The organism is Sphaerotilus sp., assembly GCF_031429695.1.
GTDB lineage: Bacteria > Pseudomonadota > Gammaproteobacteria > Burkholderiales > Burkholderiaceae_C > Sphaerotilus.
Window position 1 is genome coordinate 1 of the sequence record NZ_JANPAB010000072.1, and the last position, 55,481, is coordinate 55,481.

A 55,481-nucleotide genomic window follows, 5' to 3' on the forward strand; every position below is an offset into this window, starting at 1 on the left:
CCTACAAGGCGCCGGCGGACACCAGCAAGTTCCTGCTTTCGCCGATGCCGGGGCTGCTGGCCGACGTGCCGGTGCAGGTCGGTCAGACCGTGCAGGCCGGTGAAAAGCTGGCAGTCATCGAGGCGATGAAGATGGAAAACATCCTCGTCGCGACGCAGGACTGCGTCGTCGCCGAGGTGCTGGCCAAGAAGGGCGAGAGCTTGTCGGTCGACCAGCCGATCCTGCGTTTCGTCTGACACGAGCCCGAGGACATACCACCATGAAAAAGCCATTCACGATCCTGGGCATCCAGCAGATCGCCATCGGCGGCACTGACAAGCAGCGGCTCAAGAACCTGTGGGTCGACATCTTCGGCCTGTCGGTCAAGAGCACCTTCGTGAGCGAACGCGAGAACGTTGACGAAGACATCTGCGCTCTCGGCACGGGGCCGACCGCGATCGAAGTCGACCTGATGCAGCCGCTGGATGTAGACAAGAAGCCTGCCGTGCACACCACGCCGCTCAACCACGTCGGCCTGTGGGTGGACAACCTGCCGCTGGCGGTCGAGTGGATGACGGCCAACGGCGTGCGCTTCGCCCCGGGCGGCATCCGCAAGGGCGCGGCCGGTTTCGACATCTGCTTCATCCACCCCAAGGCCAGCGATGAGTTCCCGATCGGCGGCGAGGGCGTGCTGATCGAGCTGGTGCAGGCGCCGGCCGAGGTGATCGCCGCGCTCGGCTGAGTTTCTGGTCATGGCAGGCACCGGCTGACAGTCCCCTGTCAGCCGCATGATTTTGAATTAAGAATTCAGGAGACAGCCCATGACCGCCCACACCAATTACGCCGAATTTCACCGCCGCTCCATCGAAGACCGCGAAGGCTTCTGGGGCGAGCAAGCCGCGCTGATCGATTGGCACAAGCCCTTCGAGCAGGTCTGCGACTACAGCAACCCGCCCTTCGCCAACTGGTTCGTGGGAGGGCAGACCAACCTGTGCCACAACGCGATCGACCGGCACCTCCAGGACCGCGCTGACCAGAATGCGCTGATCTTCGTCTCCACCGAGACCAATACCGAGAAGACCTACAGCTTCCGCGAACTGCACGGCGAAGTGCAGCGCATGGCGGCGATCCTGCAATCGCAGGGCGTCACCAAGGGCGACCGCGTGCTGATCTACATGCCGATGATCCCGGAGGCGGCGTTCGCGATGCTGGCCTGCGTGCGCATCGGGGCGATCCATTCGGTGGTGTTCGGCGGCTTCGCGAGCCACTCGCTGGCCAGCCGCATCGACGACGCGCAGCCGAAGGTCATCGTCAGCGCCGACGCCGGCATGCGCGGTGGCAAGAGCGTGCCGTACAAGCACTTGCTCGACGAAGCCATCAGTCTCGCCAGCAGCAAGCCGGCTGCGGTCGTGATGGTCGATCGGGGTCTGGCGCCGTATGCCAAGGTCGAAGGCCGCGACGTGGATTACGCCACGCTGCGCACGCAGTGCATGGACGCCGTTGTCCCGTGCGAGTGGGTCGCTTCCGACCACCCGTCCTACATCCTGTACACGTCTGGCACCACCGGCAAGCCCAAGGGCGTGCAGCGCGACACCGCCGGCTACACGGTGGCACTCGCCGCGTCCATGAAGCACATCTACATGGGCAACCCCGGCGAGACCTACTTCTCGACCAGCGACATCGGCTGGGTGGTGGGCCACAGCTACATCATCTACGGCCCGCTGATCGGCGGCATGGCGACGATCATGTACGAAGGCCTGCCGATCCGCCCCGACGCCGGCATCTGGTGGAGCCTGGTCGAGAAGTACAAGGTCACCGTCATGTTCTCGGCGCCGACCGCCGTGCGTGTGCTTAAAAAACAGGATCCGGCCTTCCTGACGAAGTACGACCTGTCCAGCCTGAAGGCGCTGTTCCTGGCCGGCGAGCCGCTGGACGAGCCGACCGCCAAGTGGATCGCCGAGGCGCTGGGCAAGCCGATCGTGGACAATTACTGGCAGACCGAGACCGGCTGGCCGATCATGGCGATCTGCAATGGTGTGGAGGCGGCGCCCAGCCGCTTCGGCTCACCCGGCAAGGCGGTGTACGGCTACGACGTGAAGCTCATTGATGAGGCCACGGGTGAGACGATTACCGAACCGGGCAGGAAGGGCGTCGTGGCAGTGGAAGGCCCGCTGCCGCCGGGCTGCCTGCAAACCGTGTGGGGCGATGACAAACGCTTTGTCAGCACCTACTGGACCAGCATCCCCGGTCGGCAGATGTACAGCACCTTCGACTGGGGCGTGCGCGATGCGGATGGCTACTACTTCATCCTCGGCCGCACCGATGACGTGATCAACGTTGCTGGCCACCGCCTGGGTACCCGCGAGATCGAGGAAAGCATTTCCAGCCACGCCAACGTCGCCGAAGTGGCCGTGGTGGGCGTGGCCGACCAGCTCAAGGGTCAGGTGGCCATGGCCTTCGTGGTGGTCAAGGATGCCAGCCGCGTCACGACTGCCGAAGAGGAACGCAAGCTGGAAGCCGAGATCTTCAAGGTCGTCGATGCCCAGCTCGGCGCCGTGGCGCGCCCGGCCCGCGTGCGTTTCGTGACCGTGCTGCCCAAGACGCGCTCGGGCAAGGTGCTGCGCCGCGCGATCCAGGCCGTCTGTGAAGGCCGCGATGCCGGTGATCTGACAACCATGGAAGATCCGGCTGCCCTGATGCAGATCAAGGACCTGGTTACCGCCAAATAAGCCGGATCTACCGGATTCGGCCGGCAAATCCGGCCTCCCGCCCCGCCCATTCGAGCGGGGTTTTTTTTCGTCAGGGGGTCAGTTCTTCTTCAGAATATCAAGAGGCAAAAGTCACGACAAGTTACATAATTAGTTCAAATCATCTACCTGAAGCGAACGGGATATGCCTCGCATCCACATCATTGCCGGCCCGCCGGGCGCAGGAAAAACCACGTTCGCCAAGGAATATCTGCCGCAGGAAGCGGCCTGCAAGAACTTCATCGACGCGGACCTGATTGCCCAGGGTCTGTCGCCATTCGCGCCGGAGCGCATGGCGGTGCGGGCCAGCAAGCTGATGCAGATGACCATCCAGGACATGCTGCGGCTGCGCGAAACCTTCGGTTTCGAGACCTCGCTGCGCAGCCGGGACTACGCCGGCCTGATCCCCGACTGGCGCAGCAAGGGCTATGTGGTGCAGATGGTGTTCCTGTCTCTGCCGTCTTACGAGGTGGCACAGCACCGGGTCAACGAGCGTGTACGCCAGGGCGGCATGCGCATGGCGAACGATGTGGTGCGCCGTCGCTACGAGGCGGGGCTGCACAATTTCCACGCGGTCTACAAGGATCTGGTGGACCTCTGGGTCCACTTCGACAATGCAGGCCCAGTGCCGAGACTGGTGGACTGGAGTGGTGCATGAAGAACGGAAGCCTGATCCAGAACTACATCGCACCGGAAGTGCTTGGTGCGTATTCCGCCCTCAAGCGGGCTGCGGAAATCTCGCGGCAGATTGCTTTCCTCACCGGTACAGATGTGATCGTTGTCCAGGAGGGCCGCATCCTGCGCGAGTCTGGCGCCGAGAGCTACGACCTGCGCACCGAGCGGCCGACCGGCAACGTCCATCCGCTGACCCGCCCACTGCGCTGAACTGAATCCGATTCAGCGCGGCAGCGCGTCCCTCAGGCACTGCACCTGCCGTGCGATGGAGGCCGGCAGCGGAATCTGGCCATTCAGTACTGCGCGGATGTGCTCGGCAGTGGTTCCCGCATCGATCGCGGCGGGCAGCACCGGCAGTTCGACCAGCACGCCCTCTTGCGGCGCCACCGACCTGTCCGGGTCCAGCACGCCCGCCCGGTAGACATCCAGCCGTGGCTGCCGGCGTGCATCGGCCACCGGCTCGCCCTCGGTGCCACGCATCAGCACGGCATCTGCGCTGCTCTCGCGCAGGTACTGCGACAGGCTCACCGCGTACTCCGGGTGGGTGTGGTTGACGACCCGCAGCGCGCTTGGCATCACCGGCAGGATCTTGGCAATCGTGTGCCCGCTGTTGCGCAGGCCGAGCACGCGGCGCAGCGCCAGCAACTGCGCCAGCGGCCGGTTGAGGGTTTCAAGCGACATGAACACCGGCTCGCCGCGCGCCCACTGCGCTGCGGCCCGCTCGGCGTCGGCCGCAGGCGGCAGGCCGAGCGCGGTGAAGATCGCCGCGCTGGTGACGCGGCCGGGGTCGTCGATCGGGCCGTGGACCAGCACCGGCACGCCCTCGCGGGCCAGCAGCAGCGCCAGCAGCGGCGTGAAGTTGGGCAGCTTGCGCGCGCCGTTGTACGACGGCAGCAGCACCGCAGGCGAGGGCGCCACCAGCGGCAGCGTGTGGACCATGGCGGCCTCGACGAAGGCCGAGAGTTCGTCCGCCGACTCGCCCTTGATGCGCATCGCCAGCGCGAAGCCGCCGAGTTCGAGGTCGCTGACGCGGCCGTCAAGGATGCGGGTCATCAGGTCGAGTGCCTGCGCGCGGGTGAGGGAGCGGGCGCCGTCCTTGCCGCGGCCGATGGTCTTGAGGTAGGGGGCGATGGTCATGGAGAGATTGTCGTCGGCAGGTTCAATCGGTGCCCGTGTCGACCTGTTGCGCCAAAAGCGCCCGCCGCACGGCCGCCATGGCTGGCTGCAGTGCGCGCCAGGCGGAGACATCGAAGCCAGCGGGGCGGCGTGTCGTGATGTCGCTGCGCCGCAGCGCCAGCGCGTCCCGGCAGGCGAAGACCACGCTGTTGGTGCCCCGTTCGCCATCGCCGACCACCAGCACCGCATCCGCACCGAAGGTCTGACGGATGCGGGCCACATGCACGTCGAACAGCGGCTGGCTGGCGCTGCTGGGCAGATTGGCGACCAGCCAGCCGGTGTCGGTGAGCGCGCTGGCGCAGTCGTCGTAGAACGCCTGCGAGCACAGCGCCTCGGGCAGGCCTTCCCAGTCGAAGCCGTCCACCAGCAGCACGTCGAAGCGCTGCGGTGGCTCGCGCACCAGCACCGCGCCGTCCAGACACACCACGCGGAACCGCTCGCTGTCGGCCGGAATGCCGAACTCGTCGCGCAAGGCGATCACATGCGGGTTGATCTCGGCCGCCAGCAGGGTGGCGTCAGGCAGATGCCGGTGGCAGAACTTCGCCAGCGAGCCGCCCCCCAGCCCGATCATCGCAAGGCTCGCCGGTCGGGGAGTCCACAGCAGGAAACCCATCATCCGCTGCGTGTACGCCAGATCCAGTCCGTCGGGATCGTCCAGGCGCATGCGGCTCTGGATTTCGCTGAGCGAGAAGTGCAGGGCGCGGACGGTGCGCGCCTGGTCTTGGTAGACGTAGGGGCGGACGTGGTCGTCCGCTGGCGATGGCGTGTCGGGCATACCGTGGATTGTCACGCCACCGCCATGGCCCCCTTCACCAATCCCCGCACCGCCGGCAGGCAGGAGCCGCAGTTGGTGCCGCATTTCAGCTCGCCCTGCAGTTGCGCCATGCGCTCCTCGACGCTGCCGCTGCAACGGCCGAGCACCTGCACTATCTGCGGTTCGGTGACGTTGAAGCAGGTGCAGACCTGTTTGCCGCGCTCCTGCACCGGCACCGGTGCGGTCGGGCTGCCGGTCAGCAGCGCACGGCCGTAGGACTGCGCCGGCAACTCGTCCTGCAACAGCGTCTTGATCCACGACTCGGCCCGCGTGTCGCCGGCCAGCAGCACGCCGCGCAGCAGCCGGTCGGCGCCCACGGTCTGCATCTGCACGGCGCGGTACTGGCCGCGCTGCCGGTCGTGGTAGACCAGCGTGTCGCTGCCCGACAGACCGAGCAGGGCTTCGATGCGCTTGACCAGCTCTTCCGGCATCGGCGCGGCGGCTGCAGCGCGCCAGATCAGCCCGGCCAGCCCGTCCGCGTGCGGTTCGCGCCCGAACGGCAGCACCATCGCGTAGCCGAACTCGGGCATGAGTGCCTTGAGTGCCTCACGGGCCTTCAGCGCGTCCTCCTGTGGCAACCACGCCAGACCCAGCATCCGCCACGGCAGCTTGACCGGCTCGATGCGCACGGCGGTGTGCTTCAGCTCCGGCTGCTTCGAGGTCGGGCAATAAGCGGGCAGCGTCACGCCGTTGATGCCCAGGCGCGCCACGCCCTTGTCGTCCGTGCCTCCCAGGACTTCCTCGCCCCAGTGCATCGGGATCGATGCCTGCGTCGGCGCCACCGACTCGCTGACCTGGATCGGCAGCACGAGACTGCCCCGCCGCGAGCGCACTTCGACCAGCTCGCCGTCCGTCAGACCGCGCCGCGCCACGTCGGTCGGGTGCATCTCGACCACGGGTTCGGCGACGTGGCCGAACAGGCGACCCAGCGTGCCGGTGCGGCTCATGCCATGCCACTGGTCGCGCAGGCGGCCGGTGGTCAGCGAAAACGGGTAGCGCGCATCCCGCGGCTCGGCCACGGGGCGGTACTCGGCGGCGGAGAAGCGGGCGCGGCCGTCGTCGGTCGGGAACACGCCGTCCTCGTACAGCCGCGCCTTGCCGGTCGAAGTGCCTTCGGGCATCGGCCATTGCTGCGGGCCGTCGCGCTCGATCAGGCCGAAGCTCAGGCCGGTGATGTCGAGGTCACGGCCGCGGGTGCTTTCGCGGTGTTCGTTCCACACCGATTCGGCCGTGTCGTAGGGGAAGAGGGTGGTCTGGCCGTTCAGCCGCTCGGGCAGGCGGGCTTCCAGCCGGCGCGCGATGTCCACGCCGATCTGCCAGTCGTGGCGCGTGCTGCCCGGTGCCTTCACGGCCGGACGCACGAGGCTGATGCGGCGCTCGGAGTTGGTGACCGAGCCGACCTTCTCGCCCCAGGTGGTCGCGGGCAGCAGCAGGTCGGCGTACGCGGCGGTCGCGGTGGTGGAAAACGCCTCCTGCACGATGACGAACTCGGCCCGCTCCAGCGCGCGGCGCACCATCGCCTGGTCCGGCAGCGACTGCGCCGGGTTGGTGCAGACGATCCACAGCGCCTTGATCTGGCCGTCGGCGGCGGCCTGGAACATCTCGATGGCGCTCTTGCCCGGAGTCGCCGGCACATCGGCCACGCCCCACAGGCCGGCGACTTCCGCGCGGTGCGTGGCGTTGCCCAGGTCGCGGTGCGCGCCGAGCAGGTTGGACAGCCCGCCCACCTCGCGCCCGCCCATCGCGTTGGGCTGACCGGTGAGCGAGAAGGGGCCGGCGCCGGGCTTGCCGATCTGGCCGGTGGCGAGGTGCAGGTTGATCAGCGCGGCATTCTTGTCGGTGCCGGACGCACTCTGGTTCAGGCCCTGGCAGTAGAGCGACAGCGTGGTGCCGCTGCCGCGCCGGTCGCTTTGTGCGAACCAGCGGGCCGCTTGCACCAGATCCTCTTCCTTGATGCCGCAGACGCGGGCGGCTTCCTTCGGCGTCCACGCCCGCACGGTGTCGCGCAGCGCGTCGAAGCCGCTGGTGTGCGCGGCGATCCAGGCCGGGTCGGTCAGCCCCTCCCACAGCATGACGTGCAGCATGCCGTGGTACAGCGCCACGTCGGTGCCCGGCTGGATCTGCAGGAACAGGTCCGCCGTCTCCGCCGTCTCCGTGCGGCGCACGTCCACGACGATCCAGCGCTGGTCGGGCTTGGCCTTGCGGGCATCCTCCAGCCGGCGGAACAGGATCGGGTGTGCCCAGGCCGTGTTGCTGCCAGTGATGAACACCGTGTCGGCGTGGGCCAAGTCCTCGTAGCTGCAGGGCGGGGCGTCGGCGCCAAGCGTGCGCTTGTAGCCGGCGACCGCGCTGGACATGCACAGCCGCGAGTTGGTGTCGACGTTGTTGGTGCCGAGCAGGCCCTTGGCGAGCTTGTTGAAGACGTAGTAGTCCTCGGTGAGCAACTGGCCGGAGAGGTAGATGCCCAGCGCGTCCGGCCCGTCGCGACGCACGGTCTCGGCCAGGCGGTCGGCGGCGAGATCCAGTGCCGAGGTCCAGTCGATCACCTCGGCCGCGCCACCGCGGGTGCGGCGCAAACGCGGTTGCAGCAGCCGCGTGACCATCGTCACCGGGGCGCTGGCGGTCAGGTGCAGCGTGCTGCCCTTGGTGCAGAGCCGGCCGAAGTTGGCCGGGTGGTCCGGGTCGCCGCGCACGCCGGTGATCTGCGCGCCATCGGACTCGATGATCACGCCGCAGCCGACGCCGCAGTAGGGGCAGGTGGACTTGGTATCGGTCATGCGCAGGGTCACAGGTGGAAGTCTTCGGAGCGTGGGCGGGCGCCTCAGGCGAATTCGCCAATCGCCAGGGTGTTCAACTCCTCGGCGTCGAGGAACACCTGGTTGCCCTCCACCTTGACCGCGAAGCGCGGTGTGCAGCCTTCATCGGGCGCCTTGGCGCAGCCGCTGTCCAGACCGATGGTCCAGTTGTGCAGCGGGCAGGCCACGCTCTCGCCGAAGACGATGCCCTGGCTCAGCGGGCCGCCCTTGTGCGGGCAGCGGTCGAGCAGCGCGAACACCTTGTCCTCGCTGTTGCGGAACACGGCGACATCGCACGAACCCGGCCGGGCTACGCGGCGCGCGCCCAGCACGGGGATGTCGTTGACGGTGCAGATGGATTTCCAGTCACTCATACCAAAACCTCGAATATCAAAAAGAAACCTGTCAGGACACGGCGACCGGCTCGAACTGCCGCGTATCGACGCTGGCCTTGGCCGACTCCAGCCACGGGTCCGCCGCCCCATCCAGCGCGAACTGCAGCCGCTCCCACAGCTCCTTGCGCAGCTCGGCGTTGTCCACCACCTTGGCCTTGACGTAGTCCAGCCCGACGCGGTCGATGTAATGCACGGTGCGTTCCAGGTACCAGCCTTCCTCGCGGTAGAGCTGCAGGAAGGCGCCCGCGTGCTCCAGCACCTCGGCCGGCGTCTTCACCTTGACGAAGAACTGCGCCACCTCGGTCTTGATGCCGCCGTTGCCGCCGACGTACAGCTCCCAGCCGGAGTCCACGCCGATGATGCCCACGTCCTTGGTGCCCGCTTCCGCACAGTTGCGCGGGCAGCCCGAAACAGCGAGCTTCACCTTGTGTGGCGAGTACATCGCCCACAGTGCGCGCTCCAGATCCTTGCCCATCTGAGTCGAGTCCTGCGTGCCGAAACGGCACCACTCGCTGCCCACGCAGGTCTTCACCGTGCGCAGCGACTTGGCGTAGGCGAACCCGGACGGCATGCCCAGATCGGCCCACACGCCCTGCAGGTCTTCCTTCTTCACGCCGAGCAGGTCGATGCACTGGCCACCCGTGACCTTGACGGTCGGGATGGCGTACTTGTCGGCCACGTCGGCGATGCGGCGCAGATCAGCCGCCGTCGTCTCGCCGCCCCACATGCGCGGGATGACCGAGTAGGTGCCGTTTTTCTGGATGTTGGCGTGGCTGCGCTCGTTGATGTAGCGGCTTTGCGGATCGTCCAGAGCTTCCTTCGGCCAGGTGCTGAGCAGGTAGTAGTTGATCGCGGGACGGCAGGAGGTGCAGCCGTTCGGGGTTTTCCAGCCAAGGCGCTGGTAGATGCCGGCGTGGCTGACGAGGTGCTCCTTGCGGATCGCGTCGCGCACTTCCTGGTGGCTGAAGTCGGTGCAGCCGCACATCGCCTTCTTCTTCGGCGTGGCGCTGTAGTCGCCGCCGGCCGTGAACATGATGAGCTGCTCGACCAGCCCGGTGCAGGAGCCGCAGGACGCGCTCGCCTTCGTGTGCTTGCGCACCTCGTCGAGCGTGAACAGCCCCTTGTCCTTGATCGCCTTGCAGATGGTGCCCTTGGTGACGCCGTTGCAGCCGCAGACCTCGTCCTTGTCGGCCATCGCGGCGGCCTTGCTGTGCCCCTCATGGCCGACGTCGCCGATGTTGGATTCGCCGAACATCAGCCGGTCGCGGATGTCGTGGACCTTGCGGCCTTCGCGCAGCAGCTTGAAGTACCAGCTCCCGTCCACCGTGTCGCCGTACAGGCAGGCGCCCACCAGCTTGTCATCCTTGATGACCAGCTTCTTGTAGACGCCGCCGACCGGATCCGACAGCAGGATTTCCTCGAAGCCCTCGCCACCCGTGAAATCGCCGGCCGAGAACAGGTCGATGCCCGTCACCTTGAGCTTGGTGCTGGTCTGGCTGCCGGTGTAGCGGCCGATGCCGAACTCGGCGAGGTGCGTGGCGCAGACCTTGCCCTGCTCGAACAGCGGCGCCACCAGCCCGTAGGCGATGCCGCGGTGGCTGGCGCACTCGCCGATCGAGTAGATGCGCGCGTCGGTGACGGTCTGCAGCGTGTCGGAGACGACGATGCCGCCGCGCCCGCCGTGGTCGCACAGCAGGCCCATCTTCTTCGCCAGGTCCGTGTTCGGGCGGATGCCGGCGGCCATCACCACCAGGTCGGCGGGAATTTCGCGGCCGTCCTTGAACTGCACCGCCAGCACACGCCCGCCCTTGCCGTCGTCCTGGTCGCCGATCAGCGCCGCGGTCTGGGCGCCCATCTCGAACTTCAGGCCGCGGTCCTGCAGCGATTTCTGCAGCAGCTTGCCGGCCACGTCGTCGAGCTGGCGCTCCATCAGCCAGCCGGAAATGTGGACCACCGTGACCTGCATGCCGCGCAGCATCAGCCCGTTGGCCGCTTCCAGCCCCAGCAGGCCGCCGCCGATGACGACGGCGTGCTTGTGCGTCTTGGCCGTCTCGATCATGGTGTTCGTGTCGGCGATGTCGCGGTAGGCGATCACCCCGTCCAGATCCTTGCCCGGCACCGGCAGGATGAACGGGTTCGAGCCGGTGGCGATCAGCAGGCGGTCGTACTCGGCCTCGATCGTCTCGCCTTGCGCATTGACGGCGGTGACGATGCGGCGGGCGCGGTTCACGTCGGTGACCTTGGCGCCCAGGTGCAGCGTGATGCCGTTGTCCGCGTACCAGCTCAGCGGGTTGAGGATGATCTCGTCGATGGTCTGCTCGCCGGCCAGCACGGGCGAGAGCAGGATGCGGTTGTAGTTCGGGTGCGGCTCGGCGCCGAACACGGTGATGTCGTAGTGGTCCGGGGCGATCTTCAGCAGTTCTTCCAGCGTGCGCACACCGGCCATGCCGTTGCCGACCATCACGAGTTTCATCTTCTTCATCACGGACTCCTTGAGATTTCGTGGAATTACTGTTAAATGGCTGCTTTTGTTACCACGATGGCGAACAATGAGCTTTGAAGTCAACATTGGGTACACGAGTGCCACGGGGCTGCGCGAGCACAACGAGGATTTCGCGGCCGTCGTGCGCGCCGATGCACACGAGGAGGGACGGGGGCTGATCGCCGCCGTGGCCGATGGTGTCTCGGCCGGTGGGCTGGGTCGCGAAGCCGCGCAGACCACCGTGATGAGCCTGGTGCAGGACTTCCACGCCGCACCGCCCACCTGGGAAACCACGGTCGTCCTTGACCGCCTCATCGCTGCCCAGAACGCCTGGCTCGCCGACCACAACCGCCGCCGCAACGGTGCGGGCAACGACCGCCGGGCGGCACTCACGACGCTGACCGCCCTCGCGCTGCAAGGCCAGACCTGGACCGTCGCCCACGTTGGCGACACCCGGGCCTGGTTGCTGCGCAACGGCGAGCTGCAACTGCTCACCCAGGACCACGCGCTCGATCACCCCGACTTCCGCAGCCAGCTCACGCGTGCGGTCGGCCTTGACCTCACGGTGCGCGTGGACTACCTGCAAGGCGAGCTGCACACCGGGGACACCTTCGTGCTCACCTGCGATGGTGTGCATGGGGTGCTCAAGCCGGATCGGCTGCGCGCCTTGCTGACCTCACCCACCAGCACCACTTCGGCCCAGACCGCCAGTGAGGCGCTGGTGGAAGCGGCACTGGCTGCAGGCAGTCAGGACAACGTCACAGCGGTAGTCATGCAAGTTATGGGCCTGGCCCCGCTGCGACTGGAAGACACCCAGTCGCGGGCGCGGCAACTGCCTGTGCCGGGGCGGCTGAAGGTGGGTGATGTGCTCGACGGCTACACCGTCACGGCGATGGTGGCCGACACGGGGGTCCACCGGCTCTACCAGGCGCGCGAGGCGACCACACGGGCGCTGGTGGCCATCAAGACGCTGCACGAATCGCGCGCCAGCGACCGCGAAGAGCAGGCGATGCTGGCCCACGAAGCCTGGTTGGGCCTGCGCGTGACCGAGCGCGAAGGGCAGGGCTTTGTGCGGGTGCGCGAGGTGCACGACCCGAGCGCGTTCTACACCGTGTTCGACTGGCACAGCGGCCACACGCTGGAGCAGCAGCTTGCCCAGCCCGATTACCGCAGCGAAGTCCCCGATGTGGTGCAGGGCGGATTGGCGTTTACCCGCGCTTTGGGGCGCATGCACCGACTTGGTGTGGTCCACCGCGACATCAAGCCCGGCAACCTGCACCTGGGCGACGACGGGCAGTGGCGGGTGCTCGATCTGGGTGTGGCCGTGTCGGGGCGCGAGCCGGCGGCCATGCGCAGCCTGCACGCCGGCACCCCCAGCTACATGAACCCCGAGCAATGGCAGGGCGACCACGGCCAGCCGGCGGATGCGGGCAGCGACCTCTTTGCCCTGGGGGTGACGCTTTACCAGTGGCTCACCGGCAAGCTGCCCTACGGCGAAATCGAACCGTGGCAGACCGGCCGTTACCGGTGCGACCCGACACCGCCGTCGCGGATGCGCCCGGATGTGCCGATCTGGCTCGACCATGTGGTGCTGAAGGCCGTGGCGCGGGATCCCCGGCAGCGTTTCGAGACAGCGGAAGAGTTCGCGCTGGCGCTGGAGCGGGGGGCGTCGCGGCCGTTGAATGCGCTGGGAGCGACACCGCTGGCGATGCGCGATCCGGCGCTGCTGTGGAAGGTGGCGTGCCTGGTGTCCGTCGCCTTCAACCTGCTGTTGATCTTCTGGCTGCTGTTCTTACCGCGCTGAGACGGCGGCCCCGTGGCTGTGGCTGCGGGCACGGCCACCCTTTTCCGCCCAGGTGCGGGTCCAGCGGATCTGCATCACGCGCATCACGCCGAGCATGACCAGCGCCAGCACCGCAAACACCACGAAGCCCCAGGCGTAGGTGCCCAGGTATTGCTTGGACGCGCCCATGACGTTGGGCACCAGGCCGCCGCCGAGCGCACCGATCTCGCCGATCATCGAGCCGGCCACCGCCGTGCTGGTCGGCCAGCGCAAGGGCACCAGCTGGAACAGCGCGCCATTGCCTGCGCCGAGGGCCGCGAAACAGGCGATCAGCAGCAGGGTGGTCAGCGCGAGCGAACTGGTGGACAGCCCGATCAGCGTCAGCGTCACCGCCACGGCGACCAGCACCAGCGTCAGCGTGTTGACACCGCCCCAGCGGTCGGAGAGCCAGCCGCCCACCACCCGCACCGCCGCGCCCATGAAGGCCGCCAGCATCGTCAACTGACCCGCCTGCACCTTGCTGACGCCGAATTGCTCGTAGTAGTACGACGGCAGGAAGGTGATCAGCCCGATGAAGCCGCCGAAGGTCACGCCGTAGATCAGGCTGAAGACCCAGCCGTCCTTCTCGAACAGGCAGGCGATGTGTTCGCGGAAACCGGCGTGCCTGTCCACGTCGGGCGGCTCCTTGGCGAAGACGATCATCACCACCATCGGCAGCAGGATCGCGGCGGCAGCGACGCCGTACACGGCTTGCCAACCCAGCCACTGCGCCAGCGGCGGCGCGACCAGCACCGACACCGCGGTGCCGACGTTGCCCGCGCCGACCAGCCCCATCGCCAGCCCCTTGTGCTGCGGCGGGAACCAGCCCGAGCCGAGCGACAGCGCCACACCGAAGCTCGCCCCCGCCACGCCGAGCAGCACGCCCATCGCCAGCAGGTCGTCGAAGGTGTGGACCATGAAGTAGCCGTACAGCATCGCCACGGCGATCAGCCCCATCTCCACCAGCGTCGCGTTCTTGCGGCCGATGTACTGGGACAGGATGCCCAGCGGGAAGCGCATCAGGGCCCCCGCGATGATCGGGATCGACAGCATCAGCCCGCGCTGGGCGGGGGTCAGGTTGAAGGTTTCCGTGATGAACGGCGCCATCGCCCCGTTGAGCACCCAGATGCAGCAGGAGAAGGCGAAGTAGAAGAAGGCCGAAAACAGGGTGGGCCCGTGGCCGGCGCGCAGGAAAGTTTTGAAAGTGGACATGGCTTGGCGGCGATTGAGCAGCGGATGGTTCTACTGCACGTTGCACTGCACAAAACATGCCACGATGCTGGCCTGAAGTCTGCTTTGTGCGTTGCCACATGATCAATCTCCTTGCCATTGCCCCCGCGCTGCCTGACGCACCCACGCTCGTCACCGATCTGGAGTCCAACGGTCTGCAGGTCTGCACCCGTGCCACCTGCGCCCAGATGGTGCGCGAGGCGGTGCGCCATGCACCGGACCTGATCGTCGTCTGGGAGCCGCACCCGGATGAGGCGCTGTTCGAGGCGGTGCGCCTGCTCGAAGCGGCAGTGCCGACGCCGGTGCTGGTGTTCACCAGCGATGTGCGCGCCGAGACGATGGAGGCGGCGCTGGCGGTGGGCATCGACGGCTGGATCGTCAACGGCTATGCGCCCAGCCGGCTGCGTCCGCTGGTGCAGGTCAGCATCGCCCGCTACCGCCAGACCCGCCAGTTGCGCGAGGAACTTGCCGACCTCAAGCGCCGTTTCGAGGAGCGCAAGCTGGTGGACCGGGCCAAGGGCTTGCTGATGTCGGCGCGGCAGGTCAACGAGGACGAAGCGTTCCGGCTGCTGCGCTCGGCGTCGATGAATGCCAAGCAGCGCATCGGCCAGGTTTCGCAGCAGGTCATCGACTCCGCCCACTACGGCGACGCCATCAACCGCGCTGGCCGCCTGCGGATGCTGTCGCAGCGCATCGTCAAGCTCTATGCGCTGGCGGCCACGGGCGTGGAGTCGGCGGGCTCGCGTGCGCTGCTGGCCGACTCGGGTGCGCAGATCGACCAGAGCTTGCAACTGCTGGACCGCGCGCTGTCGCGCCCGACCTTTGGCGACCTGATCGACGCGGTGCAGGCAACCTGGGCGCAGGTGCACGCGAGCCTGGTCAATGTGCCGGTGGCGTCGCGGCTTGCGGCACTCGACCACGACGCAGAGCGGCTGCTGGAGCTGTCCGATCGCCTGACACAGGCGCTCGAAAACGCCGGACTCGCGCCGACGCTGCACGTCATCAACGTCTCCGGCCGCCAGCGCATGCTGGCGCAGCGGCTGGCCAAGCTGGCGCTGCTGCGCGAGGGACCGACGCTGTCGGCAGGTGAGCCACTGCCGGCCGAACTGGCCCCGACCGCCGAGGCCTTCGAGCGCGGGCTGGCCTATCTCCGGGAGATTCCGCTGTCGACCCCGGCCATCCGCGAGGGCACGGCCGCGGCGGAACTGCACTGGCAGGAAATGCTCGCTGCCGTGCGCGCAGGCGCGACGCCGGTCGCCCGCGTGACGCTGGCCGCCGCCAGCGAGGCCCTGCTCGAACGCTTTGACCGCCTGACGCGCGAGTACGAGCAAAGCATGCAGTTGCTGATGGGCTGATCTGCACACGGGCTGAACCGCCCGGTCAGGGGGGCCGCGGGCGGTGAAGGAGTTCACGCCCGCGCGGCGGCCCGTTACCTTGTGTGAGTTCGGTCGCAGTCGGTGAGGAGGTGACCTGCCTATCATGCCCGGATGAACATCCTCGAATGGCCTGTCCCCGTGGCGCTGCCTGCTCTGCTGGCTGGTGGTGTGCTTGATCTGCTGCAGGTCGAGGGGGTGCTGCTGGCGCTCAAGGACGCTGACAGCGGGCGCTACCTGTGGGCCAACCCGCCGTGTCTGGCGTGGCTTGGTGCCGATGCACAGCGGGTGGTGGGCGCCGCGGACCTGGATCTGCTGCCGCAGGCCGAGGCCAACGCCCTGCAGGCGGCGGACGCCCGTGCGCTGGCGTCGGGCCAGTTGGCGGTGGTGGAGGACCACCGCTTCGAGCGCGCCGGGGTGCGCGCCGAGTTCCATGTGGTGCGCCACATTCTGGTGCCGACGGACGGCCCGCGCCAGATCCTGAGCCTCTGGCGCGACGTGACGCAGAGCCGGCGCGATGCGGGTCGGCTGCAATCGGCGCTCGACCAGATCGAGCGCCAGCAGCAATCGGTCGAAGCACTGCGCCGCCAGCATGCGCAGGGGCTGGACCGGCCAAGCGAGCTGTTCCGCCGCGAGCATTTCGAGGAACACCTGCGCCGCGAGGCGGCACTGTCGCAGCGGGAACACCGCGAGTTCGCTCTGGTGCTGCTGGCGCTGGACCGGGTCGAATCGCTGCGCCAGACGCTGGGCGAGCCGGGGGTGCAGGCCGTCACGCAGGCGATGGGCCACTTGATGCGCACCAACACGCGGGCGATGGATGTGCTGTCACAGCTCGGCGACGGGCGCTTCGCGATCCTGCTGTCCGGTGTCGGGCTGGCAACGGCCCACGCGCGCATGGAGCACCTGCGCCGAGCCTGTGCCACCGAGGTGGTCGTGGTGGCGGGGCAGGGCTTCAATTTCGAGGTGTCGATCGGGGTGGCGAGTTTTCCGCACACAGCGGCGACACTGGCCGACCTCAGTCAGGCCGCCGTGCGGGCGCTGGCGGATGCGCGCCAGCGCGGGGGCAACCGGGTGGCGCTGGCGTCGATCCGAATGGGCGAGATGCTGCCGGTGACTTGATCCGAACCGAGTCGAGTCGATTGATTTTCGCCTGCGTGGGCATAGCCAATCTCTAATCGACGCCCGCCTGGGGTCGTCCTATCGTCAGCGTCTCGGATCTTCCTCGGATTTCACCGGAGACTGACATGACACTCAAGGGTTCCAAGACCGAACAGAACCTGAAAGAGGCCTTCGCAGGCGAGTCTCAGGCCAACCGGCGCTACCTCTACTTCGCGAACAAGGCCGACATCGAAGGCCAGAACGACGTTGCCGCGCTGTTCCGTTCGACCGCCGAGGGCGAGACCGGCCATGCGCACGGGCACCTCGAATTCCTCGAAGCGGTGGGAGACCCGGCCACCGGATTGCCGATCGGCTCGTCGCGCCAGAACCTGACGGCTGCGGTCGCCGGTGAAACGCACGAGTACACCGACATGTACCCCGGCATGGCCCGCACCGCCCGCGACGAGGGCTTCGACGAGATCGCCGATTGGTTCGAGACGCTGGCCAAGGCCGAACGCTCGCACGCCAACCGCTACCAGCGCGCGCTCGACACCCTGGAGGACTGAGCGGCTGTCTGCGCAGGAGATTCCCGTGAGCCAACGCGAAGGCAATCTGGAGGCGCCCACCCGCCACCCCCTGAACTGGCAGAGCGCCGACTTCCACGACGAAGCGCAATGCGAAGCCGAGATGGAGCGCGTGTTCGATGCCTGCCACGGTTGTCGCCGCTGCGTGAGCCTGTGCCAGTCCTTCCCGACCTTGTTCGACCTCGTGGATGCCACCGCCGATGGCGAGGTTCACGGGGTCGCGAAGGCGGATTACAGCAAGGTGGTCGATCAGTGTTACCTCTGCGACCTTTGCTACGTCACCAAATGCCCCTACGTGCCGCCACACCCGTGGGGGCTGGATTTTCCGCACCTGATGCTGCGCGCCAAGGCGATCCGCTTCCGCAAGGGTGAGGTGTCGCGTGCGGACCGTTTCCTGGCCTCGACCGACGTGCATGGGCAGTTCGCCGGTGTTCCGGTGGTCGTGCAGGTGGTCAACGCCGTCAACCGCACGCCCTTGGTGCGCGGGGTGATGGAGCAGGTGCTTGGCGTTCACCGGGATGCCTGGATGCCGGAGCTTGCCAGTCAACGCTTTCGCAGCAGCGCTGCGGCCAGTCCGGCCACGGTCAGCACCAACGGCGAGCGCACGCCGGGCAAGGTCGCGGTGTTCTCGACCTGCTTCGTCAACTACAACGATCCCGGCATCGGCCACGACCTGCTCAAGGTGCTGGCGCACAACCGGATTCCCTACGAACTCGTCGAGAAGGAGCGTTGCTGCGGCATGCCCAAGCTCGAACTGGGTGATCTGGCGTCGGTCGAGGCCAGCAAGGAGGCCAATATTCCCGTGCTGGCGCGCTACGCCCGCGAGGGTTACGCGATCCTGGCGGCAGTGCCATCCTGCACGCTGATGTTCAAGCAGGAACTGCCGCTGATGTTCCCCGACGATGCCGACGTGGCGCTGGTGCGCGACGCGGTGTGGGATCCGTTCGAGTACCTGGTGGCGCGGCACAAGGACGGCCTGCTGCGCACCGATTTCACGCAGGCGCTGGGTCGGGTCAGCTACCAGATCCCGTGCCACGGCCGGGTGCAGAAGATCGGCCGCAAGACGGAAGAGCTGTTCCGGCTGATCGGCCGGACCGTGGTGGTCGAGCTGAACACGGTAGAGCGCTGCTCCGGCCACGCCGGCACCTACGGCATCAAGAAGCCCTTCCACGAAACCGCCATGAAGATCGGCAAGCCGGTGTTCATGGCCATGGCCAAGCTCGGTGCGGAAGGCCAGCCGCCGGACTGGATCAGCTCCGACTGCCCGCTCGGCGGCCACCACATCGCGCAGGGCATGGCGAACAACGGCCTGCCTGCGACGCCGCTGGCCCACCCGCTGTCGCTCGTCGCGCGCGCCTACGGCCTGAATCCTTGAAGGAGACGCTGGCATGGCCCTGACCCGCGACAGCCTGATGACCCTGGAAGCCTATGCCCGCGTCCGTCCCGCCATGCGCGCCGAGGTGATCGCCCACCGCCGCCTGCGCAGCGTCCACCTGGGCGAGCACATGACGCTGCAGTTCGAGGACGAGGTGACGGTGCGCTACCAGGTGCAGGAAATGCTCCGCGTCGAGAAGATCTTCGAGGAGGCGGGCATCCGCGGCGAGCTGGAGGCCTATGTGCCGCTGTTGCCGGACGGCGGTAACTGGAAGGCGACGCTGTTGCTCGAATACCCGGAAGTGCAGGAGCGTCGGCGTGCGCTGGCGCGGCTGATCGGGGTGGAGGACCGGGTGTTTGTCGAGGTCGAGGGCCATGCCCGTGTCTATGCCATCGCGGATGAGGACCTGGACCGGGAAACCGCGGAGAAGACTTCAGCGGTGCATTTCCTGCGCTTCGAGTTCGGTGCGCGCACACGTGCGGCGATCCGTGCCTGCGCCGAAGTGACGCTGGGCTGCGACCACTCGGCCTATCCGGTGCATCAGCGCGCAGGTGCCGAAACCCTGGCGAGTCTGGCGGGTGATCTGCGCTGAGCCTGCCGGAGTCAGCCCATCGACTTGTAGAACATGTAGGCCGCCAGCCCATACAAGGTGCAGGCGAAGACCTTCTTGAGCTGCTTGATGTTCATCGCATGCGCAGTGCGGGCACCGAGCGGGGCCGTGGTGACACTGGCGATCGCGATGATGGCGAGTCCCGGCAGCCACAGGTAGCCGAGTGCGCCTGGCAGCGGGCTTGGCATCGACCAGCCACCGACCACGTACCCGACAGTGTTGGCCAATGCAATCGGAAAGCCGAGCGCCGCCGAGGTCGCCACGGCGTTGTGCATGGACACGTTGCACCAGCTCATGAAGGGCACCGAGATGAAACCCCCGCCCGCGCCGACCAGCCCGGAGATGAAACCGATCACGCCGCCCGCGCCCAGGCTGCCCGCCGTTCCGGGCATCTGCCGGGTGGGTGCTGGCTTGCGGTCCAGCAGCATCTGCGTGGCGGAAAAGGTGACGAAGACCGCGAACACCAGCGCCAGCGTGGTGCCCTTGAGCAGCGAGAACACCCCCGCGCCCGCCAGCAGGCCACCCAGCACGATGCCGGGTGCGAGGCGGCGCACGATGTCCCAGCGGACGGCGCCGCGCTGGTGGTGCGCACGCACGCTGGAGATCGACGTGAAGAGGATGGTCGCCATCGAGGTGGCGATGGCCATCTTGACGGCCAGCGAGGCATCGACACCGCGCGCCGACAGGATGAGCGTCATGAAGGGCACCATCAGCATGCCGCCGCCAATGCCGAGCAAACCGGCGAGGAAGCCGGTGCACATGCCGAGGGCGAGAAGCTCGGCGACCAGGGTGAAATCGAGGTGCATGTGGGGGTGTCCGCTGCGAACCGAGGGCCGCATTCCTGAACCCAGGGGATTCAGGTGGGCGAGGTCAGACCGGCTTCGGGTTCATCTGACGCGAGACGATCACACCAGCTGGTCGATGTTCCAAGCCCAGGCTCGCGAGAGCATCGGTTCAAGGAAATAAAAACCCCCGCGAACGCAGCGGACGGGTCAATTCTATGCCGATCCACGCCGACCGAATCAGGCCGGCGTGTGATCCTGGTCACCAAGTGCAGCTTCGATGCGCCGCACCAGATCATCGACGTCGATGGTGATGAGCGGGACGCTCGGGGTGGGTGCCGGATGGGCGTCGGTGACCGGTACCGGCGCAGCGTGGCCGTCTTTCGTGCGCTGTTCGATGAGCGAATAGGCCAGATTGAGCGCCGCCAGCACGGCGATGCGCTCCCGGGCCTTCACTCGGCCGGCATCGCGGATGGCACACATCTCGCGGTCCACCTGACGCACTGCAGCGGTCAGGACGGCTTCACCACCGTCCGGGCAAGCCAGGATGTAGCTCTGGCCCATGATGCTGATGTCGAGCTGTTTCATACACCGCCTCCAGATGCACCGCGGTCGTGGGTATCGACATCACCGGCCGGCAGGCGCTCGATCAATGCATCAATGCGGGCCCGGGCCGCTGCCAGCCGGGAGCGCAGATTGTCCCGTTCGGCCGCGACGGCGGTGAGTTGCTGGTCGAGCAGTGCGTTGGTGCGCTGCAGCTCTTCGTGGCGCAGCAGCAGCCGGTCTACCCGTTCGGCGAGGTCTTCGAGTGTGGACATTGCGCGGTGGCGGTTGGCGTAGTGATCGGCGCGACAGTGCGCGCTCCCTGACCGTGTCGATTGTAGTGGTCCGGGCGCGCACCGTTTACAATTCACGCTGTTGGTGCTCGTGCCGGCCTTCACGCCAGCACGGTTAAACGGGAAGCAGGAAAGTCAACGCCCCTTCGGGCCACGCTCAACCTGCGCTGCCCCCGCAACGGTAAGCGGACGGGAGCCATGCGCTCTCCGCCTCGGCGCACACACCACTGGTGTCATTGGGATACCGGGAAGGTCGTCCGAGGTTCGTCCGTCAGCCCGGATACCGGCCAACGGGGGGCGAATGACGCAGGTCGTTCGCCATTGAGGTGTGTGCCTGCGGGGAAGCTGGCGCGCACGATCTTTCCGTGTAGTCCTCTCCTATGACCTCCGAATTCCGGGCCGCTTCGCTGCCCGCCGCGCTGTGCGCGTTCTCCCTCCTGTCGAGCGCAGTCTGGGCGCAATCCAGCCTGCCCACCGTGGTCGTCACGGCCACCCGCACGCCAGTGCGCGCTGACCAGACCGTCGCCGATGTCACTGTGCTGACCCGTGAGGATCTGGAGCGCGCCAACGGCCGCACCCTTGCCGAGGTGCTGGCCCAGCAGCCTGGCATCCAGCTCACCGCCAACGGCGGCCTCGGCAAGACCAGCTCGGTCTTCATCCGCGGCCTGGAGGCGCGCCACGTGCTGCTGTTGGTCGACGGTGTGCGCTACGGCTCGGCCACCGCCGGCATGCCCGAACTCGACAACCTGCCCCTGGGCGACATCGACCGCATCGAGATCGTGCGCGGCCCGCTGTCGAGCCTGTACGGCAGTGACGCGGTCGGTGGCGTGGTGCAGGTGTTCACCCGCCGCGCCAGCGCCTCCGAGGGCACCCGACTGAACGGCGCCGTGACGACCGGCAGCCACCGCTACGGCCAGGCCAGCGGCGGCGTCAGCTTCAACGATGGCGTCTGGAGTGGCGCGGTGCAGGCGTTGCACACCGAAAACCGCGGCTTCTCGGCCACCAACGCGCGCGCCGAATTCGGCAGCTACAACGCGGACGTGGACGGTTTCCACCAGAACGCGGCTAGCGCCCACCTGGGGCTGAAGCTGCCGCAGGGCTGGCAGGTCGGTGCGCATCTGCTGAGCGCCGACGCGGTGTCCGGCTACGACGACGGCCCCGGTGCCGACGCCAGATCCGGCCTGCGCACCCGCGTGCTGTCGGTCGACACCTCGGGCGAGGTCACCGCCGGGTGGCGCACACAGGTCCGCGTCGCCCGCAGCGCCAACGACTACGAGACCCTCGCGTCCGCTTCGCCGTATTCGGACCTGGGCACCATTGCCACCGTGCAGCAGCAGCTGAGCTGGGACAACACCATCAGCCTGCCGGTCGGCACGCTGCTGGTCGTCGCCGAACACCTCAAGCAGAAGGTGACCAAGCCCGCCGGCAACTACGACATCACGAACCGCACGGTCAACAGCCTGGCCCTCGGCTACCACGCCACGGTCGGCCTTCACACCGTGCAGGCCAGCCTGCGCCACGACCGCAACTCGCAGTACGGCAACCCGACCACCGGCACCGTCGGCTACGGCCTTGCGCTGATGGACGGCCTGCGCGCCACCGCGCAGCTCGGCACCAGCTTCGTGGCACCCAGCTTCAACCAGCTCTACTGGCCGTCCTACGGCAATGCCTTGCTGGAGCCTGAAAAGGGCAAGCACGCCGAAGTCGGCCTGCGCTACACGACCGGCGAACACCAGTTCGGCGCGACCGTGTTCGGCAACCGCATCCGCGGCTACATCACCCAGGGCGCCAACCCGGTCAACCTGCCGTACGCGCAGAGCAATGGCGTCAGCGTCAGCTATGACGGCCAGCTCGGTCCGGTCAAGGTCGGTGCCGCCGTGGACCACGTGACGCCGAAGAACGACACCGACGGCAGTGCCAACCAGGGCAAGCTGCTGCAGCGCCGCGCACGCAACGCCGCCAAGCTGAATGCCGATGTCGATCTGGGCGCCTGGACAGTCGGCGCTGGCCTGCAGGCCTACAGCCACCGCTTCAACAACACCGCCAACACGCAGCGCCTGGCCGGCTACGGCACGGTGGACCTGCATGCGCAGTGGCAGTTCGAGCGCGACTGGGCGCTGGGCGCACGGCTGAACAACGTCACCGACAAGGCCTACGAAACCGCGCTGGGCTACAACCAGCCGGGTCGCGAGCTGTACCTGACGCTGCGCTACGCGCCGCGTTGAACGCAGCGGCGGCCGGGTCATGCATCCCCTGAGCGAGTTCATCCTCGGCGGCCAGCGCAGCGGCAAGTCGCGCTGCGGTGAAGCGCGTGCGGCCGACTGGCTGGTGCAGCCCGGCCACCGTGCCGTGCTGCTGGCCACTGCGCTGGGGGGGGACGACGAGATGCGTGCCCGCATCCAGCGGCACCAGGCCGACCGCGCGGTGCGGGTGCCGGCGATGGCGCTCGACGAGGTGCCCCGCGACCTCCCCGACGCCATGCGCCGGCACAGCGCGCCCGACTGCCTCGTGCTGGTGGACTGCCTCACGCTGTGGCTGACGCAGTGGCTCATGCCGCTGGAGGGCGAGCCGGTCGGTGACGCCACCTGGCTCGCCGTGCTGGCCGATCTGGACGCGGCGTTGCGGGCGGCGCCCGGCCCCGTCGTGCTGGTCTCCAACGAGATCGGTCTCGGCCTGGCGCCGATGTCCCGCGAGGCGAGGCGCTATGTCGATGAACTTGGGCGGCTGCACCAGCAGGTCGCGGCCCGCTGTCCGCGGGTGACGCTCATGGTGGCGGGGCTGGAAATGGCGGTGAAGCGATGACCCGGAGCCGAACCCCGTACCGCACCTCGGCACACTGGGCGCTGGCCGTGGCCTTGTCCCTTGGCTTCGCCGTGCTGGCGCGGGCTGATGTCATCGTGCGCGATGACCGTGGCGCGACGATCAAGCTGCCCGCCCCGCCGCAGCGCGTCATCACGCTGCTGCCGTCGTTGACCGAAACCGTCTGTGCGCTGGGGTTCTGCGAACGGCTGGTCGGCACCGACCGCTACTCCAACTGGCCCACCAGCGTGCCCGCGCTGCCCAAGCTTGGCGGCATGGACGATGCACAGGTCGAGCGCATCGTCGCGTTGCGGCCCGATGTCGTGCTGGCGGCGCGCTCGACCCGGGCGGTCGAGCGGCTGGAGTCGCTCGGGTTGACCGTGGTCGTGCTGGAGCCGCGCAACCAGACCGAGGCGAGGCGCATGGTCGCCACCGTGGCCACGCTGATGGGCCGCCCGGAGCAGGGCGGCGTGCTGTGGGCGCGCATCGACCAGCAGGTGCAGCGGGCGGTGGCACGCGTGCCGGCGGTGCTGCGTGGCCAGAAAGTTTATTTCGAGGTCGATGCTGCGCCCTACGCGGCCGGCAGCGTCTCGTTCATCGGCGAGCTGCTGGCGCAGCTGGGGCTGGGCAACATCGTGCCGCCTGCGCTCGGGCCGTTCCCGAAACTCAATCCCGAATACGTCGTCAAGGCGCAGCCCGACCTGATCATGGCGGTCGAACGCCACCTGAACGACATGCCGCGCCGCCCCGGCTGGGCGACGCTGAAAGCCCTGCAGACACGCCGCACCTGTGCCTTCGACGCCGCGCGCTACGACATGCTCGTGCGCCCCGGCCCGCGGCTGGGGGAAGCGGCCGAGCTGATCGCCGATTGCCTGCAGGCGCTGCCCCCCGCGGAGCGCGGCACGCCGTGAGCGCACACGAGCAGCGCCGCCGCACCCGCCTGGCCTGGGCGCTGGCGCTGGTCGCGTGGCTGGGTGGCGTGGCCGGGCTGGTGGCGGGCAGCGAGGGCTGGAGCCTCGCGGCGTTCCGCACCACGCTGACCGATGGCTCGGCCGACCTGATCCTGTGGCAGATCCGCGCCCCGCGCACGCTGGGCGCCTGGCTGACCGGCGCGCTGTTCGGGCTGGCCGGCGCCATCGCGCAAGGGCTGTTCCGCAATCCACTGGCGGATCCCTATCTGCTGGGCTCGGCGGCGGGGGCGTCGCTGGGGGTCGTGCTGGTGCTGGCGGCGGCCTCGATGGCCGGAGTCGGGATGAGCCTGGCGACGGCCGAACTGCTGTCGCGCTTCGGGCTGGTCGCGGCAGCGTTCCTGGGCGCGCTGGTCGGGGTCGGGCTGACGCTGTCGCTGGCGCGTGGCGCCCAGCACACGACACGCCTGCTGCTGGCGGGCGTCGTCGTGGGCGTCGTGCTCGGGGCACTCAACGACCTGCTCACCACGGTCTCGCCGGAGGCCCTGCGCGGCAAGCAGGCCTTCCTGCTGGGCACGACCGGCTTTCTCGGCTGGACAAGTTGTGTGGTGCTGGGGGCTGCGCTGCTGCTGGTGCTGCCCCTGGGCTGGCGGCTGTCGCGCGTGCTGGATGCGCTGACGCTGGGCGAGGACAGCGCCGCGAGCCTCGGGCTGGCGCTGCCGCGCCTGCGGCTGGTGCTCGTCGTGCTGATGGCGCTGGCGACCGGCACCGCCGTGGCGCAGGCCGGCATGGTGGCGTTTGTCGGGCTGGTGGCGCCGCATCTGGTGCGGCGCTTCGTCCACGCGACCCATGGCTACCGGCTGGTGGCCAGCGCGGCGATGGGCGGTGCGCTGCTGCTGGTGGCCGACGTGCTGGCGCGCACGCTGATCGCGCCGCAGGAGCTGCCGGTGGGCGTGCTGACCGCCGTGCTGGGCGGCTTCTACCTGCTGTGGCTGCTGCGCCGCCAGGAGATCGCGTGAGCACCTCTCCCACCCGTCATGCCCGCGAAGGCGGGCACCCACCCTTGTCCGCCACGGACGTGGAAGTCCGCCTCGGCGACCGCCCGGTCCTTTGCGGCATCACCCTCGCGTTCGACCGCGGCTGGACCGCCATCGTCGGCCCGAACGGCGCCGGCAAGTCCACGCTGCTGCGCGCACTGGCCGGTCTGCAGCCGCTGGCGGCGGGCGAGGTGACACTGGCCGGTCGTCCGCTCGGCCAATGGTCCGCCCGCGACCGCGCCCGCCAGCTCGCCTGGCTGGCGCAGCAGGCCGAGGCGAGTGGCGAACTGACGGTGCGCGATGTCGTTCACCTCGGTCGCCTGCCGCAGCTCGGCCTGTTCGCCACCCCCGGCCCCCAGGACGAGGCCATCGTCCAGCAGGCCATGCGCGACACCGAATGCCAGTCCTGGCAGCACCGCCGCCTGTCCGAACTCTCCGGCGGCGAGCGCCAGCGGGTGTTCCTCGCGCGGGCGTTGGCGGTGCAGGCACCGGTGCTGTTGCTGGACGAACCGACCACCCACCTCGACCCGCCGCACCAGGTCGCGCTCGTGCGCCAGATGGCGCAGCTCGGCCGCACGCAGGTGGTGATCAGCGTGCTGCACGACCTGAGCCTGGCGCTGGCTGCCGACCGGCTGGTCGTGCTCGCCGCAGGGGAGGTGCGGGCGGTCGGAGGCTGCAGCGATCCGGCGGTGCAGACCGCGCTGGTCGAGGTCTTCGGCGGCGCGATCCGCATCGAGCGGGTGGGCGGCCAGTGGGCGGCACTGCCACAACTGCAAGGCTTCAAGGACGAACGAGGACGGACCCCATGACCCCCCTGAAAAAGACCGCCATCAGCTGGAGCGCCGGCAAGGATGCCTGCCTGGCGCTGCTGCGTGCCCGCGAGACCGGCCACGACGTGACGACCTTCCTGACGATGTGCGAGGCCGACGGCTTCAGCAAGTCGCATGCACTGCCGCCCGCGGTGATTGCCGCGCAGGTCGCGGCCTTCGGCGGCGTGTGGCGGCCGGTGGCCGTGCCGGACGGGGTGCCGGGCGCCTATGCGATGGGGTTCAACGCCGCGCTGCAGTCGCTGCACGACAGCGGCCACACCCACATCGTCTTCGGCGACATCGACCTGCAGGCGCACCGCGATTACCTGGAGCCGGCCTGCGCGCAGATCGGCCTGGTGCCGGTGTTCCCGCTGTGGGGTGAGCCCCGTGGGGCGTTGGCGCGCGAGATCATCGCCCGTGGCATCCGGGCCCGGCTGGTCTGCGTCGACGTGGGGCGGCTGGACGTGCGCTTCTGCGGTCGGGACTACGACGCCGCCTTGCTGGACGAACTGCCGGAGGGCGTCTGCCCCTGTGGAGAGGATGGCGAGTTCCACACCGTGGTCGTCCATGCGCCGGGGATGTCCGCGCCGCTGAGGCTGGTGAGCGACGGACGGCGCCAGGCGGCCTCCCGCCCCCCGATGCGCCCGACGACCTTCGTGTTCGACGATCCGAGGCTGGTGGACACCCCGTGACGCTGCCCGACCTCGCCACCGTGCAGGCGCCGTGGTCCGTGCTGCAGGCCGGCGCGCTGCTGCTTGCCTGGGCGCTGGGCGCGATGGCGTTACGTCTGGACATCTGTCTGCGCAAGCCGGGGGTCTATGCTCTGCAACCCCGGGGCCGAGCACCCGAGGCTGCAGACGTGGAGACCGCGCTGCGGCATACCCAGTCGGCCGTCCGGTGGTGGATGACCATGCTCGCGGGTGGCTGGCTGGGGTGGGCGTTGATGGGGGCGGCCGGGGGGCCAGCCTGAACAGCACATGACGTCGAGCAAGGACCACCACGACCTCGTGCACACGCACGGGGGGCCGGACGCCCTGGGCGTGCCGCGCTGGGATTTCTCCACCAACGCCAACGCCTGCGGGCCGGCGCCGATGGCGCTGGAGCAGGTGCGCCAGGTCGACGTGCGGCGCTATCCCGATCCGGGCTACGCGGCCCTGCGGCTGCAGCTCGCGCGGCTGCACGGGGTCGAGCCGGTGCGCGTCGTCGTCGCGGGCAGCGCCAGCGAGTTCATCCGCCGCATGAGCCTGGCGATCGCGCTGATCCACCCGGGGGCGCGCGTGCGGGTGCCGGACTACGCCTACGGCGAATACGCGGCGGCGGCCGAGGCGCTGGGCCTGCGCCCGGTGCGCGAGATCGACGATCTGGACGCCCAGGATCCGCCCTGGCTGATCTGGCACACCGAGCCGGGCAGCCCGATCGGCGACGCCCGTGCCGCACCGCCGTTCAATCCGAGCGAGTCGGTGCTGGTGGTCGACCGGGCCTACACGCCGCTGCGGCTGGACGGCGAGGCGCCACCGGTGCCCGACAACGCCTGGCAGCTCTGGTCGCCGAACAAGGCGCTCGGGCTGACCGGCGTGCGCGGCGCCTACGCGATCGCCCCGGCGCGCACCCCCGAGTCCGCGGCGCTGACCCACTGGCTGACGGAGCGGCTGGCCGCGCTGGCGCCGTCGTGGCCGCTGGGCGCGCACGCCGTGGCGATGCTGCAGAGCTGGGCCAGCGACGAGGCGCAGAGCTGGGTGCGCTCCAGCCTGCACATCCTGCGCAGCTGGCGCCGCCAGCAGATCGAGCTGTGCCAGAAGCGCCTGGGCTGGACTTGCCTGACTAGCGTCACGCCGTACTACATCGCCCGCTGGGGCCAGTGGACGGCGGGCGACGATGCCGATTCCGACCCGCTGCACCCGTCGCGCGTGCTGCCGGAACTGCGCGCGGTGGGCATCAAGCTGCGCGACTGCACCTCGATGGGCCTGCCCGGCTGGGTGCGCGTGAGCGTGTAGCCGCCGCCGTCGCAGCAGGCGCTGGCGCTGCTGTGGCGCCAGACAGTGGGCGACGGGGGCTTTGTGCCGACGGTGCGCCAGTCGGGCTTCCAGAGCCTGTCCACGTATTGAAACGATTGAAGTCAATGAAATGAGCAAGCACATGGCACGCGCGGTGATGGTCCTGGGCACCACCAGTGGTGCCGGCAAGAGCTGGCTGGCCACGGCGCTGTGCCGCTGGTATGCGCGCCGTGGGCTGAAGGTTGCGCCGTTCAAGGCGCAGAACATGAGCAACAACGCCCGCGTCGTGCCCGGCCCGGACGGCCGCATGGGCGAGATCGGCAGCGCGCAGTACTTCCAGGCGCTGGCCGCCCGCACGCTGCCCGAGGTGCGCCAGAACCCGGTGCTGCTCAAGCCCGAGGCGGACACACGCAGCCAGGTGGTCGTGCTGGGCGCCGTGCGGCACGACCTGGGTGCCGTGCCGTGGCGCGAACGCAGCGAGGCGCTGTGGCCGTTCGCCCGCGACGCGCTGCACGCGCTGATGGCCGAGAACGACGTCGTGGTCATCGAGGGCGCCGGCTCGCCCGCCGAGATCAACCTGCACAGCAGCGACTTCGTCAACATGCGCACCGCGCTGGCCGTGGACGCGGCCTGCCTGCTGGTGACGGACATCGACCGCGGCGGCGCCTTCGCCCACCTCTATGGCACGCACCAGTTGCTGCCCGCCGAGGAGCGGGCACTGATCCGCGGCTTCGTGCTCAACCGCTTCCGCGGCGATGCGGCCTTGCTGTCCCCTGGCCCGGAGCAGCTCGAAGCGCTGACCGGTGTGCCGACAGTCGCCGTGCTGCCGATGTGGCGCGAACATGGGTTGCCCGAGGAAGACGGCGTGTTCGATGACCGCAGCACGGGCGGCGCCTCGTCGGTCCGGCCGCTGCGCGTGGCGGTGATCGCCTACCCGCGCATCAGCAACCTCGACGAGTTCCAGCCGCTGCGCAACCTGCCGGGTGTGCGGCTGGTCTGGGCGCGGGGTCCGGCGGATCTGGACGGCGCGGACTGGGTGGTCCTGCCCGGCTCGAAACACACCATGGCCGATCTGGCCTGGCTGCGCGCGCAGGGGCTGGATCTGGCGGTGGCGCGCCACGCGGCGCAGGGCGGGGCGGTGCTGGGCATCTGCGGCGGCCTGCAGATGCTGGGCGAGGCGCTGATCGACCTGCACGCGGTCGACGACCCGCTCGGCGGCAATGCACCGGGCCTCGGCCTGCTGCCGCTGGTGACCGCCTTCGACCCGGACAAGCTGCTGCAGCCGACGCAGGCCCGATTCGCTGCACTGGCCGAACCGTGCGGCCCCTGGGCGGCGCTGTCGGGTGTCGTCTTCGAGGGCTACGAGATCCACCACGGCCGCACGGGCCAGCATGCCGATCTGCCGGCTGCCACCGAGGCGGTGCACAACGCTGCGGGCGAGGTGCTGGGCTGGCAGCAGGGCGCCGTGCTCGGGCTGTATGCCCACGGTCTGTTCGAGTCGCCCGCGGTGCTGCGCGCGTTCTTCGGCGCCGAGGTGCGCACGCTGGACGCCGTGTTCGACGGCCTCGCCGATTTCCTGGACCGGCACGTGCCCGAGGGCGTGCTGATGTCCCTGCTGCAGCAAGACAACAACGACACCGAAAAGGAACCCCGATGACAGCACCTGCACTCCCCATCCTTCCCGCCATCGACGACCTGCACGACACGGCACTGACCACCCGCGTGCAGACCGCGCTCGACCAGAAGACCAAACCACAAGGCTCGCTCGGCCGCCTCGAATCGCTGGCACTGAAGCTGGCGCAGATCCAGGGCCGCGACCTGCCTGCTCTCGAACACCCGCAGATGATCGTCTTCGCGGGCGACCACGGCTTGGCAGTGCGGGGTGTGTCGGCGTTCCCGAGCGACGTGACGTGGCAGATGGTCGAGAACTTCCTGGCCGGCGGCGCGGCGGTCAGCGTGCTGGCGCGTCAGCACGGGCTGGCGCTGACGGTGGTGGACGCGGGCGTGAAGCACGAGTTCGCGCCGCGCCCGGGCCTGCTTGCCCGCAAGATCGGCTGGGGCACGGCGGATGCGCTGGAAGGTCCGGCGATGACGGCGGCCGAATGTGCGGCGGCGGTCGAGACCGGCGCGGGTGTCGTGCGCAGCCTGCCGGGCAACGTGGTGCTGTTCGGCGAGATGGGCATCGGCAACACCTCGTCGGCCTCGCTGCTGATGGCGCGGTTGACGGGCGAAGCCATCGACCGCTGCACCGGCCGCGGCACCGGGGTGGACGGCCCCGCGCTGGTGCGCAAGACCGAGATCCTGCGCAAGGTGCTGGCCCGCCACGAAGCGGCCACGGCGCCGCTGGACGCGCTGGCGGCGTTCGGCGGCTTCGAGATCGCGATGCTGGTCGGCGCCGTGCTGGAGGCGGCGGCGCAGCGGCGGGTCATCGTCGTCGATGGGTTCATCGTCAGTGCGGCGGTGCTGGTGGCGGCGCGGCTGTCGGCGAACGTGCTGCAACGCTGCGTGTTCGCGCACCAGTCGGACGAGTCGGGCCACCGGCTGATGCTGGCGCGCCTGGAGGCCGAGCCGCTGCTGAGCCTCGGTCTGCGGCTGGGCGAGGGTTCTGGGGCGGCGCTGGCGTGGCCGCTGCTGGAGTCGGCCTGCCGCATCCTGGCGGAGATGGCGAGCTTTGCTTCGGCCGGCGTCAGCGACCGCGCGGACTGAGCCGTCGATGCGCTGGCTGGTCCACGAGTTGCGCCTGTTCTTCATCGCGCTGCAGTTCTTCACCCGCGTGCCGGTGCCGGCCTGGGTGGGTTGGCAGCCGGACTGGATGCACCAGAGCGCGCGCCACTACCCGGCGGTCGGGCTGTGCGTCGGCGCGGTCGGGGCGGCGGTGCTGGCGCTGGCGGTGCCGTTCTGGCCGTTGCCGGTGGCGGTCGGGCTGTCGATGGCGGCAACCGTCTGGATGACCGGCGGCTTCCACGAGGACGGGCTGGCCGACACCTGTGACGGCCTGGGCGGCGCGGTCAGCCGCGAGCGGGCGTTGACCATCATGAAGGACTCGCGGCTGGGCAGCTACGGCGCGCTTGGACTGGTCGGTGTGCTCGGGCTGAAGGCGGTGACGCTGCACGGGATCGTGTCGGTCGGGCTGCTGCCGGCGGTGGTCGCCACGGTCTGGGTCCACGCGCTGTCGCGGGTCGCGCCGGTCGTGCTGCTGTGGGTGTTGCCGTATGCGGGTGATCCGGAACACGCCAAGGCCAAGCCGATGGCGCAGCAGATTTCCGGCCGCGGGCTCGTGGTCGTGCTCGGCTGGGCGGTCGCTGTCAGCGTCGTGGCGGTGTGGATGCTGGACGATCTGCGCCCGGTGCTGGCGGGCCTGTTCGGGCTGGCGGGCATGGTGCTGTGGTGCGGGCGCTGGTTCCATGGCCGGCTGGGCGGGTTCACCGGGGACACGCTGGGCGCGTCGCAGCAGTTGAGCGAACTGGCGGCGCTGCTGGGCTGGCTGGCGGTGCTGCATGGCTGAACTCTGGATCTGGCGCCACCCGAAGCCGGTTGGCGCGGTGGGCCGCTGCATCGGCCAGACCGACCTGCCGGTCGATCCGCGCCGCGCCAAGCGCCTGGCGCACCGCATCCGCCGGACCGCCCGCCGCGAGGGCTTGCCCCGCGAGATCGCGTCCTCGCCGCTGCGGCGCTGTGCGGACGTGGCACGCTGGTTGCGGCGCTGGGGCTGGCGACACCACGTCGATGCGCGGCTGCTGGAGCTGGATTTCGGTGCCTGGGACGGCCAGCCGTGGACCGCGATCCCGCACGCCACAGTGGCCGCCTGGGAAGCCGATTTCACCGACCATGCGCCCGGTGGGGGCGAGTCGCTGGGCCAGTTGCGCGTCAGGGTGAACGGGTACCTTGGCGCCTCTGCCGGTGCGCCAACGCTGATCGTGGGTCACGCGGGCTGGATCAATGCGCTCAGGACAGTGGGCCGTGAGGTGGTGGCGGTCAGTGACTGGCCGGTGCCGCCCCGGTATGGTCAGTTGACGGTCTGGAACGGCACGTCTGGCAGCCAGCCGATCTGCCCGAGCCCGGACGCACGGGCCTTGTCGAAATAGCGCCGGTCGGCGGTGATGAAGGTGGCGCCCGGCGTGTCGAGCGCGACCGCGTGATAAAGCGTATCGAACAGATGATGATTCAACCGCACCGACAGATCGAGCGCCGTGGCCAGGTGGTCGGTCGGTGCCGTGTAGCGAATGTCCATGAGGCCGAGGTGGGCGACATCCCCGGTTGCACCACCGGGATCGAGACGCGCCAGCACAGCGGCCACTTCCGCCGGAAAATGGGGCGGCTGCAGCATCGTCACCCGATCAGCCCAGATCGCCCGCAGCAGCGCCAGCGCCTGATCGATGTGGTCCTCGCGCTGCGCCCAGGTGCCGCGGACGAACCACTTGATCGCCACGCTGGCATCGACCACGCAGATCATGGCCGGCCTTCGTCGCGGGCGGCCTGGAACTGTGCTTCGCTGACCTCGGGGGCCTGTCCATGCGCGGCCAGCAGGTGCTCGATGGTCTGGCGGTGGCGCTGCTTGCGCTGGGCGCGCTCGACGGCCTCGCGCATCAGTGCGGCGATGATGGCGCTCTTGTTTTCCGAAGCGAAGGTGGCGTTGAACGCCGCTTTCACGTCGTCCGGCACGCTGAAGTTGACCGTGGCCATGTGGGGAAATTGTCGGCTTGTTGAAGATTTCAACATTATGATCCGCCCCGCTTTCCCAGGCACCCTGAACACCCCGAACCTGCCCTGACCATGTTCCGCACTCTCCTCAAATCCAAGATCCACCGCGCCACCGTCACCCACTGCGAGCTGCACTACGAAGGCTCCTGCGGCATCGACGAAGACCTGCTGGACGCCGCCAACCTCTGCGAGAACGAGCAGATCCACGTCTGGAACATCAACAACGGCGAGCGCTTCGTCACCTACGTGATCAAGGCGCCGCGTGGCAGCGGGATCATCTCGCTCAACGGTTCGGCCGCCCGGCGTGCCAGCACGGGTGACCTGGTGATCCTCGCTGCCTTCGCCCAGGTGCATGAGGAGCAGGTCGCCACGCACGCGCCCAAGCTGGTGTTCATGGACGGTCAGAACCGCATCAAGGAACTCCGCGCCCATCCCGAAAACCCGCCGCAGGTTTCCCCGCTGCGCTGAACCCGGTGCCCGACCCCATGAGCCTGAACGACGACTGGCGCGCCCGCAGCCTGCGCGCGGTGTGGCACCCCTGCACCCAGATGAAGCTGCACGACGGCACCCCCGGTCACCCCGGCCTGCCGCTGATTCCCGTGTCCCGCGCCGAGGGTGTCTGGCTGCACGACCATGAAGGCCGGCGTTACCTCGACGGCATCAGCTCGTGGTGGGTCAACCTGTTCGGCCACAACCACCCGGCGCTGGTGGCGGCGCTGGTCGATCAGCTCGGCCGGCTTGACCATGTGATGCTCGCCGGCTTCACGCACGCACCGGTCGTCGAGTTGTCCGAGCGGCTGGCGGCGCTGACCGGGCTGGGCCACGCCTTCTACGGCAGCGACGGCGCCTCGGCGACCGAGATCGCGCTGAAGATGAGCGCCCACTTCTGGCGCAACCAGGGCCAGCCGGGCAAGTCGCGCTTCGTCGGACTGGCCGGCGGTTACCACGGCGAGACGGTCGGCGCGCTGGCCGTCACCGACATCGCGATCTTCCGCGAAGCGTATGCGCCGCTGGTGCGGCTGGCGGCGACGGTGGACAGCCCGGATGCCCGCGACGCCCGTGACGGCGAATCGGCGGTGGACGTGGCCGAACGTGCCGCGCAGTCGCTGCAACGCTGGCTGGCCGGGCACCACGCCGAGACGGCCGCCGTGATCGTCGAGCCGCTGATCCAGTGCGCCGCCGGCATGGCGATGCACGACGCGCATTACCTGCGGCGCGTGCGGGCGCTGTGCGACCAGTACCGGGTCCACCTCGTCGTCGATGAAATCGCGGTCGGCTTTGGCCGCACCGGGACGCTGTTCGCGCACAGCCAGGCCGGCATCCGCCCCGATTTTCTCTGCCTCTCCAAGGGGCTGACGGGCGGGATGCTGCCGCTGTCGGCGGTGCTGACGACGGACGAGGTCTACGCGGCGTTCTACGACGACACCGTGGCCCGAGGCTTCCTGCATTCGCATTCGTACACCGGCAACCCGCTCGCCTGCCGTGCCGCGCTGGCCACGCTGGACCTGTTCGAGCGCGAGAACGTGCTGGCGCGCAACCGCGTGACGGCGGCGCAACTGACCGAACGCCTCGCCCCGCTGACCGCACATCCCCGTGTCCGGCATGCGCGCCAGCTCGGCATGGTCTGGGCCTGGGACATCGAGACGACCCTGCCCGACTTCGCCCACCGCTACAGCCGCCATGCGCTGGCGCACGGGCTGCTGCTGCGCCCGATCGGGCACACGCTCTACGCCATGCCCCCGTATGCGATCGACGCGGCAACCGACGACCGCTCGGGCGCCTGGCTGGCCCGCGGCGCGCTGGCGGCCTTGAATGACACGCTGGCCGAGGAGGGCGCAGCGACCGTGCTGCACCCTGCCCATGCAGCGGGGGCGATCGATGCAGTCTGAACTGGGCTCGCTGTTCGTCATCGGCACCGACACCGGCATCGGCAAGACCCACGTGGCTGCCCACCTGCTGCGCGGTTTCGTCGCGGCCGGCCACCGCGCCGTGGGCATGAAACCGATCGCCGCCGGCACGGCGCCCGACGATGACGACGTGCTGCGGCTGCGGGCGGCGTCGAACGTGGTGGTGCCGGCCGAACTCGACAGCCCCGTGCGCCTGCCCGAGCCGCTGTCGCCGCACCTCGCTGCGCAGCGTGCGGGCGTGGCCATCGCGCTGGAACCGATCGTCGCCGCGTGCCGTGAACTGCAGCGCCGGGCGGATGTGGTGGTGGTGGAGGGCGCGGGCGGGTTTCTCGTGCCGCTGGATGATCGCCCGGACGGTGGGCTGGTGACGGGCGCGGATCTGGCCGAGGCGCTGGGCCTGCCCGTCGTGCTGGTCGTGGGCCTGCGGCTCGGTTGCCTGAACCACGCGCTGCTGACGGCCGAGGCGGTGCGCGCCCGCGGGTTGACGCTGGCGGGCTGGATCGCCAACCGGATCGATCCGGACATGCCCTGCGCCGACGACAACGTGGCTTTCCTGCGCCGACACCTGGCCGCGCCGCTGCTGGCGGACCTGCCGTTCCATGCCCGATCGACCCCATGACCGAACCTGAACCTGTTTCCTCCTGGCTCGACGAACTGCCCGCCCGCCTGCAGGCGCTCGACGATGCCCACCTGCTGCGCCGCCGCCGCGTCGTCCGGCCGCTCGGCGACGGCTACCTGAGCGTGGACGGCGAGCGGCTGCTGGCCTTCTGCAGCAACGACTACCTCGGCCTCGCGGGCGATCCGGCGCTGGTCGAGGCGGCCTGCGCGGGGGCTCGGGCCTACGGCGTCGGCTCCGGTGCTTCGCCGATGGTCAGCGGCCACAGCGCAGCGAATGCGGCGCTGGAGGACGAGCTGGCCCGCTTCGTCGGGCTGCCGCGGGCGCTGTATTTCTACGCCGGTTTTGCCACCAACGCCTCGGTCATCCCCGCGCTGGTGGGCGAGGGCGACGCGCTGTTCTCGGACGCACTGAACCATGCCTGCCTGATCGACGGCGCCCGGCTGTCGAAGGCGACCATCCACCGCTTCCCGCACGCCGACCTCGACCACCTCGCCGCCCAGCTCGCCGCCTGCACCGCCCGGCGCAAGCTGGTGCTGAGCGACGCCGTGTTCAGCATGGACGGCGACATCGCCGACGTGCCGCGCCTGCTGGCGCTGTGCGAGCGGCACGACGCGCTGCTGCTGCTCGACGACGCCCACGGCTTCGGCGTGCTCGGCCCGCAAGGGCGCGGCACGCTGGCGCGCTTCGGCCTCGTGGGGCCGACCGCCTCGCGCCGCGTGCTCTACATGGCCACCCTCGGCAAGGCGCTCGGCGTGGCCGGTGCCTTCGTCGCGGGCGAGCCGACGCTGATCGAATGGCTGCTCCAGAAAACCCGCAGCTACACCTTCGCCACCGCCGCGCCCGCCATGCTGGCCGAGGCGCTGCGGGTCAGCCTGCGCCGCGTGCAGCACGACGAATGGCGCCGCGTGCGGCTGGCCGATCTCGTCGCGGCGCTGCGTGGGCGGCTGCACACCGGGCTGGCCGGCACCGGCTGGCGCCTGCTCGACTCGCCCACGCCGATCCAGCCGCTCATCGTCGGCGACAACGCCACGGCGCTGGCGCTGATGGACGGCCTGCGCCAGCGTGGCCTGTGGGTGCCCGCCATCCGCCCGCCGACCGTGCCCGCTGGCACCGCCCGGCTGCGCATCGCCCTGTCCGCCGCACACACCGTCGCCGAGGTCGAGCGCCTCGCCGATGCGATCATCGAACTGTCCCCCCGAATTTCTCAGGAGCCCACTGCATGAGCCTCGCCACCCCCCAGCCCGTCACGCTGATCTGCCCCGCCAAGCCCCTCGCTCCTGCAGCCAACGCCCGCTGGAGCGTCGCGCAGATCGAGGCGCTGTTCGCGCTGCCGTTCAACGACCTGCTCTGGCAGGCGCAGCAGGTGCACCGCCAGCACTTCGAGGCCAACGAGGTGCAGCTCTCCACGCTGCTGTCGATCAAGACCGGCGGCTGCCCCGAGGACTGCGGCTACTGCCCGCAGTCGGTGCACTACGACACCGGCGTCGAGGCCAGCAAGCTGCTCGACATCGACGCCGTGCTCTCGGCCGCCACCGACGCCAAGGCGCAGGGCGCGACCCGCTTCTGCATGGGCGCGGCGTGGCGTGCGCCCAAGGACCGCGACATCGAGAAGGTCGCCGAGCTGGTCTCGGGCGTGAAGGCACTCGGCATGGAGACCTGCTGCACGCTGGGCATGCTGAGCCAGACGCAGGCGCAGTCGCTCAAGGACGCCGGCCTCGACTACTACAACCACAACCTCGACACCGCTCCGGAAGCCTACGGTCGCATCATCACGACCCGCGACTACCAGGACCGCCTCGACACGCTTGAACATGTCCGCAGCGCCGGCATGTCGGTCTGCTGCGGTGGCATCGTCGGCATGGGCGAGAGCCGCACCGAACGCGCCGGCTTGGTCGCGCAGCTCGCCAACCTGGCGCCGTACCCGGAGTCGGTGCCGATCAACGAGCTGGTCAAGGTCGAGGGCACGCCGCTGGCCGATACCGACAAGCTCGACCCGTTCGAGTTCGTGCGTACCATCGCGGTCGCCCGCATCACCATGCCGACCGCCCGCGTGCGCCTGTCCGCCGGGCGCGAGCAGATGAGCGAGGCGATCCAGGCGCTGTGTTTCCTGGCCGGCGCGAACTCGATCTTCTACGGCGACAAGCTGCTGACCACCGGCAACCCGCAGTCGGCGAAGGACCGGGCGCTGCTGGACCGGCTCGGCATGACGACGACTGCCTGACCCCCGAGGCCCCCGCCATGCCCGCCGACCTGTTCCCCCGCCGCATCGTCTGCCTCACCGAGGAGACGACCGAGACGCTCTACCTCCTGGGTGAGGAACACCGCATCGTCGGCATTTCCGGCTATACGGTGCGCCCGCCGCGAGCCCGGCAGGAGAAGCCGCGGGTCTCGGCCTACCTCACGGCCAAGATCGACAAGATCCTCGCGCTGGAGCCGGATCTGGTGCTCGGTTTCTCGGACCTGCAGGCGGACATCGCCAGCCAGTTGATTCGCGCCGGGGTGGCCGTGCACGTGTTCAACCAGCGCAGCGTTGCCGAGATCCTGCGGATGGTCGCGATGGTGGGGGCGATGGTCGGCGCGCACGAGAAGACCGCCGCGCTGCTGGCCGAGCTGCAGGCCGGGTTGGACGACGTGGCGGCGATCGGCCGGACGCTGCCCCGGCGCCCGCGGGTCTACTTCGAGGAGTGGATGGACCCGATCATCACGGGCATCGGCTGGGTCAGCGAACTGTCGGCGCTGGCCGGTGGCGAGGAATGTTTCCCCGAGCTGGCCGGGAAATCGCTTGGCAAGGACCGCATCGTCGCGGATCCGCTGGAGGTGGTGCGGCGCTCGCCGGACGTGGTCCTCGGTTCGTGGTGCGGGCGCAAGTTCCGGCCGGAGCAGGTGATGGCGCGGCCCGGCTGGGAAGCGGTGCCGGCGGTGGTACACGGGCAGGTGTTCGAGATCAAGTCGAGCGAGATCCTGCAGCCCGGCCCCGCTTGCCTCACCGACGGTGTTCGCCAGATCCAGCGGCGCCTGCTGGACTGGGCGGCGCTGCACGCCTGAAACGGCGCTGACGCAGCGTCATGGCGCGGGCGTCTTCGGCTGGAAGTCGCAGCAATCCGCCACCGCGCATTCCCAGCAGCGCGGCTTGCGCGCCTGGCAGACATAGCGCCCGTGCAGGATCAGCCAATGGTGCGCATCGACCCGGAACTCGGCCGGGATGCGCTTCAGGAGCTGCATCTCGACGGCGTACGGCGTCTTGCCCGGCGCCAGCCCGGTGCGGTTGCCGACGCGGAACAGGTGCGTATCCACCGCACAGGTCGGCTCGCCCCAGGCCACGTTCAGCACCACGTTCGCCGTCTTGCGCCCGACCCCCGGCAGGGCTTCCAGCGCCTCGCGGCTGCGTGGCACCTGCCCGCCGTGCTGCGCCAGCAGGATCTGGCTCGTGGCGTACAAATGTTTTGCCTTGTTGCGATAAAGACCGATGGTGCGGATGTGCTCCTCCAGCCCTGCGACGCCCAGCGCCACGATCTGGCGCGGCGTGTTGGCGACCGGGAACAGCCGGCGCGTGGCCTTGTTGACGCCGACGTCGGTGGCCTGCGCCGACAGCAGCACCGCAGCGAGCAACTCGAACACCGAGGTGTATTCCAGCTCCGACGCCGGGTGCGGATTGGCGTCACGCAGCGTGACGAAAAAACGGTGGATGGCAACGGGCGTCATTTTTATCGATTACGGATCCCCGGAAGTCGGGGATCTGGTCAAGAACACACTCGGCGAATGCATGTGGGTTGCGCAAAATCAGTCCCATGTGCGACGAATTGAAAAAATGTCGGCCCGAACCGCTCCTTGCTGCGCTGCTGTTCACGGGCCTGTCGATGGTGTCGATCCACCGCGCCGACGGTGTGCTCTGGATGGAGCCGCTGCCCTGGCTGCTGCTGGGGATCGCGGCTGGATTGTGGCGCGCCCACGGCTGGGCGCGCACGCTGGCCATGGGCGTGCTGGCGGCGCTGCTCGCGGCGATGGCCTGGCCCGGTGGCGCCGACTTCCACCCGGTGCGCCTGCTGCTGGTCGAGCCATGGGCGGCTGCCAATCTGGAGCACCACACGGGCCTGCATCCCACCCTCGGCGGCACCCTGGTGGCGGCGGCGCTGCTGCTGTGGCTGCTGTCGCCCGCCGTGCAGCGTGCCTTCGCGCTGTCGGACCTCGACGCGGTTCGCGCCAGCCTGCCGCCCCTGTCGGACGAGCCGGTCAAGGACGACCACTGACACCCCTGCCGATCGCTCCGTCCACATAGAACCAGCGCCCGTCCTCGCGCACGAAGCGGCTGACCTCCTCCAGCCGGTGCGCCCTCCCGCCGAGCTTGCTGCGGGCCACGAACGACACTTCCGCCCGGTCCGCGTCCAGCGCCTTGTGGTGGCGCACGGTGAGCCCCAGCCAGCGCAGGCCCGCCTCGTTCGGTTCCAGCGCAACCGGCCGGGTGCTCGGGTGCCAGGTGGCGAGCAGGTAATCGAGCCGGTCCAGCACGAAGGCGCTGTAGCGCGAGCGCATCAGCGCCTCGGCCGTTGGGGCCTGACCAGCGTGTGCACCGTCGGTGTGGAATCGGCCGCAGCAGGCCGGCAGCGGGTGGCCGCTGCCGCAAGGGCAGGGGGTGGCGGGCGTGGTCGTCATGCGCCCATTTTCAGGCACTGCGCGGCGCTGGTACGCTTGCAGGCTTGCCGACTCCGTTTTCTGCTGCCCGACATGCTCCTGCTGCTTTCGCCCGCCAAGTCCCTGGATTTCGAGACCCCGACCACGGTCGAGCCGACCCGTCCTGTCTTCATGGCCGAAGCCGCCGCGCTGATCGGGCAATTGCGCACGCAGTCCCCGAACCAGATCGCCGCCCTGATGACCTTGTCCGACAAGCTCGCGGCGCTGAACGTGGCCCGCTACGGCGCCTGGCGTCCGCGCAACACGCCGGTCAACAGCAAGCCGGCCGTGCTGGCCTTCAACGGCGATGTCTATGACGGACTCGCTGCGCCGACGCTCTCCAGCGAGGATATCGCCTGGGCGCAGGACCATGTCGCCATCCTGTCCGGCCTGTACGGTGTCCTGCGCCCGCTCGATGCGCTGCAGCCCTATCGCCTGGAGATGGGCACCCGCTGGGCCAATCCGCGTGGCAAGGACCTCTACGCCTGGTGGGGTGACCGCATCGCCAAGGAATTGCTGCACCGCCTGTCGACCCGCAAGGCCAGGTCCGCGGCGTCCGGCTCGCCGGTGATTGTCAACCTGGCCTCGCAGGAGTACGCCAAGGCGGCGCTGCGCCCTGCGCTCGTGCAGCGGACCCGGGTGATCGAGTGCGTGTTCGAGGACTGGAAGGACACGGGCTACAAGATCATCAGCTTCTACGCCAAGCAGGCGCGCGGGCTGATGGCGCGCCACGCCATCACCCACCGGCTGGACGATCCCCAGGCACTGCAGGGTTTCGATCTGGGCGGTTATCGGTTCGATGCGACGGCCTCGGCGGGCGACCGCTGGGTGTTCCGCCGCCGGGCGGATTGAGCTTCCTTCCACTGCACGACTGCACCACTGCATGAGCACGACCATGAGCACCCAGACAGCCACCCCGGAACTGCGGCTTTGGATCCTGGAACAGGCCCAGGCCGGCCATTCACCCGATGCGGTCCTGCAGGCCATGAGGCAGTCTGGCTGGGACGAGGACATCGCCCTGGCCGCGCTGGAGCACACGCTCGAAGGTTTCCTCGCCGAGCACGCCCGCCTGCAGGAGTGCCCGCTTGCGGTGCCGGTGCCCGAACCGGATCTGGCGCAGTCGCCGGCCGAGCTGTGCCTGCCGGACGGGCAGGTGGTGCGGGTCGTGGCGTCGATGCGCGACCCGCGCGTGGTGGTGTTCGCCGATCTGCTGTCCAGCGAAGAGTGCGAAGCGCTGCGCCAGCTGGCTGCGCCGCGCATGGCCCGCTCCGAGACCGTCGACAACTCCACCGGCGGCAGCGAGGTCAACGCCGCCCGCACCAGCGCCGGCATGTTCTTCGGCCGCGGCGAGACGGCGCTGATCGAACGCATCGAGCAGCGCATCGCGGCGCTGCTGCGCTGGCCGGCCGAGAACGGCGAGGGCCTGCAGATCCTGCACTACCACCCCGGCGCCGAATACAAACCGCACTACGACTACTTCGACCCGGCGCAGCCAGGCTCCGCCACCATCCTCAAGCGCGGCGGCCAGCGCGTCGGCACGCTGGTGATCTACCTGAACACCCCCGAGGCCGGTGGCGGCACCACCTTCCCCGACGTCCACTTCGAAGTCGCGCCGATCCAGGGCCATGCCGTCTTCTTCAGCTACGACCGCGCCCACCCCAGCAGCCGCTCGCTGCACGGGGGGGCACCGGTGATCACCGGCGAAAAGTGGGTCGCCACCAAATGGCTGCGCGAGCGGCGCTTTGATTGATGGCCGCACCAAGGCTGAAAAAATCGACGGCCCGTTCCCCTGCGGCTACATTTCCCACTCAACCTGGAGACACCCTCCCATGCAACCGCTGATTGCCGCTCTCGCGGCCGTGATGCTCACCGCCGGCGCCGCTGCGCAGGCCCAGACCAGCACCGGCCAGACCCCCAAGCCCATCACCATGCCGGCGGCCCCGGCTGCCATGCCGTCCGTTCCCGATCCGGCCACGCTGCGTGAACCCGCCGCGGCGGCAGCGGCTGGCGTGGCCGAGCGCAAGGTCGAGCAGCTCGACAAGGCGCTCGACGCCCGGCGTGCGCGCCAGGCGGAAGCCCGCAAGCACGCGGACGCCGCCAAGGTGGAGAAGGCGGCTGCGAAGGCCCCTTCCAAGGTCGAGGCACCCGCCACCAAGTCCGCCGCCGAGCGGCGAGCCGCCCGCAAGGCCGCCCGAGAAGAGGCCGCCGAGGCGCGCAAGACAAAAAAGGCAGGCAAGGCGGTCAAGGCGGTCAAGCCTGAGAAGGCTGAGAAGGCCGGCAAGTCCACCGCCGAGGAGCGGGCCACCAAGCGCGCCGAGCGCCGCGAAGCGCGTCTGGCGGCGAAGAAGGCGGATCTGAAGTCGGAGAAGCGGGCCGAGAAGAACGCGGAAAAGAACGCTGAAAAGAAGGCCGAGAAGGCCGCCGCCGCGAAGGCTGAACGCCTCGCGGAGCGCAAGGCCCGCAAGGAAGCCGCCGCCGCCAAGGCCACCAGCGGCACGGCCGCCAAGGGCCTCAACGACGGCTCGCGCCCCTGAGCGCAGCCAGCGTGCCCAGCCCCAGGCGCTCCCCCGCCTGAGGCACGCGGGCCGGCCAGCCGAGGGTTTCCTCGATGCGGATGCGCAGTGCATCCGACGCTTCCGGCTCGCCGTGCACCACCATCACCTGCTTCGGCGCGGTCGGCATCTGGCGCATCCACGCGATCAGGCCGTCCGCATCGGCGTGGCCGGACAGGCCAGCCAGATGATGGACCTGCGCCTTCACCGCCACGTACTGCCCCATCACCTTGATCTCGGTGGCGCCGCTGACCAGCTTGCCGCCACGGCTGCCGGGTACCTGGAAGCCAGGGAACACGATCGCGTTGCGCGGGTCCGGCGCCAGCGCCGCGAGGTGGCCCAGCACCCGGCCGCCAGTCGCCATGCCACTCGATGACAAGATCACCGCCGGTCCGCGCAGACGCGCCAACCGGGCCGAATCCTGCGGCTTGTGCACCGGCTTGACGCCTTCGCTGAAGCCGCGCGCTTCGGCGTTCGACAGGCGCAGCAGGTCGCGGTGGGCGGAGTAGATGGCGGTGGCCTCCTGCGCCATCGGGCTGTCGAGGTAGACCGGCAGATCGTCCGGCAACTCGCCCTCGGCGCGCAGGCGGTGCAGCACCAGCATCAGCGCCTGCGCCCGCCCGACCGCGAAGGTCGGGATCAGCACCTTGCCGCCGCGCCGCGTGGTCTGCCGGATGATCTCGCCGAGGCGTGCGGCGGTGTTGTCCGCCGGGTGGAGCCGGTTGCCGTAGGTGCTCTCGACCAGCAGCACGTCCGGCGCGAGGCTGAGCGGCGCGGTCATCGGCAGCGGCGCGGGCATCATCAGGTCATCGACACGGCCGACATCGCCCGAGAACACCAGCGCGTGTTCGGCGTCGCGCAGCGTCACGGCGCAGGCGCCCAGCAGATGGCCGACGGGGGTGAGTTCGGCGCGCAGGCCGGGCAGGGGTTCAAACGGTTTGCCGGTCGCCACGGGCCGCAGCAACTCGATCGCGTGGCGCGCATCCTTGGTCGTGTACAGCGGCCGAGCCGGGTCGTGGCGAGACCAGCCGCCGCGGTTGGCGCGGCGGGCGTCTTCCTCCTGCAGCTTGGCCGCATCGAGCAGCAGCACCTCGGCCAGATCGCGCGTGGCGGCGCTGCACCAGATGCGTCCGCGGAACCCTTGCGCCACCAGCGCTGGCAGCCAGCCGCTGTGGTCGAGGTGGGCGTGGCTGAGGATGGCCGCATCGATCTCGTGCGGCGGCACCGCCAGCGGCGCCCAGTTGCGCTCGCGCAGCATCTTCCAGCCCTGGAACAGGCCGCAGTCGAGCAGGACGCGGTGGGGGCCGCTGGTCACCAAGTGGCGTGAGCCGGTGACGCAGTCGGCGGCGCCCAGGAACTGGATCTCCATGACGTGCTCCTCGCAGTGGGGGTCGCACCAGCTTGGCACGACCGGCACTGCAAGGTATCAGGAAACGCCCCGGGCACCTGACCCGGACTTGATCCGGATCAAGCAGGTGGCCGACGGACGGTCAGCCGCTGCGGCGACCCGAGGTCAGGGCCGGGCGCTTGGGGCCTGCGCCCGTGCCCGTGCCGCTGCCAGCACCTTGCGGACGACCACCGCGCGGGGCGGCCGTGCGCTGCGGGGCGCTGCCCGGACGGGCCGGTGCGTTGCCACGCGGCTGGCCGCCGGGCGCGGCCGGGCGACGTTGTTCGCCACCACGTCCACCGCCACCGCCAGCACCGCGGCCATTGCCACCACCACCGCCGCCGCCGCCGCCAGCACCGCCCAGCGTGCGGCGACCGATCTGGATCGGCTCGGCGCGCTCGCCCGGATCGGCTTCGAAACCGGCGACCGACTCGCGCGGGATGCTGCGCTTGATCAGCTTCTCGATGTCGGCGAGGAAGAGTTCCTCGTCCAGGCACACCAGCGACAGCGCCTCGCCCTGCGCGCCTGCCCGGCCGGTGCGGCCGATGCGGTGCACGTAGTCTTCCGACACATTGGGCAGCTCGAAGTTGATGACGTGCGGCAACTGGTCGATGTCGATGCCGCGGGCCGCGATGTCGGTCGCCACCAGCACGCACAGCTCGCCGGTCTTGAACTCGGCCAGCGCCTTGGTGCGCGCGCCCTGGCTCTTGTTGCCGTGGATCGCCATCGCGGTGATGCCGGCCTTGTTCAGGAACTCGCACAGGCGGTTCGCGCCGTGTTTCATCCGCGTGAACACCAGCACCTGGTGCCAGTCCTGCGTCTTGATCAGGTGGATCAGCAGGTCTTTCTTCTTTTCGCGGCCCACCTTGATCACGCGCTGGGCGATGTTCTCGGCGGTGGCGTTGCTGCGGGCGACCTCGATCACCTGCGGCGCGTTCAGCAGCCGGTCGGCCAGTGCCTTGATCTCGGCGCTGAAGGTGGCCGAGAACAGCAGGCTCTGCTTCTTGGCCGGCAGCATCGCCAGCACCTTCTTGATGTCATGGACGAAGCCCATGTCCAGCATGCGGTCGGCTTCGTCCAGCACGAAGAACTCGACCTGGGTCAGGTCGAGCATGCCTTGCTGGTGGTGGTCGAGCAGGCGGCCGGGCGTGGCCACCAGGATGTCCACACCGCGCTTGAGCTGCGCGATCTGCGGGCCCATGCCGACACCGCCGAACATCACCATGCTCTTCAGGCTCAGGTGCTTGCCGTAGGTGCGCACGCTTTCCTCGACTTGGGCGGCGAGTTCGCGGGTGGGGGTGAGGATCAGGGCGCGGATTGCGTAGCGGCCCCGGCTGTCCTTGGCGGGCTGGCCAGCGGCCAGGCGGTGCAGCAGCGGCAGCGTGAAGCCGGCCGTCTTGCCGGTGCCGGTCTGTGCACCAGCGAGCAGGTCACCACCGGCGAGAACCGCCGGGATGGCTTGCGCTTGAATGGGGGTGGGGATTTCGTAGCCTTGTTCGCGGATTGCGCGAAGGATTGGCTGGGCCAGGCCCAGATCGTCAAACGTCATGGAATGGCACCCGTGTCGGGGTGCTTGTCGCGCCGCCTGCAGCGCCTCGGGCGAGGCGGCCAGTCGAGGGTGGCGCGGGATTGGAGAGGGCGTCGGATGCGACTGCAGCGTTCTGACTGGTGCGAATGCTGCAGTGCGATTGTAGCGGTGGGTCCGCGTCGGGCTGCAGCAGATGTGCGGCGCGCGCCAAGGGCTTCTTGTGTGACCACGCCACTGGACGCACATGAATGGTGCATGCATGCCCAACTGTTGGGCGACGACCCGCCACGATTCAGCGCACCCACTCGGTGAATGTGCGTTTGTGGTGCGTTGAATTGCGTGAACAAACGCACCAACTTGGCACAAAACGTGCTTATTTGGTGCTCTTTCCACCCCAAACCACCCGTCGATCTCCCATGGATACCTTGAAACAAGGCGCTGATGCGCTTTTCATTCTGCTGGGCGCCATCATGGTGCTGGCCATGCACGCCGGATTCGCTTTCCTTGAACTCGGTACGGTGCGCAAGAAAAACCAGGTCAACGCACTCGTCAAGATCCTGGTCGATTTCGCCGTCTCCACCATTGCCTACTTCTTCGTGGGCTACAGCGTGGCCTACGGTGTGGACTTCTTCACCGGCGCCGAGACGCTGGCGGCGAAGAACGGCTACGAGCTGGTCAAGTTCTTCTTCCTGCTGACCTTCGCGGCGGCCATCCCGGCCATCGTCTCGGGTGGCATCGCCGAACGCGCGCGCTTCAACCCGCAGTTGCTGGCCACGGCCATCATCGTCGGCTTGATCTACCCGCTGTCGGAAGGCGTGGCGTGGAACCAGCGGTTCGGCGTGCAGGCCTGGCTGAAGGGCGCGTTCGGCGCCGAGTTCCACGATTTCGCTGGCAGCGTGGTGGTCCACGCCGTCGGGGGCTGGATCGGACTGGCCGCCGTGCTGCTGCTGGGCGCACGCAGCAACCGCTACCGCAAGGACGGCGCGATGAGCGCCCACCCGCCGTCGAGCATCCCCTTCCTCGCGCTGGGCGCCTGGATTCTGGCGGCGGGCTGGTTTGGCTTCAACGTGATGAGCGCGCAGACGCTGGACAAGATTTCCGGGCTGGTCGCCGTCAATTCGCTGATGGCGATGGTGGGCGGCACGCTGGTGGCCACCCTGATGGGCCGCAACGACCCGGGGTTCGCCTACAACGGCCCGCTCGCGGGGCTGGTGGCCGTGTGTGCCGGATCCGACCTGATGCACCCGGCGGGCGCACTGGTGGTCGGCGGCATTGCCGGCGCGATCTTCGTGCAGATGTTCACCCTGACGCAGAACCGCTGGAAGATCGATGACGTGCTCGGCGTTTGGCCGCTGCACGGCCTGTGCGGCGCCTGGGGCGGCATCGCCTGCGGCATCTTCGGCCAGACGGCGTTTGGCGGCATTGGTGGCGTCAGCCTGGCCAGCCAGACCATCGGCACCGTGATGGCGGTGGTCTGGGCCTTGGTGGGCGGTTTCGTGGTGTATGGTGGCATCAAGGCCGTGATGGGCCTTCGCATGAGCCAGGAAGAAGAGTACGAGGGCGCCGATCTGTCGATCCACAAGATCGGCTCGACGCCGGACCGCGAGGTGAGCTGGTAAGCCGTTGCCGAGATGCGACTGATCGCGCGTCGCAGTGACCGCTATCGGTTCGGCCTCGTCCCTGAAACAGGGGGAGGGGGCTTATATACAAATCAAAGTCGATTTACAGTGAAAATGACAAATCGCCAAACACCATCGACGATGGCAAGTCGAACAAAGTTCAGGAGTCCTGTATGTTGAAAAAATTTGTATCTATTCTTGCGTTGGCCGGTCTTGCCAGTGGTCAGGCGTTCGCTGCGACCAATCTGGGTTTCGAAAGTGGAACCACCGGCTGGACCGTGACGAATGGCGTCCTGACGGCGGTCACCACCAACACAGCGCCCATCACGGTCTTCAATGACTATGACAGCAACAGCAACACCGTTGCAGATGACGACATCACCACGGCGTACAACATCGCTGCCCAGACGGGTAACGCATTTGGCCTGCTCAACAACAACTACATGGGCTCCGTGACGTTTGCGTTCAACGCCGGTGGCGTTCCGACCAATGCCAACGACATGCTGTGGCTGCGCATGTTCAGTGCTGAATACGACTTCCAGGGCCTGACCGGCGGCATCAACGACGACTTCGTGCGCGTGACCTACACCGGTGGCGTTGCTGGCACGGTGACCGATACCTTCTACGCTTCGCAAGGTACGTACGTCGATTCTGGCTGGGTGGGATTCGCCATTCCTGTCGGCACCACCAACATGCAGATCGCTGTGGTGGACGTCAACGGCATCAACGCACCGCAGGTCGGTCTCGACTTCACCGCCGCCCCCGTGCCGGAACCTGAAGTCAACCTGATGATGCTGGCAGGTCTGGGCGTCATCGGCGGTCTGGCTCGTCGCCGCATGAAGAAGGCTGCCTGATTGATCTGACCGGGGCAGCCTGGCTGCCCTGATTGGCTCTGCAGCATGGATGGCGTCCGCATTGCGGACGCCATTTTTTTTGACGGTTATTGCGGCGAGGTGGCCGGCACTGCAGGGTTGGCCATTTCCGCCGCAAATCCCGGTCGCCGCGTCTCGACCCATTGCCGGACATCCGCGGGCGCCGACACCCAGGTGTTTGCAGCGAGGATCACCAGCGTGTTCTCCACGTCGATTTCCTTCGGCCCCAGGCGCGCAGCTTCGCGCCACGCCTGGTAAAGCGCTTCAGGACTGGTGTTGACGGCCATGTGCATCAGTGCCAGGTTGGCCCAGGCCATGGCATGGGTCGGACGCAGCCTGATCGAGGTTTCCTGGTGCGCCAGGGCTTCCCGGTAGGCCGCCACTTCCGGAGAGTTCGGTCCCCCAATGGTCCAGATGCTGCGGCCCCTGATCGCCTGGAGCTGGGCCAGCGCATCGTGCAAGGTGGCGTCGTTCGGCGTCAGCGCGACTGCGCGTGTCAGGTCCTGGCGGGCCTGCTCCCATTGTTCGTTCGTGTACGTGGTCTGACCCGTGGCCCATTTCGACAAGGCGTGCCGTGTCATCCCGGACGACCAGTCGGCGGACATCAGCACCCCCGCCTGCTGGGTCACCACCGCCGCGGTCGTGCACAGGACCGCGGCCAGCAGTCCGTTGAGAAGCCGGTGTCTGGCTGCAGGGCCCACCATGCTCAGCGCCGCCTTGCCGGCGGGATCGGTGGCAGCTCGTTGAGGCGAAAGCCCCGCGTGCCGCCGGGTGTCAGCACGCTGTCACGGCCTGGCGGCGTCCAGCGGGGGACGTCGGTCGCCGTCGGCTGAACCGGCGCCGGCGTCGGGCGTGCCCTGCTGCTGGCCAGCACCACCGCCGTAGACCGTGGCGCCTGCTGCACGATCGGCCGAGACAAGGCGGTCTCGGGCACGGACTGCATGTCGCGCAAGCGCAAGCCCCGAGGCGGATCCAGCGCTACCTCCACCGGCGTCGATTGCACTGGTGTGGGGGGCGCCAAAGCAGGTGCCGGCGATGGGCTTTCCGGTTGGCTATTTGCCACTGCCGGGGCCTCGACTGGCGGTGTTGGTGGTGTTGGCGGGGCTGTCTGTACAGGCGCTTGCGGCACGACCTCCCGCACCACCGCGGCCGTCAGGGTCGGTATGGCCGCGTCGATCACTGGAAACAGCTTGGGTACGGGCGCAGGCGAGGGTGCAGGCACAGGCGCTGCTGCGCCGACGAAGGACGGCAGGGCCCAGTCTTCCGGCGTTGGGCTGCTGTCTTTCTGTGCCGGCCCATCCATCTGCGCCACGGCTTGTGTCAGCTCGGCGTGGATGGCGTCAATCTTGAAGTCCAGCAGTGACCAGTTCTCGTTCGTCGGCGGGGCTGCGGCGGTCTCGCTCTGATCGAACAGATCGTCGCCCCAGTGCAGGTCCTGGACCAGCGGTGCCGGTGCGGCGGGCAGGTCGCGGAACACCAGCCGGTCCTGGCCACGCTCTACCGTGAACGAGGTCATGCCCGTGATGGCGGTCGGATTGGTCTGGGTCAACTGGGTGGCCAGCGCGCTGTCGTAGTGCGTGGACAGCCAGTCCCGGGCGGCGGAAAGGCGTGGCCGGCGGCTGGAGCGGTTGTGCGCATCCGTGGCCACCACATCCACCCAGCCGGCATCCAGCAGGCCCTGTGCCGTGGTCTGGGCCCGGCTGCCGAACTCGCCGAGCAGCGACCCCGCCGTGAGCTGGAACTTGCAGCCCAGCCGGCGCAGCGGCTCCAGCCGGGTCAGTTGCTCCATCACCGCCTTGTTGCGCTCCGGATGGGCCATCAGGGGCGTGATGCCCTGTTCCATCAGCATCCCCATCAGCCGGTCCGTGCCGACCGGGATCTGTCCATCCGGCAGCTCGATCAGCACCGTGCCCGGGCCGACCAGGCTGCCGTTCAGCAAGGGCAGTCGCCGCAGCTCCAGCCAATCGAGGATCTCGGGGCAGATGCGCACCTCGGCCGCCCAGGACATCGTCAGGGGAATGTCCTGCTCGCTCACCGCCGCTTGTAGCAGATCGAACGCTTCCGCGATGCGGGCAGGCGTGTTGTCGAACACGCCGGGGTAGATGTGCGGCGTGACGACGACGTGCTCGATGCCGTCCTCGGCCATCGCGCGGGCCAGCGCCACGGCATCGTCCATCGTGCGCGGGCCATCATCGATGCCCGGCAGTACATGCGCATGAAGGTCTAGCATGGGATCTCGGTGGCGGTCAGGTCTTGGGCTGCTGAGAATACCCGTGGTAGTAGGTGTTGCCGTAACCCCCATTGACCGACTCGCCGTAGTAGCGCTGTGCGTCGTCGAAGTTCAGGCCGTTGACGATCACGCCCATGATGCTGGCGCCCGAGCGCTGCAGCCGGCTCAGACCCTTGCGGATCACCGGGACCGGCGTTTCGTTGGCGCGCACCACGTAGATCGTGCTGGTCGCCATCTGCGCCACGGCCACCGCGTCGCTCACCAGCTCCACCGGCGGCGTGTCGATGATGATGAAGTCCAGCTGCGGCTGCAGGTGGCGCAGCACGTCCTTGAAGCGCTGCGACACCAGCAGGTCCAGCGGATTCGGCGGCACGTCACCCGAGGGCATCACCAGCAGCGTGCTGCCTTCGATCTGGTGCACGCAATCCTTCAAGGTTGCCGAACTGGTCACCAGGTTGGACAGGCCCTTGGCGTTGGCGGCCAGGCCCAGCCGCACACCCACTTGCGGGCGCCGCATGTCGGCGTCGATCAGCAGGGTGCGCTTGGTCTGCGCCAGCGCCAGGGCCAGGTTGATCGAGGTCGAGGTCTTGCCTTCTGCCGGCACGCTCGACGTCACCATGATCAGGCGGTGCCGCTGGTCCACGTCCGAGAGCTGGATGCCCGTGCGGGCGGTCCGGATGGCCTCCGCGTGGTGCGAATTGGGCTCGCGGATGAACAGGGTCGCCACGTTCTCCAGCGCCTCGCCGGTCAGCGCCGGCAACACGGCCAGCACCGGCATTTGCAGCTTGACCTCCGCCGACTCGCTGCCCTTGACGGTGTTGTCCAGGCGGTCCAGCAGGATGGCGCCCATCGTGCCCAGCATCAGGCCCAGCACGAAGGCCACCAGGATGATCTGTCCCTTGTTGGGGCGCACCGGGGTGGACGCCGTCACCGCCGGATCCACCACCCGGGCAATCGCGGCCTGCAAATCGCTGCCGGCGTCCATTTCCTTGGCGCGGCCCATGAACAGGTCATACAGCTGCTTGTTGGACGACACTTCGCGCTCCAGCACCTGCAGCTGGAATTCCTTGCGGTTCACGTCCTGCACGCCACCGGTGGCCGAAGCCAGCGCCACCTCCAGCGACCTCTCCGCCTGCCGCGCCAGGGTGTATTCCTGCACCATGCTGCGGCCGACCGCGCGCCGCTGCTGCGCCAGGAACCGCTGTGCCGAGGCCAGCGACGACTGCGCCTCCTGCATCTTGATGTGGTTGGGGCCGAGGTTTTCCGACAGCTCCGCCACCAGCTTCTGGGCGGCGGCTTCCTGCTGCACGGCTGCCTGCACCGTCGGGTTGTTGGCCACCGCCGGCACATTGCTGTAGTCGCCGTTGCCCGCGCTGGCGACCATGTTGCTGGTGCCTTCGAGCTGCAGCCGCTTGGCGCGGGCCTCTGCCAGGCGCTGGTTCACTTCGCTGATCTGCATGCCGGCCAGGCCTTGCGCCGAGCCGCTGAGGTTGATCAGGCCTTTTTCCTCGCGGTAGGCCTGCAGCGCGCGCTCCGACTGCACCAGGTTCTCGCGCAGCGTGGTGGCCCGCTTTTCGAGCCAGCCATTCAGGCTCTGGGCCAGCTTGAACTTGGCGTCGCGGTCCGAATCGATGTAGTTGGCGGCGATGTCGTTGGCCACCTTGGCGGCCATCTTGGCATCGGGCGAATCGAAGCTGACCTTGACCAGCTGGCTCAGGCGCACCGGCTCGACACTGATGTTGTTCATGAACGGCTTGACCGTGGCGTCTGCCAGGGCCTGCTCCGTCCAGTCCATCGGGGCCGCTGCCAGGCCGACCATCGACTTGACCCGTGCCTGAATGCTCTCATCCCCCTTGCGCGGGTCGAACTGCGGATGGGTCCACAGCTGCATCGCCGTCACGGTGCGCAGCGCCACCTCGCGCGACTTCAGGATCTCGACCTGCGTCTGGTAGTGCTCCTTGGTCTGCATCGCGCCGCCGAGCATGTCTTCCATCGACAGGAACTTCGGCTTGCCCGGCTCGATCAGCACGGTGGCGGTCGAGCGGTAGATGGGCGTCATCGAAAACGCCACGGCAGCGCCCAGCGCGGCCAACGCGGTCGCCAGGCCCAGGATGGACCACTTGCGTTTCTTGATGCTGCGCCAGTGGTCCAGCAGTGCGAGCTTGCTTTCCTCGGACAAGCCCAACTGCACTGGCGCAAAAGGAGGAGCCACCTGCGCCGGTGGATTCAGCGCAGCAACTTGGATTTGATTCATGGAATTGGACTACCTAGACCGAAGTGACGTGGTTGTGCGCTTTGTAGGTACGCTCCAGACCACGGCCAATAGTACGGTGAGCGTCATTGCATTGGCGTTTATCTGGAGATTTAAATCCACCAGCGCGTGTAGGAGGGCGCACAACAACCCCATGCCCACCCCCACCGCCACACCCCGCACATGGGGCGTGCTGCGGTCCCGCATGAGCTGGACCACGCGCACGGCCGTCAGCAGCGCCACGCCCGCCAGCAGCAGCAAACCCGGCAACCCGACATCCGCGGCGATCTCCACATAGTCGTTGTGCGCGTGGTTGTAGGGCAGTTCCAGCGACTCGACCTTGTAGCGGGGAAAGGCGGTGTAGAACGCGCCGCCGCCGAATCCGGTCCAGGGCCGCTCCCGGACCATCGCCAGCGCATCCCGTGCCGGGCGCATGCGCTCGTGCAGGGATTCTTCGCGGTGCACCGGCGCGTGGGGCGCCGCCACCGACTCCGCCGACGCCTGCGCCGAAGCGGCCTGGGCGATGATCTCGGTGGCCTCCATCCGGTTGATCACCTTGGACAAGCCCACCCACTGGCCGATGATGACGATGTCCACCACCAGCAGGCTCACCACCAGCACGCCGGCCGCCTTGCGCAACTGGCGCGAGGCGCCCATCACCCAGGCCGCCACGACGAACAGGCTCAGGAAGAACACCCCGTTGCCCATGCGCGAACGGGTCAGCACCAGCGCGATCACCATCACGACCAGCATCAGGCGCACCACCATCTTGCCGGACATCATGAAGTCCATGGCCGCGTGGACGCGGTGCTGCCACTGGACGTTCCTGGGCGCTGGCCGGGCGCTGCCCATCTGCGCCAGCATCACGGCCAACCCGGCCGAGAGCGTCAGCAGCAGGTAGTTGGCCAGCGCGTCCGACTGCGGGAACGTGCCCGTGGCGCGGGTGCCTTGCGTGAACTCGAAATCCAGGAACTCGTAGTGGCTGGCGGCCGAAAACAGCACCATCGCGGTGAGCGCCTGCACCACGCCCGCGCTCAGCAGGCCGACCAGCACCGTCATGCGCCGCCGGTCCGAGGTCACCAGCAGTTGCACCAGCCAGAACGCCCCGACATAGCCGATGCACCGCAGAACGTACAGCCGGGTCTCGTGCACGTCCTCGGTGTGGCCGAACGGGGTCAGCTGCAGGCTCGTCCACGCGGTGAACAGGACCAGCAGGGCCAGCACGACATGGCTGCCCAGGCCCGTCTGGTGGTCACTGGTGGTCGCCGACGTGGCGGAGGCCAGGCGGACCAGACCGCTCAGGGCCAGCAGCACCCAGACCACCGCCGCAAAGAACGCAGCCGCCCAGTGCCGGTTGCTGCCCAGCGGCAGGGGCAACCAGACCAGAGCCACAAAAAAAAGACCCAGCAAGCCGCGTTCGGCCTGCTGGGCCCAGTACTGACGTTTCATCAGCTGGACCGTCGTCGGGTCAATGCATCAGCACGGCGTGATGCCAACGCCGCCACGCTTGCACGGCGGAACCACCACCACCGGCGGCGGCGGTGTCTGCGGGACCGGGGGGCGCGTCACGCCTGGGGGCGGCGTCACGGGCGTCGTCGGGCGCGCCGCGTTGGCCTGCATGGCGGTCATCGAGACCACCGCTGCCGCTGCCAGCAGCAGCCCTTTCAATGAACCCTGAACCTTGAATTTTGAAGTCATGCTTCCGCTCCTGACGTATAGATAAAGGCCACCAGTTTGCGGCCGGTGACTGAAGTGAAATTATCCACTCCTACCAGAAGTTTGAGTGGTTTCCAATGGAAGCTCAACCCCCGCAGTCGTGTGGTCGGTACACGCCTGCAGGCACATGTTGAGCCGACCGAGCACCACGGACCGCACCAGGTGCTTCCGGGCGTACTCGTTCGCCTTGGCGCCCAGCTCGGCCCGCAGGCGCGGCTGTTCCGCCAGATCGATCAGCGCCTGCGCGAAACTCCGGGCGTTGCCGGGCGGCACCACGCGGCCACATTCCATCACCGCGTGTGCGAGTTCCGTGCCAGCTTCGGCCGTCGTCACGACAGGGCGACCGCTGCCCAGCATGCCCGACAGCTTGGACGGCATCACCAGATCGGCCGCCCCCGGGTTCTGCGGCAACAGGTGGATGTCCGCCATGTGCAGCAGCTCGGCCAGGCGCTCGGCGGGCTGCAGCGGCAGCATCCGCACGTTGTCCATGCCTTCGCAGGCGGCTTCGAGGTGCGGCTTCATGACCCCGTCACCGCAGATCACCATCACCAGCCGGGGATGGCAGGCAATCAGCCGCGCCACTTCTGGTAACAAATCCAGCCCCTGCTTGCCGCCCAGCGTGCCTGAAAACAACGCAACGACCGCGTCTTCCGGGATGTCCAGCTCCTGGCGGTAGAGGCGGGTGCCGACATAGTCATCCACCGCCTGGTCACCCACCCAGTTCGGCAGGAACACCAGGCGCTCGCGCTCCACACCCTTCGCCTTCGCGCGGTCCAGCATGCGCCAGGAGATGGTCGATACCCGGTCGAAGCGCTGGAGCAGCCAGTGCTCGATGCCCGTGATCACCTTGCGCATCAGGCCGTTGCCGTTGATCAGGCCCAGCTCGAACGCGGCGTCCACCTCGAAATCCTGCACATGCAGCCACGCCCGCCCGCCCGACAGGCGGGCCGTCAACCAGCCGCCCGGGGCCGATGTCAGCGCCGGCGCCACCACCATGACCACCTGCGGGCGCCAGAAGAGTTGCAGGGCCAACACAGGCAGCGCCGCAATTGAAAAACTCAGCAGGTGGAAGATGCGCTTCAGGCCCGATGGCTGCGCTGGCACCCAGAGC

The 55,481-nt window shown here is 68.7% G+C and carries 56 protein-coding genes, 1 other RNA gene and 1 riboswitch (1 of these 58 running past the window's edge); of the genes, 35 read left to right on the forward strand and 22 right to left on the reverse strand.

The window, feature by feature from the left end; genetic code table 11:
• The 5 genes from RMP06_RS14080 to RMP06_RS14100 all read left to right on the forward strand — a co-directional run.
• Positions 1–236: acyl-CoA carboxylase biotin carboxyl carrier protein subunit (locus RMP06_RS14080; RefSeq protein WP_310462411.1), on the forward strand; the 236-nt coding region annotated here is incomplete at its 5' end.
• 23 nt (positions 237–259) lie between these two features.
• The gene (locus RMP06_RS14085) at positions 260–721 is read left to right on the forward strand and encodes a VOC family protein (protein WP_310462412.1); all 462 of its coding nucleotides are present in this window, start codon (positions 260–262) and stop codon (positions 719–721) included.
• A gap of 79 nt (positions 722–800) precedes the next feature.
• Positions 801–2,708: a propionate--CoA ligase gene (locus RMP06_RS14090; protein WP_310462413.1), complete on the forward strand. Its 1,908-nt coding sequence runs from the start codon at positions 801–803 to the stop codon at positions 2,706–2,708.
• Between the two features lie 163 nt (positions 2,709–2,871).
• Entirely contained in the window at positions 2,872–3,384 is a 513-nt protein-coding gene (locus RMP06_RS14095) for an ATPase (protein ID WP_310462414.1), read from the forward strand.
• On the forward strand, positions 3,381–3,611 hold the full coding sequence (locus RMP06_RS14100; protein WP_310462415.1) for a hypothetical protein: 231 nt from the start codon (positions 3,381–3,383) through the stop codon (positions 3,609–3,611). Before RMP06_RS14095 ends, RMP06_RS14100 begins: the two co-directional genes overlap by 4 nt.
• A 12-nt stretch (positions 3,612–3,623) precedes the next feature.
• Here the strand turns inward: RMP06_RS14100 and ybiB are convergent, their stop codons facing one another.
• From ybiB to nirB, 5 genes are read right to left on the reverse strand one after another with little or no spacing between them, the layout of a single operon-like run.
• Complete coding sequence (ybiB, locus tag RMP06_RS14105) at positions 3,624–4,538, reverse strand: DNA-binding protein YbiB (protein ID WP_310462416.1); 915 nt, start codon at positions 4,536–4,538, stop codon at positions 3,624–3,626.
• 22 nt (positions 4,539–4,560) lie between these two features.
• Entirely contained in the window at positions 4,561–5,352 is a 792-nt protein-coding gene (locus tag RMP06_RS14110) for a class I SAM-dependent methyltransferase (protein ID WP_310462417.1), read from the reverse strand.
• A gap of 11 nt (positions 5,353–5,363) precedes the next feature.
• Complete coding sequence (locus RMP06_RS14115; RefSeq protein WP_310462418.1) at positions 5,364–8,168, reverse strand: nitrate reductase; 2,805 nt, start codon at positions 8,166–8,168, stop codon at positions 5,364–5,366.
• 44 nt (positions 8,169–8,212) lie between these two features.
• Positions 8,213–8,560 (reverse strand): nitrite reductase small subunit NirD, encoded by a 348-nt coding sequence (gene nirD, locus RMP06_RS14120; protein ID WP_310462419.1) that lies wholly within the window; start codon positions 8,558–8,560, stop codon positions 8,213–8,215.
• Positions 8,561–8,591: 31 nt separating this feature from the next.
• The gene (gene nirB, locus RMP06_RS14125; RefSeq protein ID WP_310462420.1) at positions 8,592–11,063 is read right to left on the reverse strand and encodes a nitrite reductase large subunit NirB; all 2,472 of its coding nucleotides are present in this window, start codon (positions 11,061–11,063) and stop codon (positions 8,592–8,594) included.
• Positions 11,064–11,130: 67 nt separating this feature from the next.
• Here nirB and RMP06_RS14130 point away from each other — a divergent pair, with 67 nt between their 5' ends.
• Positions 11,131–12,867 carry a bifunctional protein-serine/threonine kinase/phosphatase gene (locus tag RMP06_RS14130; protein ID WP_310462421.1) on the forward strand — a complete coding sequence of 579 codons (1,737 nt, stop codon included), beginning with the start codon at positions 11,131–11,133 and terminating at the stop codon, positions 12,865–12,867.
• Here the strand turns inward: RMP06_RS14130 and RMP06_RS14135 are convergent.
• Positions 12,856–14,097: an MFS transporter gene (locus tag RMP06_RS14135; protein ID WP_310462422.1), complete on the reverse strand. Its 1,242-nt coding sequence runs from the start codon at positions 14,095–14,097 to the stop codon at positions 12,856–12,858. The genes RMP06_RS14130 and RMP06_RS14135 overlap by 12 nt on opposite strands.
• 98 nt (positions 14,098–14,195) lie before the next feature.
• Between RMP06_RS14135 and RMP06_RS14140 the strand changes: the two genes are divergently transcribed.
• From RMP06_RS14140 to RMP06_RS14160, 5 genes are all read left to right on the forward strand, one after another.
• Positions 14,196–15,470, forward strand: coding sequence for a type IV pili methyl-accepting chemotaxis transducer N-terminal domain-containing protein (locus tag RMP06_RS14140; RefSeq protein ID WP_310462423.1), 1,275 nt, complete (start codon positions 14,196–14,198; stop codon positions 15,468–15,470).
• Positions 15,471–15,602: 132 nt separating this feature from the next.
• Complete coding sequence (locus tag RMP06_RS14145) at positions 15,603–16,607, forward strand: GGDEF domain-containing protein (RefSeq protein WP_310462424.1); 1,005 nt, start codon at positions 15,603–15,605, stop codon at positions 16,605–16,607.
• 125 nt (positions 16,608–16,732) lie between these two features.
• Positions 16,733–17,152, forward strand: a complete 420-nt coding sequence (locus RMP06_RS14150; RefSeq protein ID WP_310462425.1) for a rubrerythrin family protein — start codon at positions 16,733–16,735, stop codon at positions 17,150–17,152.
• A 25-nt stretch (positions 17,153–17,177) separates the two neighbouring features.
• Entirely contained in the window at positions 17,178–18,545 is a 1,368-nt protein-coding gene (locus tag RMP06_RS14155; protein WP_310462426.1) for a (Fe-S)-binding protein, read from the forward strand.
• Between the two features lie 13 nt (positions 18,546–18,558).
• Positions 18,559–19,137, forward strand: a complete 579-nt coding sequence (locus RMP06_RS14160; RefSeq protein WP_310462427.1) for a DUF3501 family protein — start codon at positions 18,559–18,561, stop codon at positions 19,135–19,137.
• Between the two features lie 11 nt (positions 19,138–19,148).
• On the opposite strand, the gene RMP06_RS14165 is transcribed toward RMP06_RS14160, so the two are convergent.
• The 4 genes from RMP06_RS14165 to RMP06_RS14180 form a co-directional block, all read right to left on the reverse strand.
• On the reverse strand, positions 19,149–19,961 hold the full coding sequence (locus tag RMP06_RS14165) for a sulfite exporter TauE/SafE family protein (RefSeq protein WP_310462428.1): 813 nt from the start codon (positions 19,959–19,961) through the stop codon (positions 19,149–19,151).
• 6 nt (positions 19,962–19,967) lie between these two features.
• A non-coding RNA gene (gene ssrS, locus RMP06_RS14170) (6S RNA) lies at positions 19,968–20,145 on the reverse strand.
• A 32-nt stretch (positions 20,146–20,177) separates the two neighbouring features.
• The gene (locus tag RMP06_RS14175) at positions 20,178–20,525 is read right to left on the reverse strand and encodes a cell division protein ZapA (RefSeq protein WP_310462429.1); all 348 of its coding nucleotides are present in this window, start codon (positions 20,523–20,525) and stop codon (positions 20,178–20,180) included.
• Positions 20,522–20,755, reverse strand: coding sequence for a DUF904 domain-containing protein (locus RMP06_RS14180; protein WP_310462430.1), 234 nt, complete (start codon positions 20,753–20,755; stop codon positions 20,522–20,524). Before RMP06_RS14180 ends, RMP06_RS14175 begins: the two co-directional genes overlap by 4 nt.
• Positions 20,756–20,839: 84 nt before the next feature.
• Positions 20,840–21,079, forward strand: a riboswitch (cobalamin riboswitch).
• 74 nt (positions 21,080–21,153) lie between these two features.
• Between RMP06_RS14180 and RMP06_RS14185 the strand changes: the two genes are divergently transcribed.
• The 12 genes from RMP06_RS14185 to RMP06_RS14240 all read left to right on the forward strand — a co-directional run bounded on the left by RMP06_RS14185 (position 21,154) and on the right by RMP06_RS14240 (position 32,405).
• On the forward strand, positions 21,154–22,998 hold the full coding sequence (locus RMP06_RS14185; RefSeq protein ID WP_310462431.1) for a TonB-dependent receptor domain-containing protein: 1,845 nt from the start codon (positions 21,154–21,156) through the stop codon (positions 22,996–22,998).
• A 19-nt stretch (positions 22,999–23,017) separates the two neighbouring features.
• A complete protein-coding gene (locus RMP06_RS14190) occupies positions 23,018–23,575 on the forward strand; it encodes a bifunctional adenosylcobinamide kinase/adenosylcobinamide-phosphate guanylyltransferase (protein ID WP_310462432.1) in 558 nt (185 codons plus the stop codon).
• Entirely contained in the window at positions 23,572–24,483 is a 912-nt protein-coding gene (locus RMP06_RS14195; RefSeq protein ID WP_310462433.1) for an ABC transporter substrate-binding protein, read from the forward strand. Before RMP06_RS14190 ends, RMP06_RS14195 begins: the two co-directional genes overlap by 4 nt.
• Positions 24,480–25,499, forward strand: coding sequence for a FecCD family ABC transporter permease (locus tag RMP06_RS14200; protein ID WP_310462434.1), 1,020 nt, complete (start codon positions 24,480–24,482; stop codon positions 25,497–25,499). Before RMP06_RS14195 ends, RMP06_RS14200 begins: the two co-directional genes overlap by 4 nt.
• Entirely contained in the window at positions 25,496–26,326 is an 831-nt protein-coding gene (locus tag RMP06_RS14205) for an ABC transporter ATP-binding protein (protein WP_409050173.1), read from the forward strand. The genes RMP06_RS14200 and RMP06_RS14205 overlap by 4 nt, the downstream gene beginning before the upstream one ends.
• Positions 26,323–27,018 carry a Dph6-related ATP pyrophosphatase gene (locus tag RMP06_RS14210; RefSeq protein ID WP_310462435.1) on the forward strand — a complete coding sequence of 232 codons (696 nt, stop codon included), beginning with the start codon at positions 26,323–26,325 and terminating at the stop codon, positions 27,016–27,018. Before RMP06_RS14205 ends, RMP06_RS14210 begins: the two co-directional genes overlap by 4 nt.
• Positions 27,015–27,296: a hypothetical protein gene (locus RMP06_RS14215; RefSeq protein ID WP_310462436.1), complete on the forward strand. Its 282-nt coding sequence runs from the start codon at positions 27,015–27,017 to the stop codon at positions 27,294–27,296. The genes RMP06_RS14210 and RMP06_RS14215 overlap by 4 nt, the downstream gene beginning before the upstream one ends.
• 7 nt (positions 27,297–27,303) lie before the next feature.
• Positions 27,304–28,320 carry an aminotransferase class I/II-fold pyridoxal phosphate-dependent enzyme gene (locus RMP06_RS14220; protein WP_310462437.1) on the forward strand — a complete coding sequence of 339 codons (1,017 nt, stop codon included), beginning with the start codon at positions 27,304–27,306 and terminating at the stop codon, positions 28,318–28,320.
• Between the two features lie 130 nt (positions 28,321–28,450).
• Positions 28,451–29,977 carry a cobyric acid synthase gene (locus tag RMP06_RS14225; RefSeq protein WP_310462438.1) on the forward strand — a complete coding sequence of 509 codons (1,527 nt, stop codon included), beginning with the start codon at positions 28,451–28,453 and terminating at the stop codon, positions 29,975–29,977.
• On the forward strand, positions 29,974–31,026 hold the full coding sequence (gene cobT, locus RMP06_RS14230) for a nicotinate-nucleotide--dimethylbenzimidazole phosphoribosyltransferase (protein ID WP_310462439.1): 1,053 nt from the start codon (positions 29,974–29,976) through the stop codon (positions 31,024–31,026). Before RMP06_RS14225 ends, cobT begins: the two co-directional genes overlap by 4 nt.
• Before the next feature lie 7 nt (positions 31,027–31,033).
• Complete coding sequence (locus RMP06_RS14235) at positions 31,034–31,825, forward strand: adenosylcobinamide-GDP ribazoletransferase (protein ID WP_310462440.1); 792 nt, start codon at positions 31,034–31,036, stop codon at positions 31,823–31,825.
• Positions 31,818–32,405: a histidine phosphatase family protein gene (locus RMP06_RS14240; protein ID WP_310462441.1), complete on the forward strand. Its 588-nt coding sequence runs from the start codon at positions 31,818–31,820 to the stop codon at positions 32,403–32,405. The genes RMP06_RS14235 and RMP06_RS14240 overlap by 8 nt, the downstream gene beginning before the upstream one ends.
• Here the strand turns inward: RMP06_RS14240 and RMP06_RS14245 are convergent.
• Together RMP06_RS14245 and RMP06_RS14250 are read right to left on the reverse strand one after the other, a co-directional pair.
• A complete protein-coding gene (locus RMP06_RS14245) occupies positions 32,327–32,764 on the reverse strand; it encodes a type II toxin-antitoxin system VapC family toxin (protein WP_310462442.1) in 438 nt (145 codons plus the stop codon). The genes RMP06_RS14240 and RMP06_RS14245 overlap by 79 nt on opposite strands.
• A 5-nt stretch (positions 32,765–32,769) precedes the next feature.
• Positions 32,770–33,003 (reverse strand): hypothetical protein, encoded by a 234-nt coding sequence (locus RMP06_RS14250; RefSeq protein WP_310462443.1) that lies wholly within the window; start codon positions 33,001–33,003, stop codon positions 32,770–32,772.
• Positions 33,004–33,093: 90 nt separating this feature from the next.
• Between RMP06_RS14250 and panD the strand changes: the two genes are divergently transcribed.
• Genes panD through RMP06_RS14280 form a run of 6 tightly spaced genes read left to right on the forward strand, consistent with a single transcriptional unit; the run spans position 33,094 to position 38,592 of the window.
• Positions 33,094–33,489, forward strand: coding sequence for an aspartate 1-decarboxylase (gene panD / locus RMP06_RS14255; protein ID WP_310462444.1), 396 nt, complete (start codon positions 33,094–33,096; stop codon positions 33,487–33,489).
• A gap of 17 nt (positions 33,490–33,506) precedes the next feature.
• On the forward strand, positions 33,507–34,910 hold the full coding sequence (gene bioA, locus RMP06_RS14260) for an adenosylmethionine--8-amino-7-oxononanoate transaminase (protein ID WP_310462445.1): 1,404 nt from the start codon (positions 33,507–33,509) through the stop codon (positions 34,908–34,910).
• On the forward strand, positions 34,900–35,547 hold the full coding sequence (bioD, locus tag RMP06_RS14265) for a dethiobiotin synthase (RefSeq protein WP_310462446.1): 648 nt from the start codon (positions 34,900–34,902) through the stop codon (positions 35,545–35,547). Before bioA ends, bioD begins: the two co-directional genes overlap by 11 nt.
• Positions 35,544–36,770, forward strand: coding sequence for an 8-amino-7-oxononanoate synthase (gene bioF / locus RMP06_RS14270; RefSeq protein WP_310462447.1), 1,227 nt, complete (start codon positions 35,544–35,546; stop codon positions 36,768–36,770). The genes bioD and bioF overlap by 4 nt, the downstream gene beginning before the upstream one ends.
• Entirely contained in the window at positions 36,767–37,768 is a 1,002-nt protein-coding gene (gene bioB, locus RMP06_RS14275; RefSeq protein ID WP_310462448.1) for a biotin synthase BioB, read from the forward strand. The genes bioF and bioB overlap by 4 nt, the downstream gene beginning before the upstream one ends.
• A gap of 17 nt (positions 37,769–37,785) precedes the next feature.
• Complete coding sequence (locus RMP06_RS14280; RefSeq protein ID WP_310462449.1) at positions 37,786–38,592, forward strand: cobalamin-binding protein; 807 nt, start codon at positions 37,786–37,788, stop codon at positions 38,590–38,592.
• 18 nt (positions 38,593–38,610) lie between these two features.
• On the opposite strand, the gene nth is transcribed toward RMP06_RS14280, so the two are convergent.
• A complete protein-coding gene (nth, locus tag RMP06_RS14285) occupies positions 38,611–39,249 on the reverse strand; it encodes an endonuclease III (RefSeq protein ID WP_310462450.1) in 639 nt (212 codons plus the stop codon).
• Between the two features lie 86 nt (positions 39,250–39,335).
• Here nth and RMP06_RS14290 point away from each other — a divergent pair, with 86 nt between their 5' ends.
• Positions 39,336–39,794 (forward strand): hypothetical protein, encoded by a 459-nt coding sequence (locus tag RMP06_RS14290; RefSeq protein ID WP_310462451.1) that lies wholly within the window; start codon positions 39,336–39,338, stop codon positions 39,792–39,794.
• On the opposite strand, the gene RMP06_RS14295 is transcribed toward RMP06_RS14290, so the two are convergent.
• Positions 39,778–40,197, reverse strand: coding sequence for a YchJ family protein (locus tag RMP06_RS14295; protein WP_310462452.1), 420 nt, complete (start codon positions 40,195–40,197; stop codon positions 39,778–39,780). The two genes, RMP06_RS14290 and RMP06_RS14295, sit on opposite strands and share 17 nt — an antisense overlap.
• Positions 40,198–40,269: 72 nt before the next feature.
• On the opposite strand from RMP06_RS14295, the gene yaaA reads away from it, so the two are divergent.
• The 3 genes from yaaA (at position 40,270) to RMP06_RS14310 (ending at position 42,749) form a co-directional block, all read left to right on the forward strand.
• Complete coding sequence (yaaA, locus tag RMP06_RS14300) at positions 40,270–41,067, forward strand: peroxide stress protein YaaA (protein WP_310462453.1); 798 nt, start codon at positions 40,270–40,272, stop codon at positions 41,065–41,067.
• A gap of 43 nt (positions 41,068–41,110) precedes the next feature.
• A complete protein-coding gene (locus tag RMP06_RS14305) occupies positions 41,111–41,965 on the forward strand; it encodes a 2OG-Fe(II) oxygenase (RefSeq protein WP_310462454.1) in 855 nt (284 codons plus the stop codon).
• A gap of 79 nt (positions 41,966–42,044) precedes the next feature.
• Positions 42,045–42,749 carry a hypothetical protein gene (locus RMP06_RS14310; protein ID WP_310462455.1) on the forward strand — a complete coding sequence of 235 codons (705 nt, stop codon included), beginning with the start codon at positions 42,045–42,047 and terminating at the stop codon, positions 42,747–42,749.
• Here the strand turns inward: RMP06_RS14310 and RMP06_RS14315 are convergent.
• On the reverse strand, positions 42,727–44,136 hold the full coding sequence (locus RMP06_RS14315; RefSeq protein ID WP_310462456.1) for an MBL fold metallo-hydrolase RNA specificity domain-containing protein: 1,410 nt from the start codon (positions 44,134–44,136) through the stop codon (positions 42,727–42,729). The two genes, RMP06_RS14310 and RMP06_RS14315, sit on opposite strands and share 23 nt — an antisense overlap.
• Positions 44,137–44,257: 121 nt before the next feature.
• Positions 44,258–45,703 (reverse strand): DEAD/DEAH box helicase, encoded by a 1,446-nt coding sequence (locus RMP06_RS14320; RefSeq protein WP_310462457.1) that lies wholly within the window; start codon positions 45,701–45,703, stop codon positions 44,258–44,260.
• A gap of 395 nt (positions 45,704–46,098) precedes the next feature.
• On the opposite strand from RMP06_RS14320, the gene RMP06_RS14325 reads away from it, so the two are divergent.
• Positions 46,099–47,301 (forward strand): ammonium transporter, encoded by a 1,203-nt coding sequence (locus RMP06_RS14325; protein WP_310462458.1) that lies wholly within the window; start codon positions 46,099–46,101, stop codon positions 47,299–47,301.
• A gap of 173 nt (positions 47,302–47,474) precedes the next feature.
• Complete coding sequence (locus tag RMP06_RS14330) at positions 47,475–48,155, forward strand: PEP-CTERM sorting domain-containing protein (RefSeq protein ID WP_310462459.1); 681 nt, start codon at positions 47,475–47,477, stop codon at positions 48,153–48,155.
• Between the two features lie 86 nt (positions 48,156–48,241).
• Here the strand turns inward: RMP06_RS14330 and RMP06_RS14335 are convergent, their stop codons facing one another.
• The 6 genes in view from RMP06_RS14335 to RMP06_RS14360 are tightly spaced (at most 60 nt apart) and all read right to left on the reverse strand, a layout consistent with a single transcriptional unit that may run on beyond the window.
• On the reverse strand, positions 48,242–48,877 hold the full coding sequence (locus tag RMP06_RS14335) for a hypothetical protein (protein ID WP_310462460.1): 636 nt from the start codon (positions 48,875–48,877) through the stop codon (positions 48,242–48,244).
• 2 nt (positions 48,878–48,879) lie between these two features.
• Positions 48,880–50,403, reverse strand: a complete 1,524-nt coding sequence (locus RMP06_RS14340) for a tyrosine-protein phosphatase (RefSeq protein ID WP_310462461.1) — start codon at positions 50,401–50,403, stop codon at positions 48,880–48,882.
• Positions 50,404–50,419: 16 nt separating this feature from the next.
• Complete coding sequence (locus tag RMP06_RS14345; protein WP_310462462.1) at positions 50,420–52,657, reverse strand: GumC family protein; 2,238 nt, start codon at positions 52,655–52,657, stop codon at positions 50,420–50,422.
• Positions 52,658–52,666: 9 nt separating this feature from the next.
• Entirely contained in the window at positions 52,667–54,103 is a 1,437-nt protein-coding gene (locus RMP06_RS14350; RefSeq protein WP_310462463.1) for an O-antigen ligase family protein, read from the reverse strand.
• A gap of 27 nt (positions 54,104–54,130) precedes the next feature.
• Positions 54,131–54,352 (reverse strand): hypothetical protein, encoded by a 222-nt coding sequence (locus tag RMP06_RS14355; RefSeq protein WP_310462464.1) that lies wholly within the window; start codon positions 54,350–54,352, stop codon positions 54,131–54,133.
• A 60-nt stretch (positions 54,353–54,412) separates the two neighbouring features.
• Positions 54,413–55,481: the 3' portion of a glycosyltransferase WbuB gene (locus RMP06_RS14360; protein WP_310462465.1), read on the reverse strand. It continues 212 nt past the right edge of the window; 1,069 of the gene's 1,281 nt are visible here — the last part of the coding sequence; the start codon falls outside the window, past its right edge; the stop codon is at positions 54,413–54,415.

Coding starts and splice junctions, on each gene's coding strand:
- RMP06_RS14085 (WP_310462412.1), top strand. CDS start 260: ATGAAAAAGCCATTCACGATCCTGGGCATCCAGCAGATCGCCATCGGC.
- RMP06_RS14090 (WP_310462413.1), top strand. CDS start 801: ATGACCGCCCACACCAATTACGCCGAATTTCACCGCCGCTCCATCGAA.
- RMP06_RS14095 (WP_310462414.1), top strand. CDS start 2,872: ATGCCTCGCATCCACATCATTGCCGGCCCGCCGGGCGCAGGAAAAACC.
- RMP06_RS14100 (WP_310462415.1), top strand. CDS start 3,381: ATGAAGAACGGAAGCCTGATCCAGAACTACATCGCACCGGAAGTGCTT.
- ybiB (WP_310462416.1), bottom strand. CDS start 4,538: ATGACCATCGCCCCCTACCTCAAGACCATCGGCCGCGGCAAGGACGGC.
- RMP06_RS14110 (WP_310462417.1), bottom strand. CDS start 5,352: ATGCCCGACACGCCATCGCCAGCGGACGACCACGTCCGCCCCTACGTC.
- RMP06_RS14115 (WP_310462418.1), bottom strand. CDS start 8,168: ATGACCGATACCAAGTCCACCTGCCCCTACTGCGGCGTCGGCTGCGGC.
- nirD (WP_310462419.1), bottom strand. CDS start 8,560: ATGAGTGACTGGAAATCCATCTGCACCGTCAACGACATCCCCGTGCTG.
- nirB (WP_310462420.1), bottom strand. CDS start 11,063: ATGAAGAAGATGAAACTCGTGATGGTCGGCAACGGCATGGCCGGTGTG.
- RMP06_RS14130 (WP_310462421.1), top strand. CDS start 11,131: ATGAGCTTTGAAGTCAACATTGGGTACACGAGTGCCACGGGGCTGCGC.
- RMP06_RS14135 (WP_310462422.1), bottom strand. CDS start 14,097: ATGTCCACTTTCAAAACTTTCCTGCGCGCCGGCCACGGGCCCACCCTG.
- RMP06_RS14140 (WP_310462423.1), top strand. CDS start 14,196: ATGATCAATCTCCTTGCCATTGCCCCCGCGCTGCCTGACGCACCCACG.
- RMP06_RS14145 (WP_310462424.1), top strand. CDS start 15,603: ATGAACATCCTCGAATGGCCTGTCCCCGTGGCGCTGCCTGCTCTGCTG.
- RMP06_RS14150 (WP_310462425.1), top strand. CDS start 16,733: ATGACACTCAAGGGTTCCAAGACCGAACAGAACCTGAAAGAGGCCTTC.
- RMP06_RS14160 (WP_310462427.1), top strand. CDS start 18,559: ATGGCCCTGACCCGCGACAGCCTGATGACCCTGGAAGCCTATGCCCGC.
- RMP06_RS14165 (WP_310462428.1), bottom strand. CDS start 19,961: ATGCACCTCGATTTCACCCTGGTCGCCGAGCTTCTCGCCCTCGGCATG.
- RMP06_RS14175 (WP_310462429.1), bottom strand. CDS start 20,525: ATGAAACAGCTCGACATCAGCATCATGGGCCAGAGCTACATCCTGGCT.
- RMP06_RS14180 (WP_310462430.1), bottom strand. CDS start 20,755: ATGTCCACACTCGAAGACCTCGCCGAACGGGTAGACCGGCTGCTGCTG.
- RMP06_RS14185 (WP_310462431.1), top strand. CDS start 21,154: ATGACCTCCGAATTCCGGGCCGCTTCGCTGCCCGCCGCGCTGTGCGCG.
- RMP06_RS14190 (WP_310462432.1), top strand. CDS start 23,018: ATGCATCCCCTGAGCGAGTTCATCCTCGGCGGCCAGCGCAGCGGCAAG.
- RMP06_RS14195 (WP_310462433.1), top strand. CDS start 23,572: ATGACCCGGAGCCGAACCCCGTACCGCACCTCGGCACACTGGGCGCTG.
- RMP06_RS14210 (WP_310462435.1), top strand. CDS start 26,323: ATGACCCCCCTGAAAAAGACCGCCATCAGCTGGAGCGCCGGCAAGGAT.
- RMP06_RS14220 (WP_310462437.1), top strand. CDS start 27,304: ATGACGTCGAGCAAGGACCACCACGACCTCGTGCACACGCACGGGGGG.
- RMP06_RS14225 (WP_310462438.1), top strand. CDS start 28,451: ATGAGCAAGCACATGGCACGCGCGGTGATGGTCCTGGGCACCACCAGT.
- cobT (WP_310462439.1), top strand. CDS start 29,974: ATGACAGCACCTGCACTCCCCATCCTTCCCGCCATCGACGACCTGCAC.
- RMP06_RS14235 (WP_310462440.1), top strand. CDS start 31,034: ATGCGCTGGCTGGTCCACGAGTTGCGCCTGTTCTTCATCGCGCTGCAG.
- RMP06_RS14240 (WP_310462441.1), top strand. CDS start 31,818: ATGGCTGAACTCTGGATCTGGCGCCACCCGAAGCCGGTTGGCGCGGTG.
- RMP06_RS14250 (WP_310462443.1), bottom strand. CDS start 33,003: ATGGCCACGGTCAACTTCAGCGTGCCGGACGACGTGAAAGCGGCGTTC.
- panD (WP_310462444.1), top strand. CDS start 33,094: ATGTTCCGCACTCTCCTCAAATCCAAGATCCACCGCGCCACCGTCACC.
- bioA (WP_310462445.1), top strand. CDS start 33,507: ATGAGCCTGAACGACGACTGGCGCGCCCGCAGCCTGCGCGCGGTGTGG.
- bioD (WP_310462446.1), top strand. CDS start 34,900: ATGCAGTCTGAACTGGGCTCGCTGTTCGTCATCGGCACCGACACCGGC.
- bioF (WP_310462447.1), top strand. CDS start 35,544: ATGACCGAACCTGAACCTGTTTCCTCCTGGCTCGACGAACTGCCCGCC.
- bioB (WP_310462448.1), top strand. CDS start 36,767: ATGAGCCTCGCCACCCCCCAGCCCGTCACGCTGATCTGCCCCGCCAAG.
- RMP06_RS14280 (WP_310462449.1), top strand. CDS start 37,786: ATGCCCGCCGACCTGTTCCCCCGCCGCATCGTCTGCCTCACCGAGGAG.
- nth (WP_310462450.1), bottom strand. CDS start 39,249: ATGACGCCCGTTGCCATCCACCGTTTTTTCGTCACGCTGCGTGACGCC.
- RMP06_RS14290 (WP_310462451.1), top strand. CDS start 39,336: ATGTGCGACGAATTGAAAAAATGTCGGCCCGAACCGCTCCTTGCTGCG.
- RMP06_RS14295 (WP_310462452.1), bottom strand. CDS start 40,197: ATGACGACCACGCCCGCCACCCCCTGCCCTTGCGGCAGCGGCCACCCG.
- yaaA (WP_310462453.1), top strand. CDS start 40,270: ATGCTCCTGCTGCTTTCGCCCGCCAAGTCCCTGGATTTCGAGACCCCG.
- RMP06_RS14305 (WP_310462454.1), top strand. CDS start 41,111: ATGAGCACCCAGACAGCCACCCCGGAACTGCGGCTTTGGATCCTGGAA.
- RMP06_RS14310 (WP_310462455.1), top strand. CDS start 42,045: ATGCAACCGCTGATTGCCGCTCTCGCGGCCGTGATGCTCACCGCCGGC.
- RMP06_RS14315 (WP_310462456.1), bottom strand. CDS start 44,136: ATGGAGATCCAGTTCCTGGGCGCCGCCGACTGCGTCACCGGCTCACGC.
- RMP06_RS14320 (WP_310462457.1), bottom strand. CDS start 45,703: ATGACGTTTGACGATCTGGGCCTGGCCCAGCCAATCCTTCGCGCAATC.
- RMP06_RS14325 (WP_310462458.1), top strand. CDS start 46,099: ATGGATACCTTGAAACAAGGCGCTGATGCGCTTTTCATTCTGCTGGGC.
- RMP06_RS14330 (WP_310462459.1), top strand. CDS start 47,475: ATGTTGAAAAAATTTGTATCTATTCTTGCGTTGGCCGGTCTTGCCAGT.
- RMP06_RS14335 (WP_310462460.1), bottom strand. CDS start 48,877: ATGGTGGGCCCTGCAGCCAGACACCGGCTTCTCAACGGACTGCTGGCC.
- RMP06_RS14340 (WP_310462461.1), bottom strand. CDS start 50,403: ATGCTAGACCTTCATGCGCATGTACTGCCGGGCATCGATGATGGCCCG.
- RMP06_RS14345 (WP_310462462.1), bottom strand. CDS start 52,657: ATGAATCAAATCCAAGTTGCTGCGCTGAATCCACCGGCGCAGGTGGCT.
- RMP06_RS14350 (WP_310462463.1), bottom strand. CDS start 54,103: ATGAAACGTCAGTACTGGGCCCAGCAGGCCGAACGCGGCTTGCTGGGT.
- RMP06_RS14355 (WP_310462464.1), bottom strand. CDS start 54,352: ATGACTTCAAAATTCAAGGTTCAGGGTTCATTGAAAGGGCTGCTGCTG.